This window comes from Sedimentitalea sp. XS_ASV28, from assembly GCF_041224545.1.
Classification (GTDB): Bacteria; Pseudomonadota; Alphaproteobacteria; order Rhodobacterales; family Rhodobacteraceae; genus Sedimentitalea.
In genome coordinates this window covers 57,672-113,868 of sequence record NZ_JBGFGP010000130.1, presented here as the reverse complement: position 1 = coordinate 113,868, position 56,197 = coordinate 57,672, and the positions used below count along the sequence as shown (strand labels likewise).

Below are 56,197 nucleotides of genomic sequence, written 5' to 3'. Positions count from 1 at the left end.
AAAGCTTGAATTTCATGATCTTCCACCTTCTCGTTGTCAAAAGAAATTCACCACCTGGTTGAATCTCCACTCACGATACGTCGTCAAATTCAAGCTGGCAACTGCGCAGAACACAACAGGAAGCAGCGAAGCCGGATCTTGCCACCGCCGCCCGCCACCGCAACGCAGCGGCGCACCATCAATCGATGGCAATATTCTCCCCCCTGAGGGTGCTGGCCTGAAAATCACCGTCAGACGACACGGCGCAGGATCGACGGGTCCGGACCGCAACAGACGCGCGGCCCGGGATCAGGTGACACCGGCCCCGAGTTACCCCGCGGCCCTGACCGCCCGTTGCGTCATCACCTTGGTGATATGCGCCCGGTAATCACCGCTGCCGTGAAGGTCGGAAATCATGCCATCCCCAGACAGGCTCAACCCGTCGATCGCCTCGGGCGCAAAATTGTCGGACAGTGCCGCCTCCGCTTCACTCCAGCGGAATACGCCGTCCTCCGACGCGCCGGTCACGGCAACCCGCACCCCGTCGGCAAATCTTGCGACGAATACACCGACCAGAGCAAAGCGCGACGCGGGCTGTTCGAACTTCTGGTAATTCGCGGCATCAGGCACCGGAAAACGCACTGATGTAATCACCTCTCCCTCGTCCAGCGCCGTGGTGAACATGCCCTGGAAATAGTCGTCGGCAGCAATCTCGCGCGCATTTGTCACGATCGTCGCCCCGCTCGCCAATGCCGCCGACGGGTAACAGGCCGCCGGGTCATTATTCGCCAGACTCCCCCCGATCGTCCCCCGATTGCGCACCGCCGGATCACCGATATTACCGGCCAGTGCCGCCAGCGCCGGATAGGCCGATGCCGCCTCCGCCGCCACAATCGCATGCGGGGTACCGCCGCCGATGGTGACGACACCGTCGGCGCTGCTGACCCCCTTCATCTCGGCGATGCCCGTCAGACTCACCAGCCGCGACGGGCTGGCCAGCCTCTGCTTCAGCGTCGGGATCAGCGTCTGTCCGCCGCCAAGAGCCTGCGCGTCTTCAATCTTCAGCGCCGCGACCGCCGCGTCGACACTGTCCGGCTTGTCCACTTCAAAACTGTACATCTCAGTCCTCCCGGAAGAGGCCACGCCTCTTCATCTTTGTGCAAATACTCCGGGGGGTCCGGGGGGCTGGCCCCCCGCCCCGCGGTTTCAACTCAACCCTGCATCGCGGCCCAGACCCGCGACGGGCTGAGCGGCATGTCGATGTGAGTCACGTTCTTGCCAGCCGATTGCAGCGCATCAATAACCGCGTTCACCACCGATGGCGGCGATCCGATGGCACCCGCCTCGCCACATCCCTTCACACCAAGCGGATTGTGCGTACACGGCGTGCAACTGGAATGATCCACCTCGTAGAACGGCAGGTCATCGGCACGCGGCATGGCATAATCCATGTAGCTCGCGCTCAGCAACTGGCCCTCGTCATCATAGATGCAATGCTCCATCAGCGCCTGCCCGATACCCTGAGCCAGACCGCCATGCACCTGGCCGGATACGATCATCGGATTGACGATGTTGCCGAAATCATCCGCCGCGATCATCCGCTCGATGCTCACCTTGCCGGTCTCGGGATCAACTTCGACCTCGCAGGCATAGGCCCCCGACGGATAGGTAAAGTTCGACGGATCATAGAATGCCGTCTCTTCCAGGCCCGGTTCGATATCCTCGAGCGGGTAGTTATGCGGCACATAGGCGGCCAGGCATACATCCCCCCAGGCCACCGATTTGTCGGTGCCCGCGACGCTGAACGCCCCGTCCTTCAATTCGATATCGGCCTCGGCGGCCTCCATCAGGTGCGCCGCGATCTTGCGGGCCTTGTTGATGATCTTCTCGGTCGCCCGGACCATGGCCGACCCCCCCACCGCGAGGCTGCGCGACCCGTAGGTCCCCATGCCCATCGGCGCGTTCGCGGTGTCTCCATGCACGATCTCGACCATGCTCTCATCGATCCCGATCATCTCGGCAATCACCTGGGGAAACGCCGTTTCATGGCCCTGACCATGCGAATGGCTGCCGGTCATCACGACCAGACCGCCAGTGGCGTTGACCCGCACCGTGGCACTCTCATAGAGCCCGGCGCGCGCACCCAGCTGCCCCACAAGGTTGGAGGGCGCGATGCCACAGGCCTCGATATAGCAATTCACACCCAGCCCGCGCAGCTTGCCCTTCTTCTCGCTTTCCGCACGGCGCGCGGCAAACCCCGCAATATCCGCGATCTCCTCCAGCTTGTCCATCGTCGCGTTGTAGTCGCCGGTATCATATTCCACCGCAACCGGCGTCGCATAGGGAAACTCGGTGATGAAATTCTGCCGCCGCAAGGCGATCGGATCGACGCCCAGCTCACGCGCCGCCTTGTCGATCACACGCTCCAGCTGATAGGTCGCCTCGGGGCGTCCTGCGCCGCGATAGGCATCCACCGGCACCGTGTTGGTGAACACCGCCTTGACATTCACATAGATCAGCGGCGTCTTGTAATTCCCCGCCATCAGCGTGCCATGCAACCAGGTCGGAACGCTCGGTGCAAAGGTCGAAAGATACGCTCCCATATTCGCAAGGGTATCCGTCCGCAGCGCCACGAAATTGTTATCCGCATCCAGCGCCAGCTCGATCTTGGTCACGTGATCGCGCCCATGCGCATCCGACATGAAGGCTTCCGAGCGCGACGACGTCCACTTCACCGGCCGGTTGACCGCCTTGGCCGCGAATGTACAGAACGCCTCTTCCGCATAGTGGAAGATCTTGGTGCCGAATCCGCCCCCCACATCGGGCGCCACCACCCGCAGCTTGTGCTCGGGGATACCCAGGACAAAGGCCCCCATCAAGAGCCGGATGACATGCGGGTTCTGGCTGGTGGTGTACAGCGTGTGATCGCCGGTGGCGCGGTTGAAATCCCCCACCGCCACGCGCGGCTCCATCGGGTTGGCCACCATGCGCTGATTGACCAGCTCGAGCGTCGTCACATGCGCCGCCCCCTTGATCGCCGCATCGACCGCATCGCGGTTCTCTTCGACAAAACCCCAGTCATAACAAAGGTTGTTCTTCAGATCGTCGTGAACCTTCGCCGCGCCCTCTTGCAGCGCCGCCTTCATGTCGACGACCGCCGGCAATTCCTCGATATCCACCTCGATCGCCTCGGCGGCGTCGCGCGCCTGCGCGTAGGTATCCGCCACGACCGCGGCGATCGGATCGCCCACATGCCGTACCTTGCCCTGCGCCAGCACCGGATGGCCCGGCTCCTGCATCGGCTCCCCATGCCGGTCGGTCACCTGCCAGCCACAGGGCAAACCGCCGATCCCCTCGAAATCCGCGCCGGTAAAAATCCGGACCACGCCCGGCATCGACGCCGCCGCCGAGGTATCGATCCCGTTGATCCGGCCATGTGCCACATCAGAGCGCAGAAAATGCACATAGGCCTGGCCACGCACGTTGATGTCGTCGGTGTAATTTCCGGTCCCGCTCAGAAACCGCACGTCTTCGCGCCGCTTGGTGCTGGCGCCGATGCCACTGTCTTTGGGCATGTTCACTGTCCTCCCTGGATGTCCGGCGGGGCCTCCGCCACTGTTCGAAATGCCGGGCCGCGCACCCGACCCCCTTCATCTTTGTAAAAATACTCCGGGGGTCCGGGGGCTGGCCCCCGGCCTTATTCTGCGGCGATGGCGGCGACGTCCTGTCCCGACGCCGCCATGATCGCCTTGACGATGTTGTGATACCCGGTGCAGCGGCACAGGTTGCCTTCGAGATAATCCCGGATCTCCGCCTCGCTGGGCTTCGGGTTGTCCCGCAGCAGCGCCGCCGCGGACATCACCATGCCGGGCGTGCAGAAACCGCATTGCAGACCGTGATGATCCTGAAAGGCCTGCTGGATCGTGTTGAGGGTGCCATCCGCCGCGGCCTGCCCCTCGATCGTGTCGACTGTCGCGCCGTCCGCCTCGACTGCGAACATGGTACAGGATTTCACCGCCTGGCCATTCACATGCACCACACAGGCACCGCATTGCGACGTATCGCACCCCACATGCGTCCCGGTGAGCCCCAGGCCTTCCCGCAGAAAAGCGGCCAAGAGCGTACGCCCCTCGACCGACCCGGATTTCGAAACACCGTTAACCGTCATGGTCACATCAACCATCACATTCCTCCCTGTGCATAGCGTCAACTTTTGCAGGATTTAAACACGCCGCCCCGGCATTTAGAACAAGAATTTTATAGGACTTTAGCATAACACCACCGCTCAGCCCCCGGGGCGTCGCGGTTGTGGACGGGTGGGAATTTCCTTGAGCAGGCCGCCGACTCCCATACCCATGATGTCCTCGGGGCCGATGCCGACGCCGCAGATCACCCGTTCCAGAATCCAGTCCACGCCGCTCACCGCCGGCGAGCGTGCGCTGCCCGGCAGGCCGATCACCCTGCGCGTGCCGATCTGCCCCAGAAACAACAGGTTGCCGGGATCGACCGGCATGCCGAAATGAATGATCTCGCCGCCCGCCCGCCGCACCGCCTCGGGCGCCACGTCACCCGGATCAGAGGTCGCGGAGCCGGTGAGAACCAGGATCAGCTCCGCCTCGCTTGCGCGAATCGCCTCCGCCAGCGGCGCCACCCTGTGCGGTACGAATGCAGGGCCCGAAAGCTCGACCTGCAACCGGTCCAGCCGCCCCTGCAGCATACGATAGCCCTTGTCACCCGGCGCTGCGGGAGTCGGGCCGGAAACGAGGGTCTCGATGAAGGCCGCCCGCGTCACGACCGGTCGTTGCAGACCGAGTGCCCCGCACGCCATCTCGCAGGCCCGCTCAAGGGCCTTACCCGGCACCGCATAGGAAATGATCTTGACGGTCGCCACCATGCCGTCCGCGTCCATCCTTTGCCAGCGGGGCACGGTCGCGACCGTCACCATCGGATGCACATGGTTGACGCGATCGATGGCAGCCGCGTCGATCCTGGCGAGGCCCGGCCCGTCCGCCAACAGGTTGACACGGCCGGTAAATGGCGCGCCCGCATGCAGGCCAACCGCGCCCGGATCCGGCACAAGCGCCCGTGCAAGCGCCGCCGCCGCGTCGTTTTCGGCGATGTCGCCCGGATCGAGCCGCGCCACCGTAACCTGCGTGAACCCGGCGGCGGCCAGTGCTGCGGCGTCGGCCTGCGACAGGATCTTGCCCTTGCGCAGCCGCCCCCCCGGCAGACGCACCGAGTGGGCGAGCACATGCCCCACCGCTTCGGCCAGCGGAACCGGGCCAAACCTCATCCCTGTCTCAGGACCTGTGTCATCTGCGCGAGGATCGAGACCGCGATCTCTGCCGGTCCCGCCGCGCCGATATTCATCCCCACCGGCCCGTGAATGCGCGCGATCTGTTCGGCGGAAAATCCGGCCCGCGTCATGCGTTCCACCCGCTTTGCATGGGTTCGGGTTGATCCGAGGGCACCGATATAGAATACCCCGGACGCAAGCGCGGCCTCGAGCGCCGGGTCGTCGAGCTTGGGGTCGTGGGTCAGCAGGACCAGCGCCGTGCGCGCATCCAGCCCAAGCCTGGCCACCGCCTCGTCGGGCCAGTCCTGCAGGATGGTTTCCCCCGGAAACCGGGCCTCCGATCCAAACGCGTCACGCGGATCGATCAACACCGGATCATAGCCGGCAATCCGCGCCATGGGCACCAGCGCCTGCGCGATATGTACCGCGCCGACGACGATCAGGCGCAAGGGCGGGTTGTGCACCGCGACAAAGGTCTGCCCGTCCTCTTCGAACCCCGAGCGATCCATCCGCATCCGTTGCGGATAGCCGTCCCGCAGCAGCTGTCGCGACCCGGTCTCAAGGTTGACCTCATAGGCCACCGCCTCGCGTCCGGAACGCGCGGCCACCAGCTCCGCAAGCAGCGGCTCGGGCAGCACCGGACCGACAGGCTCGACCAGTACCCGGATGGTGCCTCCACAGGCCAGGCCGACCGCAAAGGCGTCATCGTCGCTGACCCCGAATTCAAGCACACGATGCGCGCCCTCCTCGAGCGCCTCCAGCGCCTCGACGATCACCGCGCCCTCGACACATCCGCCGGACACCGATCCCTCGATCCGCCCGTCGCCGCCGATCACGAGTTGCGAGCCGACCCGGCGGGGCGCACTGCCCCAGGTCTGGACGACGGTGGCCAGGACCGCGCCGACCCCCTCGCGATGCCAGGCCAGCGCGGTTTCGGGACTGCTGTCAAATCGCTCCATCTCGGTCCTCCCCCGGGCATCGACGCCCCGGCAATATAAGGTTGCAACCACGCGAACACAAACCTCGCGCCTCTAGCGAGGCGCGTCCAGAAGCCCCATCAGGCGCAGCTTCTCGCCGGCATCCTCGGGACGTGAAATCACCTCCGCCAGTTCCTGAAGCGAGGCGACGGAATGACCGGCGCGAAAGCTGTCGACATGGGGCAACATTGCGGCAATACCCCGCGCCCTGGGGGCAAACCCGTCCCACCGCAGCAAGGGGTTCAACCAGATCAGGCGGCGCGCGGACAGATGAAGGCGCTCCATCTCGCGCCCGAGCGCCCCGGGATCGTCACGATCCAGACCGTCGGTGATCAGCAGGACCACAGCCCCCTGCCCCATCACACGGCGCGACCAGTCGCGGTTGAACCCGTGCAGGCATTCACCGATGCGCGTGCCGCCTTCCCAATCCTGCGCCTCGGCCCCGGCAGCCGCCAGCGCCGCATCGACATCGCGCTGGTTCAGATGGCGCGTGATATTGGTCAGGCGGGTGCCAAAGGTAAAGGCATGCACCCGCGACCAGCCCTGGCCCCTGGCATTCGACACCGCATGCAGGAAATGCAGGATGATACGGCTGTACTGGCTCATCGAGCCGGAAATATCGCAGAGCACCACGAGATTGGGCCAGCGCAATCGCGGTTTCAGATGTGCCAGGCTGCGCAGTTCTCCTCCCTGGCGCATGCTGGCGCGCAGGGTTCCGCGCCAGTCGATCCGGCGCCCTCGCGGGCTTGCGACGCCCCGCCGGGACGGGATCGGTTGCACCGGCAGGCTCAACCGCGCGAGCATCCGCTTGGCCTGGGCGATCTCGTCGGTGCTCATCTGCTCGAAATCCAGGGTCCGCAGCTTTTCTTCGGCGGACATGGTCATCGAGGCGTCGACCTCGATCAGGACGTCGTCCTCGGGGGTGTCGTTGCCCTGTTCCGGCAGGTCGGGCGTGATCCCGTCGAGCAGCGCCTCCGCCGCGCGCTTCTCGGCGGCTTGTGCGCTCCTGTCTTCCTGAACGCCACGGATGGCGGGCAGCAGCATCGACATCATGTGCTCCATGAACCGCGGATCGCGCCAGTAGAGCCGGAAGATCTGGGCAAAGACCACCCGCTGCTCGGGCTTGTTCACAAAGCAGGCATGCAGGGTCCAGTAGAAATCGCGCCTGTCTGTGAACCCCGCCGCCTGGACTGCGCGGATTGCATCGATCACCCGCCCGCTGCCGATCGGCAACCCCGCCTTGCGCAGGGCGCGCGCGAAATGGGTGATGTTGTGAACCAGTTTGGGATCGTCGGGAATGTCCAGCGGTGCGTATTCGGGCATTCAGCTTTCATGGGGGCGCTGCCCCCATACCCCCGGAGTACTGGCACAAAGATGAAGACAGGCCGCGCCGATCATGCGGGTTCCAGGGTGGCCCGCGCCTCGTCGAGGATGCGCTTTGCCTCGGAGCCCTGCAGTTTCTGGATATCGTCCTGGTATTTCAGAATCGCGCCCAGGGTGTCGGCGATCACTTCGGGGCTGAGGTTGATCACGTCCAGCGCCAGCAGGCACTTGGCCCAGTCGATGGTTTCGGCAACGCCCGGTTTCTTGAACAGGTCCTCGGTGCGCAGGCTCTGCACGAAGGCGACGACTTCGCGGCTCAGGGTTTCGGAGGCTTGCGGCGCCCGGGTCTGCAGGATCTCGATCTCGCGATCGAAGTCCGGATAATCGACCCAGTGATAGAGGCAGCGGCGTTTCAGGGCGTCGTGCACCTCGCGGGTGCGATTGCTGGTGAGGATCACCACCGGGGGTTCGGGGGCCCTGATCGTGCCCAGTTCCGGGATCGTCACCTGAAAATCGCTCAATGCCTCGAGCAGGAAGGCCTCGAACGGTTCGTCGGTCCGGTCCAGTTCGTCGATCAGCAAGACCGGCGCGCCGTTCTCATCCGGGCGCATGGCTTCGAGCAACGGGCGCTCGACGAGATAATCGCTGCTGAAGAGTTCGCGGTTCAGGGCGTCACGATCGGCCTTGCCGGTCGCCTCTGCCGTCCGGATGGCGATCATCTGGGCGGGAAAGTTCCATTCGTAGACGGCGCTCGCCGCGTCCAGCCCTTCGTAGCATTGCAACCGGATCAGGCGGCGGTTCAGCGCAGCCGCGAGCGCCTTGGCGATCTCGGTCTTGCCGACGCCGGCCTCACCTTCGAGGAACAGCGGGCGGCGGAGCTTGAGCGAAAGGAATACGACCGTGGCCAGGGCGCGTCCGCAGACATATCCCTGTCGGGAGAGCAGCGCCTGCACGGCGTCGATGGACGTTGGTATCTGCATGAAACCTCCATTTGCGTTCTAAAGGTCATGAATGCGCGGTGCCGTCAAGCACGCTGCCCTGCGACCTTGGTCCAAGGGAAATGCCGCAAAGACCGGATCGATTTGCCTCAAATCCGGCATGATTGCCGGCGATCATTGACGCTGATTCCCACGAATGGCATGACTTGTTTCACAAAAACGCGGTATTGGCTTGGCCCCATCGCCCACAACACAGGCAGACGCAATGGACCTTGGCGAACAGCAATTTGGGATGCGGATCACCGCCGTCACCTGCGTCAAGAACGAAGGGCCCTTCCTGTTGGAGTGGATTGCCTATAACCGGCTGATCGGTGTCACGGATTTCCTGATCTATTCCAATGATTGCAGCGACGGAACCGACGACTTGCTCGATGCGTTGGCTGAACGGGGTATCGTATGCCACCTGCCCAACCCAGCAGAGGGGCGCAATTATCAGATGGAGGCGCTCAAGGATGCGCGCCACCAGGACCTCGTCACAGCGGCCGACTGGGTGTGGATCGCCGATGTGGACGAGTTCCTGAACATTCGCGTGGGCGATCACACGATCCCGGCACTGATCGAAGCCTGCGGCGATCCGCAGGCGATTTCGGTGACGTTCCAGTTCTTTGCCAATGACGGGATCGACCGCTTTGCCGATCTCCCTGTGATTTCGCAGTTCAACCGGTCGCATAACCCCGATCTCTGGTGTGGTGAATTCGCAATCGAGGTCAAGACACTGGTCCGCAAGGATTTTCCGCTACAGTATTTCGGCGCGCACCGACCGTTCTTTCGGGGCAGGCTCGCTGCGGAAAAGCGGCCGCGCTGGACCGATGGATCGGGGCGTGATGTACCTCATCGGTTCCTGGTGGCGGCCAATCCGCGTCGGATTCGCCGGTTTCCGGCGCGGGGCGCGCGCGCGTTTGCGACGCTGAATCACTATGCGCTGCGGTCGCTGGACAGTTATCTGGTCAAGAATGATCGTGGCGATGTGAACCGCGAACACCGCGCCTTTGACGATACATACTGGCGTGAGCGCAATGACACCGCGCATGAGGACCGCAGCATCCAGCGGCATATGCCGGCGCTGGAGGCGGCGCTGGCGCAGCTGCGCAGCGATCCGGATATCGACGCCCTGCACCGGACATGCGTCGCGCGGCATGTCGCCCGCCGCGATGCGCTGTTGAGCGAGCCGGCCTATCGCGACATGCGGGAGACATTGCGCAGTGCCCATCCCCTGCCACCGCAGGAAGAGGCGCTGATTGCGACGCTGGATCTGGCCGGATGACGCTGGCGGTTGTCAATCTGGGCTTGCCGAAATCCGGCACCACCACGCTGGCCAAGGCGCTGCGGATGGCGGGGTATGTGGTGGCCGATCATCGTCTGCGCGGCCGCAATAGGCAGGATTCGGCGCAGAAGGGCACGCCCGTCGCCGACCTGCTTTATCGCGGCCTGTACGAGACCGGCGATCCGGCGGCGTATCTGACCGGGATCACCGCCCTGTCCGAGATGAGCGTGCTGCGCGGCGCGAAATCGCTCTGGCCGCAGATGGATTTTTCCTTGCTGCTCGCGATCAGGGCACATCATCCGGAAGTGCGTTTTCTGGCCTCGCGACGTGACGCTTTCGAGTTGTCCCAATCCATGCTGGCCTGGTCCAACCTGGGTCTCGCGCGCCTGCCCGACAGCGCGATCCCCGGCCTGCCCCAGGGGTACGGAGAGACCACCAAGCAACGCATGCAATGGGTCGAGGGCCACTATGCCGCCCTGGCCCGGTTCTTTGCCAATGATCCCTGCTACCTTGAGTTCGATATCGCCGACCCGGCCTCGCGCGAGCGGATCTCGGCCTTTCTGGGGCGCGACCTGCCCTGGTGGGGGCGGCTGAACGCCAACCCGATCCGCGAAGAACTGAGACGCCAGTGATGCGCATCTGGCTCCATATCGGCCTGGATGCGCCGGTCTCTGACCGTATCGGGCAGGTGACGACCCTGTGTCACGATCAGATGGCCGAGCACGGCATTCTGCATGCCCGCCGGGCCGGTCCGACCCTGTTCGAGGCAATCCGGCATATCGAAGGTCCGGAACCCGCGCGAACCGTGCATCAACAGGCGCTGCGCGATCGTTTTTTGCAGGACATGGAGCGGGACATTGGGTCCCATCGGCCACGCGCCCTCATCCTGTCCGATGTCCGTTTGGGATGGCATGTCAGCCGCAAGGAAGAGCTCGAACGGATCAAGACCCTGCTCGCTCCGCTGTCCGACGACATCCGGATCGTCGCGCAGGTCGAAGAGCAGGCCAGGGCGTTCGCCCGGCATCATGCCGAGCAGGTTCTGAAAGGCCGCCGGGCCTCATTGCAGGACGACCTCGGGCTGGTGATGCAGGATGGCGCGGCGTCGTCCGCCCTTGCCCCGGATGTTGCGTCGTCTGGCCACAGGCTGTCCTGGCTGGACTACAGGGCGCTCGCGGATTTCTGGGGGTCCGCCTTCGGAACCGCGAATGTCACGCTGCATCCGCAATACCGCGCGGCGCTGGCGGCCGAGACCGCACCTGATGCCATCCGCAAGCTGTTTGACATCACGCCGGATCTGGGAACCGTGTCGGCGGCCCCCTTCCCGCCATGTCCGTCGGCGCGCTGGCTGGTGCGGGCGCGCCAGATGAACATCCTGTTTCACCGCCTGACCGAGCGCGGCCAGAAGGTTATTCCGCCTGACCTGAGGCAGTCGCTCCTTGCGGAGCTCGAGATTGATGGCGAACCTGTCCAACCGGGGGCGTTGCACATGCTGTCCGCGCGTTTCGCATCGGACAACGATGCACTCATCGCAGCGCATCCCGCACTTGCGGTGGACGATCTGCGCCCCGATCCCGCACTGGACCGCTGGAACGAGCCCGACCCCGGCAACGGGTTTCGCGCCACGCAATATCTTCTGGCCTTCATGTACCGGATCGACAAGGCCACCTCCGAAGCCCGCAAGAGCAAGCAAAAACCGCGCAAGGCCTCCCCCGCGCCGCCGCCGCTGAGCGCAGGCGCGCGCGCCATCATGCCGCCGCTCGCGGTTCAGAATTTCGACAAGTTGCGCAAATCGCCCTATGCGCCGCACAACCGGCTGGGCGCTGTCAACGAAGAGGAACGCGCCCCGGTCTACACCGCCGCGCCCCGCCCTGTCCTGCCGCCGGGGTCAACGGGGCGTGTCATCGTCGGATGCATGAAAAACGAAGCGCCCTATATCGTGGAATGGATCGCCTATCACCGTGCCATTGGCGTTGATCATTTCCTGATCTACACCAATGATTGCACCGATGGCACGGACGAGATCCTTGGCCGGTTACAGGAAATGGGCATTGTCGAGCACCGCAACAATGACAAATGGCGCGGCAAGTCCCCCCAGCAGCACGCGCTCAACCTGTCGCGCAAAGAGCCTCTGATCCGCAACGCCGACTGGATCATCCATATCGACGTTGACGAATTCATCAACGTGCGCACGGGAAACGGTACGCTGGACGATTTCTTTGCCAAGGTGCCCGATGCCACCAATGTCGCGATGACCTGGCGCCTGTTCGGGCATAATGGCGTGAAAACGCTGTCGGATGATCTGGTCATCGACCAGTTCGACCGCTGCGCTCCCGCCTATTGTCCGAAACCGCATACGGCGTGGGGCTTCAAGACGATGTTCAGGAATATCGGTGCCTATCGCAAGATAAGCTGCCACCGGCCCAACCAGCTTGTCGAAGAGCGGCGCGACGAGGTGAAGTGGGTCAACGGATCGGGCCATGACATGACGGCCGAGGTCGCCAGAAACGGCTGGCGCAACTCGCGCAAGACCATCGGCTATGATCTGCTTCAACTCAACCACTACGCGCTGCGCAGCGCCGAAAGCTTCCTGATCAAACGCCAGCGTGGTCGTGCGCTGCATGTGGACCGCTCAATCGGAATAAATTACTGGATCCGCATGGACTGGTCCGATTTCCGCGACATCACGATCAAACGCAACCTGCCCCGCCTGCGCGCCGAATACGACCGCCTGCTGCGGGACAGGATCCTGCGCAAATGGCATGACAAGGGCCGCGCGTGGCACCGCGCCAAGGCCGATGAACTGCACGCCACTCCCGAATTCAACGCGCTTTACAAGCAGGCCCTGACGATCAAGCTCACCGAAACAGAACGCGTCGCCTATGCGCTGGCGCTCGACATGGAGAACTGACGCGATGGCCGAGCCCGCACCGATACCGACGTTTCACAACAAGCCGTATATCGAATCCCGCGGGGTGCGTTTTCCCAAGGACGGCGTGTTCATAACCGGGCGCATTCGTGGCAGTCTGCGCAGCGGCGAATACGAGGCCAAGGAGGCCGATGCCGTGCTAAAGGCCGTGCAGGATGGTGACACGGTGATGGAACTCGGCGCCGGCATCGGGTTCATCTCTTCGGTCGTGGCCACCCATCGCAGGGTCAAGGCGGTTCACGCGTTCGAGGCCAATCCGCGCCTGATCCCGTTGATCCGTCGGGTGCATGCCGAAAACGGCATCGACAACGTGAATGTGCACAATGCCATCCTGGGTCGCGAGGCCGGCACCGCGACCTTTTATATCCGCCAGAATTTCCTCTCTTCGTCGCTCAGCCGCGATGACGAGGGCGGCGTCATCGCCGAGGAGCCGATCGAGATCCGCCCCACCCGCGCCACCTCGCAGGACATCCGCCCCGACGTCCTGATCTGCGATATCGAAGGTGCTGAGGTCGATGTCATCCCCGACATGGACCTGTCCAGTGTTCGCGCTGCGATCATCGAATTGCACCCGCAATGGATCGGGTCCGAAGGCGTCGCCGCGGTCTTCAACGCCATGATGCAGGCCGGCCTGGTCTATTTTCCCAAATGGTCGAACGCCAAGGTCGTCACTTTCCGCCGTGACTGGTAAGCCTGCACGTTTCCTCGCGGTTCTCACCGTTCGCAATGAGGCCGCCTTCCTTCTGGAATGGCTGGCCCATCACCGTGCCACGGGATTTACCGATTTCCTCGTATTTTCCAACGATTGTCGCGATGGCACTGATACCATGCTGGACCGGCTGGCCGAGCTGGGCTGGCTCACCCACCTGCGAAACGACGGACCCTTTGACAAGCGCGGCATCCAGTTCACCGCGCTGAAACAGGCCGAACGGCTCGACATCGTGCGCAATGCGGACTGGATCCTGCCACTAGATATCGACGAGTTCGTGAATATCCATGTAGGAGATCACACGCTCTCGGCGCTGCTGGCGGCCCTCCCCGACGCGACCGCGATCACGTTGACCTGGCGACTCTTCGGAAATGCGGGCATCCGCGACTATACCGATGTACCGGTTACCGAAACGTTTACCCGCTGCGCCCCGGTTGCGATGCACTGGCCCTGGCGGTCGGCAATGTTCAAGACGCTCTATCGGAACGATGGCGCCTATCGCAAACTCGGCGTGCATCGCCCCCGCGACCCGGACAGCTCCCGTCTTCACGATGCGCAATGGTTCGATGGCGAAGGCCGCCCGCTGGATCACCAGTTCAAGACCCGGCGGCTGTTCTCCAATTATGGAAGATCCAACTACAGGCTGGTGCAACTCAATCACTATCCGCTCGGCGCCATGCAAAGCTATGTGCTCAAGGCCGATCGCGGCCGCGCCGTCCACAGCGACCACTTGCTGGGGATGGACTACTGGGTCGATCGCAATTTCAACACCGACACGGATGACAGCATCGCAGATATTTGCCCCCGCAGCACCCCGCTGCGCGCCGGATTGCAGGCCGACCCGCTGCTTGGCCCGCTGCATCGCGCCGCGGTCGACTGGCGCCACGCCAGGTTTCGCAAACTGATGGAGCAGGAGCCCTATCGCGCACTCTATGCGCGGCTGCTGATGACCCCGCCATCCAGACCGATCGACCTGTCAACGGCACACATGCTCCGACAGTTCGCGATAAAGGGGCACCGCGAAAGCTAGGACAATGCGCGGGACGCTGCCCTCCTGAAACAACGCATTTCGCCGCGCCCCTCTGGTCCACGCCCACCGGCTGTGCTAGCGGAACCTCATGAACAAGACAGTGACGATCCCGCGCCCCGATGACTGGCACCTGCACCTGCGCGACGGCGCGATGCTCAAGGCCGTTCTGCCCGAAACCGCGCGCGACTTTGCCCGCGCCATCATCATGCCCAACCTCGTGCCCCCGGTCGTTACCGCGGCCCAGGCCCGCGCCTATCACGACCGCATCCTGGCCGCGCTTGCACCGGGGAGCCGGTTCGCGCCCCTGATGACGCTCTACCTGACGGAAGAGACCGACCCCGATGATGTCGCCGCCGCCGCCGCAAGCGGGCTGGTGCACGCGGTCAAACTCTACCCGGCCGGCGCAACCACCAATTCCGCCAGTGGCGTGTCGGATTTCGACAACGTCCGCGCGGTCCTGGAACGCATGGCCGAAATCGGCCTGCCGCTCTGTGTGCACGGCGAGGTCACCGATCACGACATCGACATCTTCGATCGCGAAGCGGTCTTCATCGACCGCGTGCTCGATCCGATCCGTCGCGCCACCCCGGGCCTGCGCGTGGTCATGGAACATATCACCACCGCAAATGGCGTCGATTACGTGCAATCCAGCACCCGCGATCTGGGCGCGACGATCACCACGCATCACCTGATCATCAACCGCAACCATATCCTCGTGGGCGGCATCAAACCACATTACTACTGCCTGCCCGTCGCCAAACGCGAAGAACACCGGCGCGCCCTGCGCGCGGCCGCGAGTTCGGGCGACCCGCGCTTCTTCCTCGGCACAGACAGCGCGCCTCATACCGATCCCAACAAGGAAAGCGCCTGTGGCTGCGCCGGTTGCTTCACGGCCACCAACACCATGCCGCTCCTCGCGCATGTCTTCGAGGAAGAGAACGCGCTCGACCGTCTTGCGGCCTTTGCCTCGCGAAACGGCCCCGCTTTCTATCGCCTGCCGGTCAACCAGGACACGCTTACCCTGACACGCGCCGACACGCCGACCGATTTCCCGCCCAGGATCGACAGTGCGGACGGGCCGGTAACGGTATTCGACCCCGGTTTTCCCGTCTACTGGCGGGTCAGCTGACCGCCCTTTCATCTTTGTCCAAATACTCCCGCCGGAGGCGCTCCACCTCCCCCTGCGCAAAGGTCCCATCATGATCCCCACGAGCTATCCTGACGCCAAGGAAATCTCCCGTCTCTCCGCCCGCATGCTGCTCGAGGTCGGCGCGGTGCATCTCAACTCCACCGAGCCCTTCACCCTGGCCTCCGGCCTGCCGAGTCCGACCTATATCGACTGCCGCAAGCTGATCTCCTATCCGCGCATCCGCAGCACGCTGATGGACTTCATGGCGCTCACCGTCATGCGCAATGCCGGGCTCGAGGCCTTTGACAACATCGCCGGCGGCGAAACGGCGGGCATCCCCTTTGCCGCGCTGGTTGCCGAACGCCTCGGCCTGCCGATGACCTACGTTCGCAAGAAGCCCAAGGGCTATGGCCGCAACGCCCGGATCGAAGGCGTCATGACCGAAGGCGACCGGGTGCTGCTGGTCGAGGATCTCACCACCGATGGCGGTTCCAAACTGTCCTTCGTCGACGCGATTCGCGACACGGGTGCCAGTTGCGGCCACACCGCCGTAATCTTCTATTACGGCATCTTCCCCGATACCGAAACGAATCTCGCGGCGCATGGCATCACCCTGCATCACCTCTGCACATGGTGGGATGTGCTCGCCGAGGCCAGGGCGTCCGGGGCCTTTGACGCAACGACCCTCGCCGAGGTCGAAGCCTTCCTGACCGATCCGCGCGCCTGGCAGGACGCCCGCAAACCCGGCTGATGTGATAGCTGGCAAAATCCCGCTGGGCGCCACGATTGCCGCAGCGCTATAAAACCGGCCACATACACCAGATGTTGACCTGATACCCCCTCTTCATCCAAGATGCAGGGTGTCAGGGATATGCACAGCCTATCCACAAAAAGATACAGTTTGCGCCCGACACCCGGGCCGCGCTATCACCCGGCACCGGCTGCGGAACGCGGATCATCCAAGAACAACAAGCCTGCGAAAAACGCGGCCGGACGAGGCGAAATGGGGGCAAAATGAACGAGATAACCAGCTTTGACGGCACCAGCCCTGAAACCGGAAGTCCGGATACCATGCCGCATTCGGTCGAGGCCGAACAGCAGCTCCTGGGTGCGATTCTCACCAACAACGATGTCTATGACCGTGTCGCCAGCATCATCGGGCCACAGCATTTCTACGATCCGGTCCACGCCCGCATCTATGAAATCGCTGCCGCCCGCATCGCCAAGAACGCGCTGGCGTCTCCGGTCACGCTCAAGGCGTTCATGGAAGACGACGAGGGTCTCAAGGAACTTGGCGGCCCGGCCTATCTGGTCCGGCTCGCCGGCGCCGCCATCAGCGCCTTTGCCGTGCGCGACTATGCCCAGATGATCTATGATCTCGCGATCCGGCGGCAACTCATCGGTCTCGGTCGTGACATCAGCGACAAGGCGAGCCGCGTCGATGTCGCCAGCGAACCGCGCGAACAGATCGTCGAGGCCGAGCAGCAGCTCTACAAGCTCAGCGAACAGGGCCAGACCGAAAGCGGTTTTCAGAGCTTCCTGCGCGCCGTGACCGATGCGGTCAATGTCGCGAATGCCGCCTACATGCGCGAAGGCGGTCTTGCGGGCATCTCGACCGATCTGGTCGACATGGACAGGATGCTCGGTGGCCTGCACAAATCCGACCTTCTGATCCTCGCGGGCCGTCCCTCGATGGGCAAGACCTCGCTCGCCACCAACATCGCGTTCAACGTCGCCAAGGCCTACAAGCGCGGCAAACTGCCCGATGGCACCGAAGGCGCGGTTGACGGTGGCGTCGTCGGGTTCTTTTCCCTCGAAATGAGCGCCGAACAGCTTGCCGGGCGGATCCTCGCCGAAGCCTCCGAAATCTCCAGCCACAAGATCCGCCAGGGTGACATGGATGAAGCCGAGTTCCGCCGCTTCGTCGACGCGGCCAAGGCGCTTGAAGCCTGCCCGCTCTTCATCGACGACACCGCCGCCATCCCGATCGCCCAGCTTGCGGCACGCGCCCGCCGCCTGAAGCGCACCCACGGGCTCGATCTGCTCATCGTCGACTACCTGCAGCTGGTCCGCGGCACTTCGGACAACCGCGTTCAGGAAATCGGCGAGGTCTCGATGGGCCTCAAGGCCATCGCCAAGGAACTCAACATCCCCGTTATCGCGCTCTCCCAGCTGTCGCGCCAGGTCGAAAGCCGCGAAGACAAGCGCCCGCAACTGTCCGACCTGCGGGAATCCGGCTCCATCGAACAGGACGCGGACGTGGTGATGTTCGTCTATCGCGGCGAATACTACAAGGAACGCGAGAAGCCCGGCGAAGACGATCTGGCCGCGATGGAACAATGGATCGCCGACATGGAGCGCCTGCACGGCAAGGCCGAAGTCATCATCGGCAAACAGCGCCACGGCCCCATCGGCACTGTCGAGCTCAGCTTCGAATCCCAGTTCACCCGCTTCGGCAACCTCGCGAAATCCTGGCAACAGGGCGGAGGAGAACACGGGTTCTGACCCCGGACCCTCACCTTCATCTTTGAAAAATACTCCGGGGAGCGCGAGGGGCAGCGCCCCTCGCCCACCGCGCCGCCAGCGGCGGCGCAAACCCTGCACGGCTCCGCCCGCTGTCGGCGCAGCAATTCGCCGATCCCCGCCTTACCGCCAGACGCATTCCCTCTTGACGCCCGCCGCACCCGTGGCATTACCCCCCCCATGAGCACCGCAAAGCTGACAATCGATCTCACCGCCCTCGCCGAAAACTGGCGCGCGCTCGACGCGCGAACCGGGTGCGAAACCGCCGCCGTGGTCAAAGCCGACGGTTATGGCCTGACTGCGGGCAAGGTCTCGCTCGCGCTGGCGGGCGCCGGCGCGCGCCAGTTCTTTGTCGCCGCCGCCGAGGAAGGTGTCGCCGTGCGCAAGGCGCTCGGACCGGGCCCCGGCATCTCGGTGTTTTCCGGTCACATGGAGGGGGATACCGCACTTATCCGCGACCATGACCTGATCCCGATGCTGAATTCCGTCGATCAGATGTTGCGCCACATGGAGAACCTTCCCAACGGGCGCTTCGGTGTGCAGCTCGATACCGGCATGAACCGGCTTGGAATGGAGCCCGCCGAATGGGCGGCGCTGCGTGATATCGCCCTCGCGCAAAAGCCGGTCCTGCTGATGTCGCATCTCGCCTGCGCCGATGAACCCGACCACCCGATGAACCGCCAGCAACTGCGCAGCTTCATCGAGGTGACCGCCAACAACAGCGTGCCCCGGTCCCTCGCGGCAACCGGTGGCGTGCTGCTGGGGCGGGATTATCATTTCGACCTGACACGGCCCGGCATCGGTCTTTATGGAGGGCGGCCCTTTGCCGATGCAAAACCTGTGGTCTCGCTCTCTCTCCCCGTCATCCAGGTCCGCGATGTCGCCCCGGATGAAACCGTCGGCTATGGCAACGGCTGGACGGCGACGCGGCCCTCGCGCATTGCAACGGTTGCGGCGGGCTATGCCGACGGGCTGCATCGCGCATTGGGGTCCGGAAACATCGCGCTCTATGCCGGTGATGTGCTCTGCCCGGTCGTGGGTCGCGTATCGATGGACATGATAACCGTCGATGTCACCGACTTGCCGGACGATCCCGGTGCACTGGATATTCTCGGCCCGCACCAGGGGGTCGACATCCTGGCCGATGCCGCCGGCACCATCGGCTATGAAATCCTGACCTCGCTCGGCCGGCGCCATGCGCGGGAGTATGTAACGTGAACCCGCTCATTCTGCTGGAAAAACTCGGGCGCGCGGTGCTCAATGGTCTTGCGCTGGTCGGACGCATGTCGATCTTCGCGGCGCGTGCAATATCCCACATTTTCCGCCCGCCCTATTACCCCCGCGAACTCTTCAACGCGTTGGTGGCGATCGGCTGGCTCTCGCTGCCCGTTGTGGGCCTTACCGCCATTTTCACCGGCGGCGCGCTGGCCTTGCAGATCTATTCCGGCGGCGCGCGATTCAACGCCGAGGCCGTGGTCCCGCAGATCGTCGCCATCGGCATGGTGCGCGAACTTGGCCCGGTGCTGGTCGGGTTGATGATCGCGGCGCGTGTCACCTCGTCCATCGCCGCCGAAATCGCCACCATGAAGGTGACCGAACAGATCGACGCGCTTGTCACCCTGTCGACCAACCCGATGAAATACCTCGTTGCGCCGCGTATCCTCGCCGCGTTGATCACCGTGCCACTGCTCGTCGCGGTGGGCGATATCATCGGCATTGGCGGTGGCTATGTGGTCGCGGTCAAGAATCTCGGGTTCAACTCCGCCGCCTACCTGCAGAACACGGTCGATTTTCTCGAGGCGCGCGACGTGATCTCGTCACTGGTCAAGGGCGCTGCCTTTGGTGTGATCGCCGCCATGATGGGCTGTTATTATGGCATGCAATCCGGGCGCGGTGCCCAGGGCGTCGGCAACGCGACCAAGGACAGCGTCGAAGCGGCCGCCATCCTCATCCTGGCCGCCAATTTCGTTCTCACAGGAGTGTTCTTTTCGATATGATCCGCATGGACAACGTCAGGAAGGCCTTTGGCGAGAACGAGGTGTTGCGCGGCATGTCCCTGCACATCCCCAAGGGCAGTTCGATGGTCATCATCGGCGGCTCGGGCACCGGCAAGTCGGTGGCGCTGAAGTGCATTCTCGGCCTGATCCAGCAGGATTCCGGGCAAATCCTCGTCGATGGCAAGGATGCCGCGAGCGGAGACCGCGATGCCTTTCTCGCCCGGTTCGGCATGTTGTTCCAGGGCGGTGCGCTGTTTGACTCCCTACCGGTCTGGCAGAATGTCGCTTTCCGCCTGCTGCGCGGCTCGCTCAAGCGGCCCCAGGAAGAGGCGCGCGCCATCGCGATCGACAAGCTGCGTCGCGTGGGTCTGAAATCCAAGGTTGCCGATCTTTTCCCCGCTGAACTGTCGGGCGGCATGCAAAAGCGTGTCGGGCTCGCCCGCGCGATTGCCGCCGAACCCGAGATCATCTTTTTCGACGAACCCACAACCGGGCTCGATCCGATCATGTCAGGCGTCATCAACGACCTGATCCGCGAGATCGTCGTCGAAATGGGCGCGACCGCGATGACAATCACCCACGATATGAGCAGTGTCCGCGCCATCGCCGACAACGTCGCGATGCTGCATGATGGCGTGATCCAGTGGACAGGCCCGGTCGACGAGATGGACAGCAGCGGCGACCCCTATCTGGAACAGTTCATCCACGGACGCGCGGAAGGTCCGATCGAAGCGGTCCGCTGACGCCCGGTTCCCGCTAAACCGACCGGGTCAGCCCGCCGTCTATGCGGATATTCTGGCCGGTGATATAGCCGCCCCCCTCGGATGCCAGCAGAGATATAACCGAAGACACCTCGTCGGTGCTACCATAGCGCCCGAGGGGAATACGCGCCTTGCGCTCATCGGTTTCGGGCAGGCTGTCGATGAAACCCGGCAAGACATTGTTCATACGAATATTGTCCGCAGCATATTTGTCGGCGAAAAGCTTGGCAAAGGCGGCAAGACCGGCACGGAACACACCGGACGTGGGAAACAGCGGATCAGGTTCGAACGCGGCAAAGGTCGAGATATTGACGATAACCCCGCCCCCCTGCGCCTGCATCACGGGCGTCACCAGCCGCGTCGGCCGGATCACGTTCATCAGGTAGACGTCCATCCCCATGTGCCAGTCTTCGTCCGACATATCCAGAATCGCGCCCTTTGGGCCATGACCCGCGGAATTGACCAGAACATCCACCCGGCCCCATCGCGTCTTTGCGCCATCGACCAGCGCCGCAAGTGCCTGCGGATCGAGATTGGATCCGGTAACGCCGAAACCGCCAAGCTCGGTGCCAAGCGCTTCGCCCTTGCCCGAGGACGACAGGATACCAACCTTGAAACCGTCCGCCGCGAGTCGGCGTGCCGCATCCGCGCCCATGCCGCTGCCGCCGGCGGTGATCAGAGCAACTTTTTCTACTGACATCGGGAAAATCTCCATGCATTGTCTGGCTGCAATATAGGTCCGAAATCCAATCCTTTCGCATGAGAATTGATGCCATCCGCCTGTAGGAATACTATCGTCTATTGACCCGCTTGCCGCCCCTGAACGCTTTGCGTGCCTTTGAAGTGACCGGTCGTCGACTGACCTTTCGCGCCGCGGCGGAAGAACTCGGCGTCACGCAGGGCGCGGTGGCACAACAGGTGCGCCAGCTCGAAGCCCATCTCGGAATGCCCCTGTTCGAACGACTGCCTCGCGGATTGGCGCTCACCCAGGCGGGACGCGGCTATCACGCTCAGATTTCGACGGCCTTTGACGGCATGCGCCGCGCCACTGCCGACCTGATCCCGGAACCCGGTGAGGTCCGGGTCAGTGTCACCCCGACCTTTGCCGCGAAATGGCTCATCCCCAACCTGCCCGGATTTTCCACCTGCCATCCGGACATCGACCTGCAAATCCTCGCAACCGAGAAAGTTTCGAGCTTTCACGGCGACGGGATTGATCTCGCCATACGTCAGGGCCGGCCGCCATTCGGCGCTGCGCTGCACGCAATCCGCCTGTTCCCGAGCGACAATGTCGCCGTCGCTGCGCCTTCGCTTCTGCAAGGCCGCACCGTGCCGCTTGATCCCGACCAGATCGCGCGCCTGCCGAAACTGCACGATGCCCATGATCTGTGGCCCGCCTTCCTGCGCCACCTCGGCATCGCCGATCAAAGCGGTCACGGATTGCGGTTGAGCCAGACGACCCTTGCGGTTGACGCGGCCCTTTCCGGGCAGGGCATCGCCCTTGTCAGTCGCTTTCTGGTCGCGCGCGATATCGCATCGGGACATCTGCGGCAGGTTACGCCCCACGTCATGCGCGGTGACAACGATTTCTACCTGCTTGCCCAACGCGACTCGCGACGAAACCCGACAATCGAAGCGGTGATCTCCTGGTTCACATCCCAGGCCGAGCCACAGATCTGACCTCATCCGCACACCGAACAGCGGCACTCTGATGCGTCATACACGGTTCATGCGGTGGGGGTGGTACCACCTCCCCGGCTCGAACGGGGGACCTCCTGATCCACAATCAGGCGCTCTAACCAACTGAGCTAAGGCGGCACTGGCACGGGATTTAGACAAGCGACGATATGAATGCAAGTAGGTTAGAGCACAATCTGCCAGCTTTGTTCCACCAGATCGGCCCCGAACGAACGCACCGGCCTGCTCTCGCCAAGCCGCCAGCCCGTTGCCTCGTAAAGTGCGCAGGCGGCACGATGGCTTTCATGAGTCGACAGCTGCATGTCTCTGTAACCGCAGTCCCGGGCAAAGCCCATGCACGTCGCTAACAGCCGCTTGCCCAGCCCCTGCCCGCGCGCATCCGGCGTCAACAGGAACAGACGCAACCTGGCCCTACTCGTCCCATCGGCAACGCAGAATATGCTGCCAAGCCGCTGCTCACCCCGCGTGGCGATCCATCCCCGCTCGCGGGCGGGGTCATGGTTTGCGATGAAATCATCCAGAATTCTGGCCACGAGCGCCCCGAACGACGCATCGAACCCCGCTTCCCGCGCGTATAGCTCGCCGTGCTGACGCACCAGCCATGCTGCATCTGATGGCGCAAATCGACGAATTCCTGCCTCATCCATACGGCATACTGATCGCGCCAGCGCTTGATTCTCAACCCCTGCCAAGCTAGCAGGAGTCACAGAGTCACGGAGGCACCCATGGGCATCAACACCGAGCGCGATATCGAAGCGAACATGCAGATCGGCCCGACCGACGCAGGCATGGTGCGCATCTTTATCGAATCCCAGGGGTTCGAAGTGCCGATGGATTTCGACCCGGAAGAAGCCGAGGAAATTGCCGAGGAAATCATCGCGGCAGCAAAGGCTGCGCGCGCGATCGAAGGCAATCGCCGCCGCTAAGGCGGCCCGTCCGCTTGCGAGGCGCGCGGCCCTCCTGTCCGGACGCTCAAGGCAATCCGCCGATCAAACCCGATCGCGTCAGTCCGACCCTTCGGTGCGCAATCCGCCGGTTGGCACCATTGCCACCACACCGGGATCACGCAGCGCCTGCAACCGCCGCGCCGCATGAACCGCGAATTTATGCAGCATCACCTTGCGCCGCGCGGCAGCAAGCTTGCGTTCCGGCGCCATCCGGATGATCTCGGCATCATAAGAATCGGCAATGATCAGCCCGGTCTCGGGCGGCAACAGATCGGTCGGAAATTCCTGATCGACCGCCCAGAAATAGCGGTCGCACCATTCCAGATAGCCTTGCCACTTGGAATCCGACTGAAAATCGGCGCGACTGGATTTGCATTCGATGACCCATATCTCGCTCTTGGGTCCCAGCCCCATGACATCCACCCGTAGCCCGCGCGCCGGCACGAGTTCTTCAACGGAAACAAAGCCATACCCGCTAAGGTGACGACAGACTCCGCGCGCGAGCAGTTGCCCCGGCTTGACCGGCGGTGAAGGCGTTTCAATCATGTGCCAACCATGAACAAGACGTGAACATTTTGCAACCACCACGGTTCAAAATCGGTTTCGGCTTGACATGATACCTTTTGGTTTCATATTAAATGATACCAAAAGGTATTATAAATGACAGCCACCCCGATACAGCCCTGCTTTCGCGCGCTCGCCGATCCGACCCGGCGCGATATTGTCATGATGCTCGCCCAAAGCGACATGACCATCGGTCAACTGACCGACCGGTTCGACATGACCCGCGCCGCCGTCAAGAAGCACCTGACCGTATTGTCCGATGGCGGATTGATAACGGTGCGCACCCGTGGGCGCGAACGCATCAACAGCCTGAACCCGGAGGGGTTTGCCCCGGTCGTCAACTGGCTGAGCTATTTCGACCAGTTCTGGGACGACCGGCTGGCGTCTCTCAAATCCGCTATCGAAGGGAGTGAGCCATGACCGAAACCACCATTCGCAAAGAAATCTACGTGAGGGCCAGCCGGCAAGAGGTCTGGCGCTATCTGACCGATCCGGACAAGCTGGCGCTCTGGTTTCACCGCCCGACTGCCCCGCTGCGACAGGGCAACGCGTTCGAAATGCATGGTGCCGAAAGTGGCAGACGGCTGATCTGGGGAACGGTCATTTCCGCGCGCGAGCCCGACTATCTGGAATATACATTCACTGTCGAACCGATGGGCGACGCCGAAAGCCTTGTGCGATGGGAACTGACCTCGGTTGCCGGTGGCACGCGCCTGTCGCTGCACCATACCGGCCTGCCACAAAACGCCGAAGCCTTTGGCCTGCTTCTGAGCCTGGACGCGGGTTGGGAAGAACATATGGGCCGTTTACGCATTCTTCTGCACGAAACCGCATGATCCCTCTTGCCCGGTGCGTGAACTGCGCCTATCTGAGTGCCGTGGCGGGTTCTGCCCTGCGCGTGAACGGTTGCATTCCGGTGGCCTTAAGCAAATCCGAGGGAGCTGGCTCTGTTCGGATCCTGGTCCGTTTACCTGGCGCCCACCTGTATATACAGGTCCTCGGGAATCAGAACCACACGGTTGATTGGCGGTCCCGTCACATTTTCCTGTCTTGTTTTATTTCAACGTGTTAACGGCTCTTCTTGATCCTGTTCTCACGCTTGGGTGCAACAGCGACGGCGGGCTGCAGGTCGCGCAGGGCAGGCGTTCCGCCTTTTCCGCCGCCGGTGGGTTCGGCCAGCGACATCACAGCCCAGGCAAACTGCACACCGGCAAAAACGATGCCGTGCATGAACCACAACAGGAACACCGCGAGGATGCCCGCGTCGGAATGTGTGACGAGATGCCAGATGTTCATCACGTTGAACCAGAGCAACATCGCAACAAAGGCAGCCGCAATCGCAAAGCCGATGACCACGTTACGAATATAGAGTTTGACCAGTTTGGGCATGGGTCACCTCCTGTGTCCACAGGATAGCACAGCACGGAAATCAGGCAAAGCTCAGACCCCGCGTCAGGTCGCCGCGATCCACAGGAGGCTGATGGTGCGCCCGGCTCACATCCTCAGAACGCTTCGGGCCTGGCCTCGCGTGCCATGTGATCAAGCACCGCATTCACGAATTTCGGCTCTTTCCCCTTGGGAAAGAACGCACGCGCGATCTCGACATATTCAACGATCACCACCTTGGCGGGCGTATCGCTGTTGGTCAGTTCGGCCCCCGCTGCACGAAACAGGGCGCGCAGGGTGGGATCGATGCGGTCAATCGGCCATTTCGCCACCAACGCACGGTCCGTCATCTGGTCGATCCGCGCCTGATGGTTCACGGCGTCCGCCACCGAACGCCGAAACAGCCCGCTGTCGCCGTCCAGCATCTCGTCCCCCTCATAGGTGGCACCGAAACGATGCTCCAGAAACTCGGCAATCACCTGATCGCTGGTCTGTCCGCTCTGCTCCATCTGAAACAGCGCCTGCACCGCATAGAGCCGCGCGGCGGATTTCATCTTGCGCTTCTGGTTGCCCGACAGGGCGCTGCTCGAACTGGTCATGCCGTGGTGGATCCGTCGCCTTTTTCCGCCAGCAGAATCGCGTCGGATGGAGCACGAAACCCCACGCCCTTGCGCTGGTCGCCCCACTTACGGGCGAGCGCGATCAGATGCAAGGCCGCAGCGGCCGCACCGCCCCCCTTGTTCTGTCCGGCAGTCTCCGCACGAACAACAGCCTGCTGGCGTGTCTCGACGGTCAGGATGCCATTGCCGATGCACAGCCCTTGCAGGCCCATCAATTGCAGGGCACGGCTGCTGTCGTTGCAGACCGTCTCGTAATGGGTCGTCTCACCGCGGATCACGCAGCCAAGCGCGACATAGCCGTCGAAATTCGATTGCCGGTCCGAAATCGCTATGGCCGTCGGCACTTCGAGCGCCCCCGGCACCTCGACAAGCTCCCAACTGCCGCCAGCCGCCTCGATCTCCGCCTTGGCCCCGGCCACGAGATCGTCGGCGATATCCTTGTAATAGGGTGCAACGACAATCAGCAGCCTGACCGGCTTGTCGAATTCCGGGCGCGGCAGGACGTAATGTGCTTCGGATTTGGCCATGATCTACTCCTCGGACATGATCGGGCGGGTATCGACGATCGACAGCCCATAGGCGTCCAGCCCAAGATACCTTGTCCGGGGCGAATCCGTGAGCAGGATCAGGTCCTTGACGCCAAGCGCCGAGAGAATCTGCGCCCCGAGCCCGGTCTGCTTGATGGTACGCGGACCCTCCTCTTCGCTGGCATAAAGCGAATGGCGCGGTTCCCGGAACAGGCAGACGACACCGCGCCCCTCCTGCGCAATCAACTCCATGGCCCGCGACAATTCACGCGCCGGCTTCGGCCCCAGACCGAGCAGATCGCTCGCCTCATGCAGCGCATGGGTCCGGGTCAGAACGGGCTCCGGTGTCGTGATGTCGCCCTTGATCAGGGCCACGTGTTCGACCCCGTGGGTCTGGTCGGTAAAGATGCGCATGTCCCAATCGCCCCCGAATTCCGAGGTCACCGCCTGCTGCGCGGTCTGGTCCACCAGGTTGTCATTGAGGTTGCGATAGGCGATCAGGTCGGAAATCGTGCCGATCTTCAGGTCATGCGCCTTGGCGAAGTCCACCAGTTCGGGCAAGCGCGCCATGGTGCCATCCGGGTTCATGATTTCGCAAATCACGCCGGCCGGCTTCAATCCCGCCAAACGGGCGATATCCACCGCCGCCTCGGTATGCCCTGCCCGCACCAGCACGCCGCCATTGCGCGCCCGCAGCGGAAAGATGTGTCCCGGCGTTGCCAGCGCCGCCATCGTGTTCTGCTCGTTGATCGCCACAGATACCGTATGCGCCCGATCCGGGGCCGAAATGCCGGTGCTGACCCCCTCGCGCGCCTCGATCGACACGGTAAACGGTGTCTCGTGCCGCGACGAGTTGTTAACCGCCATCATCGGCAGCCCCAGGCGATCCACCCGCTCCGCCGTCATCGGCAAACAGATCAGACCACGCCCATGCGTCGCCATGAAGTTGATCGCCGCCGCATCCGCAAATTCGGCCGCGATGACCAGATCGCCCTCGTTCTCACGGTCCTCGTGATCGACCAGGATAAACATCTGGCCGCGCCGCGCCACGTCGATGATCTCCGCGATCGGAGAGATGGCATGGCGCAGGTCCTGCTCGACCTGACCGGGGGTTTCAAAGCTCATGAAATCGTCTTTCCGTGCGCAGTTGGCTCGGGGCGCAAATACCCCACGCGCGCCACGATTGCCAGCCCCGGAACGCCGCGACACCTGCGAAATCCGCCTGCTTGTGCCTTCATCTTTGGGAAAACACTCCGGGGGTGAACGGCGGAAATCCCCGATTTTCGCCGGAGGGGGCAGCGCCCCCCGCCCGACGGATCACAATGCGACGGTATCTGCCAGCCGCGCGACATACCGGGCCAGGGTATCAATCTCGAGATTGACCCGATCCCCGGGCGCCACGTCACCCCAGGTGGTGGCTTCCTTGGTATGCGGGATGATATTGATCCCGAATGTCGCGCCATCGACCTCGTTCACCGTCAGGGACGCGCCGTTCAGCGCGACCGATCCTTTCGGGGCGATGAAACGCGCCATTTCCTGCGGCGCGCGCAGGCTGACGCGGGTGCTGTCGCCCTCGTCCGTAACATCGATGACCTCGGCAACCCCGTCCACATGGCCGGATACGATATGCCCACCGAGCTCGTCGCCCACTTTCAGGGCCCGTTCGAGATTCACCCGCCTGCCTACGGCCCAGTCGCCCAGGTTCGTTTTCGACACCGTTTCCGCGCTGACCTGCACATCATACCAATCCTCGCCCAGGGCGATGACCGTCAGGCAGACCCCGTCGCTGGCAATCGAAGCGCCGATATCGATATCCGCGGTGTCGTACCCGGTCGCGATCCGTGCACGCAGGTCCCCCTGCGGCTCCAGTTGGCGTATAGTGCCGATATCGGTGATGATGCCTGTGAACATGTGACGCCTCTCATATGCCGCACCCCCACGTAACCAGCACCGCCGCGCACGGCAAGCCCCCGATCTTGCAATTCGCCGGACTGCGGGTGATAATCCGTCTGTTTTCAAGTGCCGGTGTCATCAGATCGAACCTGACAGTCAGACCATTCGCACAATCGCCGGCCCGGGCCGCGTCTTCCTCTTTCTGCAAGGTCCGCATGGACCGTTCTTTCATGCCCTGGGGCGCATGCTCCGCAAGACCGGTGCTCAGGTTCTGCGAGTCGGCTTCAATGCGGGCGACCGGGCGTTCTGGTTCGACAGCGCGAGCTACATCCCGTTTCGCGGCCAGCCCGAGGACTGGCCGGATACGCTTGCGCGCCTGTTCCATCTTCATCGCGTGACCGACATCGTGCTCTACGGCGACACCCGCCACATTCACGCCACCGCCATCGCCGCCGCCCGCGCCCGCGGCGTCACGGTTCATGTCTTCGAGGAAGGCTATCTGCGCCCCTACTGGGTGACCTACGAACGGGAAGGATCGAACGGCAACTCGCGACTGATGGACATGAGTGTCGCACAGATGCGGGTACAGCTCGAACAGGCCGATCATGACGCCCCGCCTCCACCCGCGCATTGGGGCGACATGCGCGAGCATATGTTCTACGGCGCGGCCTATCATTGGTTCGTGATGTTCACCAATCGCGGATACCGGCATTTCCGACCGCATCGATCGCTGCCGGTCACGCGCGAATTCCTTCTGCATTTCAAACGGCTGCTTCTGATCCTGCCACATGCGGCGGACCGTTACCTCAGAACCGCGCGCATCCGGCGCGGCGGCTATCCCTATCATCTGGTACTGCTGCAACTCGAACATGATTCCAGTTTTCGCGAGCACTCCCCTTTCAACAGCATGAGCGACTTCCTCGCCCGCGTCATCGAGGGTTTTGCCAGGGGCGCCCCAAGGCATCACCACCTTGTTTTCAAGGCACACCCGCTGGAGGACGGCCGCACGCCGCTGTCACGCGACATCATCTGCCTCGCGGATGCGCACGGGTTGCGCGACCGGGTGCATTTCGTGCGCGGTGGCAAACTGGCCCGGCTGATGGACGATAGCCGCAGCGTGGTCACCGTCAATTCCACCGCCGGTCAACAGGCGCTTTGGCGCGGGCTGCCGCTGCACATCTCCGGGCGCGCAGTCTATGACAAGCCCGAATTCATTTCGGATCAGCCGTTGCATGCCTTTTTCGCCAATCCGCACCGACCGGACACCGCGTCCTACATGGTCTTTCGCCGCTACCTGCTGGAGACCAGCCAGGTGCCGGGCGGCTTCTATTCGCGGCGCGGACGCCAGAGGCTGCTGCGCCGGGTGGTCGACATGATGCTCGATCCCCGCGATCCCTATGCGGCGCGCGGCATCGGCAAAGCGACGCAGAAGCCACATTTGCAGGCGATCCGCTGATCGCACCGCGCCACGGCTGGCCATCTCCTGACAATTCTTCTAGGTTGCGCGGTAATCGTTGATTTACATATCGGGTCGAGGGGGCCGCTCCGTGAAAACTGTTTCTTTGCGATGGGTGAGAGTCGCCACACTCACAGTCATGACCGGCGCGCTCGCCGCCTGTTCGCTGCCGCAAGCCGGGCCCACCAAGAATCAGATATTCGACGGGTCCCTGCAACAGCAGGGCGATGCCTTTATCGTTGCGGTCAATGATCGCGTGACCCGCGCCACCGCTGTGGTTCCGGCGCTCGGTTTCTCCAGCGATTTTCGCACGACGCCCCAACTGACCTCAGACACGATCCGGCCCGGTGACACGCTGGGGCTGACGATATGGGAAAACGTCGATGACGGGCTGCTCGCCGGCGATGTCGGCAGCTCGACCGCTCTCGAAGACGTGCAGGTCGACAGCGACGGCTATATCTTTGTCCCGTATGGCGGGCGTATCCGCGCCGCCGGAAACACCCCGGAGCAACTGCGCGCGATCATCACCGAACGCCTGATGGACCAGACCCCCGATCCGCAGGTCGAGGTCCGGCGGCTGGCCGGGGACGGCTCGACCGTTTCGCTGGTCGGTGCGGTGGGCGCACAGGGTGTGTACCCGATCGAACGACCGACCCGCACATTGGCCTCGATGCTGGCCAAAGCCGGCGGAGTGGTGATCGAGCCCGAAATCGCCCTGGTGACGGTGATACGCGGCACCCGCAAGGGCACGGTCTGGTTTCAGGATCTCTACAAGGATCCGAACCTGGACATCGCTCTGCGCGGCGGCGACCGGATTCTCGTCGAAGAAGACAGCCGCTCCTACACCGCAATGGGCGCCACGAGCCAGCAGGCCCGCGTGAAATTCGAAACCCAGAACCTGTCGGCGATGGACGCGCTGGCGCAGGTGGGCGGGTTGATCTCGGTTTCCTCCGACCCTACGGGAATCTTTGTGTTCCGCAACGAAAAGGCCGCGATCGCCAACCAGGTGCTCGGCCGTGACGATCTGAAGGGCGCGCAACGTCTGGTCTATGTGCTGAACCTGAAGGAACCCAACGGCGTCTTCCAGGCCCGTGATTTTGTCATCCACGACGGCGATACGCTTTACGTGACCGAAGCGCCCTATGCCCAGTGGAGCAAGTCGATCTCGCTCGTTGTCGGCGGGCTGACCCCCATCGCGAACGTCGCCACCCTGACCCAGTAGGCATGCCCGGCCCCGAGCGGTCAGCTGCAAATGGCACAGGCTCGCGGGTCTATGCCTATAATGGTGGTTTTCTGACGCAACGCCGGTTGCGCCGTATCCTGTACCTCGCCGGATACGATCTGCGCCTCGGGCTGCCGGGAGCCGACGATCTCGTTGCGATCTGGGGCGACAGCCCGACGTCGCATCGCGGCCGGGCCATCGCCAAACGCCGTGGCGCGGCTTTGCTGCGTGTCGAAGATGCCTTTCTGCGCTCGATTTTTCCCGGCCGCGCAGGCGAGCCTCCCGCCGGGTTGCTGCTCGACCGGTCCGGTCTGCACTTTGATCCCTCCGACCCCTCAGATCTCGAACAGATCCTGTTGCGCGCCCCGCTCGATGACACCGCGATCCTTGACCGTGCGCGAGACGCTATGGCGCGGATACGCGAGCATCACCTCAGCAAGTACAACGATCACGACGTCACACTGACGCCACCCGATCCGGGCTATGTTCTGGTTGTCGATCAGGTCCGCGATGATGCCTCGGTACGGGCCAGCGGCGACAATACGGCCCTTTTCCGCGAAATGCTGGTCTTTGCGCAGGAAGAGAACCCCGGCGCACCGATCCTGATCAAGACCCACCCGGAAACGCGTGCCGGGTTTCGCCCGGGTTACTATTCGACGGCTGATCTCAGCGACCGGGTGCGCCTGTGTGACGCGCCCGTCAGCCCCTGGGCGCTGCTCGAAGGGGCAATCGGGGTCTATACCCTGTCGTCACATCTCGGATTCGAAGCAATTCTCGCCGGGCACAGGCCGCGCGTCTTCGGGCAGCCGTTCTATGCAGGCTGGGGTCTGACCACGGACGAAAACCCGGTGCCCCGCCGGAACCGCCGGCTGACGCGCGCGCAGTTGTTTGCCGCCGCGATGATCCTCTACCCCACATGGTACGACCCGTTTCGCGACCGCCTGTGCGCGCTCGAGACCGTTCTTGACAATCTCGAAGCCCAGACCCGCGCGTGGCGCGATGACCGGCGGGGTTGGGTCGCGAGCGGCATCCGGCTCTGGAAACGTCCGCAGATGCAAAAGATCTTTGGACAGGCGAAACGGGTCAAGTTCGATGACACGCCCCGGACCTTTCCCGACCGCCGGCATATGACCTGGGGCAGCCCGCCAACGGTGGGCAACGATACGGTGCGTGTCGAGGACGGGTTCCTGCGGTCACGGGGGCTGGGGTCGGAGCTGGTTCCGGCGCTGTCGCTCGCGCTCGACGATCTGGGAATCTACTACGATCCTCGCCAGCCAAGCCGGCTCGAGGCGTATATCACGGCGCGCGCCACCCTGAGAGCGGACCAGAAATTGCGTGCAGAGCGGTTGATTGCGACGCTGACCCGGAATGGCATCAGCAAGTACAACATCGGTGGCGTGGTGCCGCCGCTGCCCGACGGGCACCGCATCCTGATCCCTGGTCAGGTCGAGGATGACGCGTCCATCCGGTTCGGGACAAGCGGCATCGCAACCAATGGCGATCTGCTGCGCGCGGTCAGGGCCGCGCATCCCGATGCAGTCCTGATCTACAAGCCCCACCCGGATGTCGAGGCAGGACTACGACCCGGCGCGATTGACGCGGCCGAGGCCGATATCGTGGCGACCGGAACCGATCCCACCGCACTTCTGGCGCAGGTGAACGAGGTCTGGACCATGACCTCCCTCCTCGGGTTCGAAGCCATGATGCGAGAGATTCCGGTCACGACCCTCGGCGCACCGTTCTATGCGGGTTGGGGTCTGACCACCGATCTTGGCGACGTGCCAGAGCGTCGTCGGGCGCGTCCGGACCTGTCGGGTCTGGTTCATGCGGTGCTGATCGATTATCCGCGTTATATCGACCCGGTCACCGGAGCGATCTGCCCTGTCGAGGTCGTTGCCGAGCGGCTGGGCGATCCGGACCTGCCGCCGCCGGGACGGGCCAACCGGACGCTGTCGAGGCTGCAAGGGCTGTTCGCCACCTACGCCCACCTGTGGCGTTGACGCACCGGAAGACAGGGGCAACGGATATTTGCAGCACAGCCGGTGCAAAACGCCTCAGACAAGATCGGATCCGGTCACGACATGTCCTGGATCGTGCGACGCCAGCGGTGCATCACATCGGGGCCGACCGGCCGCGTTTCGACCAGATCGAAGCGCGGGGCCATTTCCAGCTGCGCAAGCCCGATCCCGCCAATTGCCGGCAACCCGTCGCCGCCAATGGTCAGACCGGCGGTGAATCCCACCAGTTCATCCACCAGGTCCGCAGAGAGCAGAGAAGCCGCCAGCGCGCTGCCCCCTTCGCAAAAGACCCGCGTCAGACCGGCATCGCCCAATTGACGCAGGATGTCGAGCGCATCGAGTTGCATCCCCCGCGCCCCGCAGGGCAAAAGCCGCGCACCCAACCCTTCCCAAGCCTTCAGGCGCTCGGGATCGGCCCCCTCGCCGTGACAGAGCCACAGCGCGGTCTCGCCAGCGGTGCGGGCCAGTTTGCCCATGAGAGGCAGGTCGAGATAGCGCGAAACGACCACGCGCACCGGTTGTCGCGCGATCCCGAGATCACGCACGGTCAGCGACGGATCATCCGCGCGCGCCGTGCCGGCGCCCACCATCACCGCATCGTGGCGCGCCCGCATGCCATGGACCGCGCGCCGCGCCATGGGGCCGGTGATCCACTGGCTTTGGCCCGTCGCGGTGGCAATCCGGCCATCAAAGCTGCTGGCGAGTTTGAGGGTCACCATCGGTCGCCCCTGTTCGGTTCTCAGGAAGAACCCCGCATGATCCCGCGCCGCGTCATCGGCAAGCACACCGGTTGTGACCTCGATGCCATTGTCGCGCAGGCGGGCAAAACCCTGCCCCGAAACCCGTGCATCGCTGTCCTCGATGGCGGCGACAACCCGCGCCACACCCGCCTCGACAAGCGCATCGGCACAGGGCGGGGTCTGGCCGAAATGTGCACAAGGCTCAAGCGTGACATAGACCGTTGCCCCGCGCGCCAGCGCGCCCGCCTGGGCGAGCGCAACAGGTTCCGCATGGGGGCGACCGCCCGGCTGCGTCCAGCCGCGACCGACGACTCGTCCGTCGCGCACCACAACGCAGCCAACCGCAGGGTTGGGCCAGCATCCCCCCTGTCCGCGACGGCCCAGGGACAGGGCCATCGCCATGAAACGTCTATCCGGGTCCGTCACTCTTCCGGCGGCTGCGGGCGCAATTCATGAACGAAATCCTCGAAATCATCTGCGGCCTGGAAGTTCTTGTAAACACTGGCAAACCGCACATATGCCACGGTGTCGATCCGGGCCAGCGCCTCCATCACGATCTCGCCGATCTTGCTCGAGGGAATGTCGGTTTCGCCCATGCTCTCAAGCCGGCGCACGATGCCTGAAATCATCTGGTCGATGCGCTCTGGTTCGATCGGGCGCTTCTGCATCGAGATACGGATCGAACGCTCCAGCTTGTCACGATCAAAATCTTCGCGCTTGCCATTGGTCTTGATCACGACGAGGTCCCTTAACTGGACCCGTTCATAGGTGGTGAACCGACCGCCGCAGGCCGGGCAGAGTCGGCGCCGCCGGATCGAGACATGGTCTTCGGCTGGCCGGGAATCCTTGACCTGCGTGTCTATATTTCCGCAAAACGGGCAGCGCATCAGCCGTCCCCCTATGGTTTCTGCCACTCGTTGTGGGGTCTCGGACCCTCTTGCCGAGAACTATAGGCCAGCCGCTAGGGTTTGGGTAGAGGGGAATTCGCGCCCCAAGATGCGGATATCACGCGAAATGCGCAGCCACGCGGCGGCGATGCGGCGCGGCCCGATGTTCAAACAGGAATATCCCCTGCCAGGTGCCAAGCGTCGGAGTGCCATCGACCACCGGGATCGTCAGGCTGACCGGCAGCAGCGCCGATTTGATATGGGCGGGCATGTCGTCAGGCCCTTCGTAAGTATGCCTGAGATACGACATCGCCGGATCGGTGGCTGGCGGAACCAGCCGATGAAAGAATGCGTTCAGATCATCCCGGACCTCGGGATCCGCATTCTCCTGAATCAGCAGGGAACAGGAGGTATGGCGCAGAAACAGCGTCAGCACCCCCTCGGCCCGGTCGGTCGCGCGCACCCAGTCGACCACGTCGCGCGTGAACTCATAGAGGCCCGCGCCACGGCTTTGGATGACGAATTCGGTGTGGGTCGCCATGCTGCTCGCCGCGCTATTCTGCCCGCCCTGATTGCGGGATACAGAGATTCCACGCGGCGGATGCGCTCAGATTGTCGCCCAGCCGCGTGACGGTCAGCAGAAAACCGGGATTGAGATTCGCGTTGGCGGGCGGATCGAGCGAGAACTGCACCGCTGATTTTGCGTTCTCGGTTTGCGCATGGTCACGTGGCCGCGAGATGTAAATCCGTTGGCCCAGTGGCGCATCCAGAACCCGCCGCGCGTAGTCTCCGGCGGCGCACCAGTAGCTCACGCTGGAAATCCCGCCACGCCCGATCACTTCGAATGAAACGGGCGAAAGCGGATTGACCGTGTGACTGTTGATCGCCCGCCACGCCATCGACGGCGTCGCCGCACCGGCCATCAGCGCGGCGGTTGCAAGAACCTGGAGTGTGCATCTTATTGTCATGACCGGTTACCACCTGTTCCAGATATCGGATTCGTCGAACTGATAGCAGTATTGAACCGCCGCGTGGCGTGCAAGATTATCACCCGCGCGCTTCACCGACAGCGAATATCCGGTCGAGGTATCGGCTCCGGATGGCGGTGACATCGAGAATTGCACCGCTTTTCTGCCGGGCCTGTTCACGCTCGGCCCCTCGGACTTCCAGATGTAAATCCGGCTGGCCGCGGACACACCCAACACCCGCTGGGCAAAATCCCCGGCCCCGCACCAGTAATCCGCCGCGCCGGTGCCGACACCGGCCACCACCTCCCACGCCGTTTCAGAAACCGGAAACACCTCCAGCCGGTTGAACGACCACCACGCCGCACCCCAGCTTGGAAGGCAGGCCAAACATGCCACAAGGGCCAGACGTATTGCGGTTTTCATCACTTCACCTCACACCGTGTCAGACAACCGGAACGTTCGAAACTCTAGCACGATCAGACATCACTTGTCCCGACCGTGCTCCAACCCCGGCCTTCAACCGGTCAGAAGAAGGGCGAGATGCTACAGTAGCCATACGCCTGCTGTACCGTCATGCTTTCACCAACCTTGAGCGAATTCAGGCTGATCGAGGACGGTGCAGGGGTGATCCCGGCGGCTTGCGGATCAAGGGTGAACTGAACCGAGGAACGCCGCCCGGTGGTCATGCTGGGCGCGCGTCCCCGCGCGATATAGATCCGGGCCTGCCAAGGCGCCCTCAATTCTCGTTGGGCATAGTCGGCAGCGCTGCACCAGAACACCTGCCCGTCACCGCTGCTCTTGGGAACGACCTCGAAAACCGACGAATTGACCGGGTTGACACGTGCCCCCAATTTGCTCGTGAAAGCCTCACCCGCCTGCGGAAGCGCCAGGGCAAATCCGGCCAGCATGAATAGGAACGTTGACTTGTGCGTCATGTCGCTTCTCCTCCTCATCGTGAAGATACAATAGGCCGGAAAGGCGGGAAACACAGGGCAATCACGTTGTATTTACCCGCGGGACGGGTTCGTCCGGCCCTATTCAGGCAAGAAAAAACCCCGCCAAATGAACGGCGGGGTCTCTGGTATTTCTATTGATCCAGGAAACTGCGCAACTTGCGGCTTCGGCTGGGATGTTTCAGCTTGCGCAGCGCCTTGGCCTCGATCTGGCGGATCCGCTCGCGGGTCACGCTGAATTGCTGCCCGACCTCTTCCAGCGTGTGATCGGTATTCATGCCGATCCCAAACCGCATCCGCAGCACCCGTTCCTCGCGCGGGGTCAGGCTGGCCAGCACGCGGGTCGTGGTTTCCTTGAGGTTTTCCTGAATCGCGCTGTCCAGCGGCAAGACCGCGTTCTTGTCCTCAATGAAATCACCAAGCTGGCTGTCCTCTTCGTCGCCGATCGGTGTTTCGAGGCTGATCGGTTCCTTGGCGATCTTCATCACCTTGCGAACCTTTTCCAGCGGCATCTGCAGCTTTTCGGCCAGTTCCTCGGGTGTCGGCTCGCGACCGATCTCATGCAGCATCTGGCGCCCGGTGCGCACCAGCTTGTTGATGGTTTCGATCATGTGCACCGGAATACGGATCGTGCGCGCCTGATCGGCGATCGAGCGGGTGATCGCCTGGCGGATCCACCAGGTTGCATAGGTACTGAACTTGTAGCCCCGACGGTATTCGAACTTGTCCACCGCCTTCATCAGGCCGATATTGCCTTCCTGAATGAGATCAAGGAATTGCAGGCCACGGTTCGTGTATTTCTTGGCAATCGAAATCACCAGACGCAGGTTCGCCTCGACCATTTCCTTCTTGGCCTGACGCGCCTCTTTCTCGCCCTTTTGCACCTGCTGGACGATGCGGCGGAATTCGCTGATGTCGAGCCCGACATACTGCCCAACCTGCGCCATGTCCGCACGCAGTTCCTCGACCTTGCTGGTGCTACGCTCGATGAACATCTGCCAGCCGCGTCCGGGCTTTTCCGCCATCTCGGCCAGCCAGTTCGGATCCAGCTCGCGCCCGCGATATTCCTCGACGAATTCGCGCCGGTTGATCCGCGCCTGATCGGCGAGTTTGACCATTGAACTGTCAAGCGACATGATGCGGCGATTGATGCCATACAACTGGTCGATCAGCGCCTCGATCCGGTTGTTGTGCAGGTGAAGCCCGTTGACCAGTTCCACGATTTCCGAGCGCAGCGCCTGGTAGGTTGCTTCTTGCGCGTCGCTGAACGAATTATCCTCGTTCAACGTGGCGGAAATCCGGCTGTCCTGCATCTCGGACAGTTGGGCATAGTCGTTCGAGATGGTTTCGAGCGTGGTCAGAACCTGATCCTTGAGCGCGGCTTCCATCGCCGCGAGGCTCATATTTGCCTGTTCGTCCTCATCGTCATCGTCATCCTTGACGATCGGGTTGCCATCGGCGTCAAGCTCGGGCTTTTCCTCTTCTGTCGGCTTCTCGGCCTTGGCATTGGCGTTGGTATTGACGACCGGGGCCTGGATGTCGTCATCCTCGTCCATCTGATTGCCAAAGGTGGTTTCAAGATCGATCACATCGCGCAGCAGGATGTCTTCGCTCAGCAATTCGTCATGCCAGATGGTGATCGCCTGAAAGGTCAGCGGGCTTTCGCAGAGCCCGGCGATCATGGTGTTGCGTCCGGCCTCGATCCGCTTGGCAATGGCAATCTCACCCTCGCGGCTGAGCAGTTCGACACTTCCCATTTCGCGCAGGTACATGCGCACCGGATCGTCTGTACGGTCCAGCTTTTCGGTGCTGCCGGTCGCGACGGTAACCTCGCGCGCGCTCTCGGTGGTCGCAACTTCGGTCGAGCCCTTTTGCTCTTCCTCCTCGGCCTCTTCGTCCTCAATGATGTTGATGCCCATTTCGCTCAGCATCGACATCACGTCTTCGATCTGTTCGGAGTTCACCTGATCGGGCGGCAGGACCTGGTTCAGCTGATCGTAGGTGATATAGCCCTTTTCGCGAGCCTCGCTGATCATCTTCTTGACCGCGGCCTGGCTCATGTCGAGCGAGATCTCGGCGTCCTGATCGTCGGACTTGCGGTCGTCATTGTCTTTGGCGGCCATGCGTTGCTCCTGCTAGGGCGTCTCGGGTGATTCGCGTGCAGCGAATCATTAGCGTGATCTGCTGATTCGGCTACCCGTCTACCCGTTTTTCTTTAGCGATTCTTTACCAAAACTCTTACCGCTGCGATTTGCGCTGCCCGATCTGCTCAAGCAGGGCCTGGAAACGCTCGCGTTCCCCCCTGTTGATTCGCGCGCCATTATCGCCGGTGTCATATTGTGCCTTGTCTTCATGTTCACTGCGCTCGGCCCTGTTGCGGGCCTCGGCGGCCTGTGACAGCCGCCATGTGAGGGACTCGTCTCCGCCGCCCGCGACATCCTCGAGCGCCTCGGCAATTTCAGCATCCAGCCCGCGTTGGCTGTGGAGTTTGGCGAGTTCCTCGGTCAGCGTCATGCGCGCCATTTCGATATCGCCCGGATTTCGAACGCAGGGGTTGATTGCGACATGGCGAAGCGCGTGCAGGTTTTCAAGGGCGGTCGGACCGATTTCTTCGACAAGGATGTCCGACAACACACGATCCTCGCGATGGGCGTGGCGCAGCACGAGGTCGCGCAGACGCGCCAGATCGGGATCCGCACAGACCATACGCTCAAGCTCCGCCTCGAATTCCACGACGACCCGTGGTGTCGCGATCGCCGCCGCGATCACCACCGCCTCGCGCAGATGCATTTGCGCCGCTGCGTCGGATGCCGCCAGAAGCGAGCTCTTGGTTCCGGTCAGCGGAACCGGTGTCGCCTTGGCGCCGGGTTTCCAAGTCTTGCGCCCCGCCGCCGACCTGCGCGGGGAGAACAGCTGCCACCGCAGGTCCTTGATCGCCTGACCGTAATGGCCCCTGATCGACGGGTCACGGATTTTCTGAACATGGGCGCGCAGCGTCGCGTCCAGCGCCGCGCGCCGCTCCGGGCTGTCGAACACCTTGCCTTCAGTTTCCCGTCGCCAGAGCAGTTGCACCATGGGAACGGCCTGCTCCAGCAGCTTTTGCATCGCCCCCGCGCCGCGATCACGGATCAGGTCATCAGGATCCATCTTTTCCGGCATGATCGCGAAACGCAGGCTTTGCCCGGCCTCAAGCAGCGGCAGAGCGAGATCGATCAAACGCATCGCCGCCCGAAGCCCGGCCGCATCGCCATCAAGCGCAATGATCGGTTCCTGCGCGATCCGCCACAGCAGTTGCAGCTGATTTTCCGTGATCGCGGTGCCCAGCGGGGCAACGGCCGCATCAAAGCCGGCGGACGCGAGCGCGATGACATCCATATAGCCTTCGGCCACGATCAGCGGTTGCCCCTTGCCCGCCGCGCTGCGCGCCGGCCCGTGATTATACAGGCTGCGCCCCTTGTCGAAAAGTTCGGTTTCCGGCGAGTTCAGGTATTTCGCATTGTCATTCGGATCCATCGCCCGCCCGCCAAAGGCGATGCACCTGCCGCGAGCATCGCGGATCGGGAACATGATACGATTGCGAAACGTATCATAGGGTTTGCCCCCCTTGCGCGACGGTTTGGCCAGACCGGCGGCCAGAATCATCTCTTCGGGCACGGATTTCGCGCGCAAATGATCCCATAGCGCCTGCCATCCGTCTGGTGCGAAGCCGATTTCCCATCGATCCTGCTTTTGTTCGCTCATCCCGCGCCGGTCAAGATACGCGCGCGCCTCGGCGGCCGCGCCGGTCCTGAGTTGCAGGCGGAAAAACTGCACCGCCTGCTCCATCACCTCGGCAAGACCGGAACGCCGGTCGGTTTTCTCCTGCGCCCGCGGATCGCGTGCGGGCATGGTCATCCCCACCTCGCGCGCCAGGATTTCGACCGCCTCCATGAAACCGACATTCTCGGTTTCGGTGATGAACGAAATGGCGTCACCCTTGGCGTGACAGCCAAAGCAGTAATAGAACCCCTTGCGGTCATCCACGTGGAACGAGGCCGTCTTTTCCTGATGAAACGGGCACGGGGCCCACATGTCGCCCTTGCCCTGGTTCGACTTCCGCGGATCCCAGATCACCTTGCGGCCGACAACCTGCGACAGGCTGGCGCGGGCGCGCAATTCATCCAGAAAACCCGGCGGAAGAGACATCTCAGTTCTTCAAATTCTTCTGCATTTCCTGAATCTGATCCCAGTTTTCAAGACATTGCTGGAGCAGGTTCGCGCCCAGATCGGTCTTTTTGAGATCGCGTTTCTTCTGGCTGTAGACAAATTCGGTCAGCTGCGGAATCGCGGCGTTGTAATTTGCAGGCCAGGTGGGGTTCGAGGCCGCGATGGTCGATGCCACATCCGCCTGTTTCACCCGATCAAGCCGTGCCTTCTGGACGGCGCTGATCACCTGTGCCTGATAGCCACAGCTTTCCTCCTTGGTTTCCGCAGCCATCAGCGGCGTGGCAAGAAGGCAAGCGGCGAGCGCGAGACGGATCATGAGGGATACTCCGGAATCAGTTTGGATCGGCGCAGTCTACCCTCGTGCCGCGACACCCTCCATAGCCGATCTGAGATCGTGAACGAGCGTCGTCGCCATCGAACGGAAGACCATGATCTGAAAACAGGTCGCGCCGATGCGGGTAATCGACGCATTCATGTGCTGGAGCTGCGAACGCAGGGTGTGCCCCGTCTTGAATACCGCAGCACGCAGATCAACGGGTACCAACCGCGCCAGAACGTCCTCGGCGGCCTCGCCCTCCAGCGTGACAACCGCCCAAGCGTCGGATTGATCGGTCAACGCCGCGTGGGTCTCCAACCCCGGATCCGGATCCGTCCCGATCAGCATGACCTGTCCCCGCGCGAACCAGATTACCCGGCAATCGCCCGTCTCGCTGCTGCGGTTCGGTTCGGGAAATCCGACCCCGTGTGCCGATTTCAGGATCTGAGCAACCCGTGCCTGCTGCCCCTTGAGCGGCGCGATCACGGTCATGCGACCGATCCTGGCCTCACGAACCACCGCATGGCCAATTTCCAATGGAAGCAAACCCTTGCAGGGCGTTCTTTCGACAAGATCAGCCACGAACACGCTCTCCTTGCGGATCAAAGAACACCGGATCGACCACCTCGCACAGGGTTTCGAGATCGCGCAGGTGATCCACCACGCGCACCCGCTGCCCATGCCGCGCCCGCCCGTTCTTCAGAAAGCCGAGTGCCAGCATCTGACCCAGTGTCGGGGAATAGCAGACAGAGGTGACATAGCCCTTGCCATTCACCCGCACCGCTTCGTCCTCGAGATCGAACAGATGCGCTCCCGCAGTCAGTTTCTTGACATCGCCGACGGGTCTGAGGCCAACCAGTTGCTCACGCTCCGGTCCCGACAGGCCCGGCCGCTCGCTCATCGTCTTGCCGATGCAATCCTTGGCCGGTGAAACCATCCGCCCCATACCGATGTCATCCGCCGTGGTCCGGCCATGGATCTCGGCGTGCGTGATATGCCCCTTTTCGATCCGCAGTACGTTCAGTGCCTCCATCCCGTAGGCGCCACCGCCCCTCTCCTCGGCGAGGCTCAGAAGCAACCGGAACAGGCTTGCGCCGTACCGCGCCGGAACGGCGATTTCATACGCATGTTCGCCCGAGAACGAGATTCGGAACAGCCTTCCGGTCACCCCTTTTACGGAAACCGCACCACATGCCATGAACGGCCAGACCTCATCGCTCAGCGGCGCATCGAGCAAATCGTTCAGCAGCGCGCGCGATTTCGGCCCGGCCACGGCAAACTGCGCCCATTGCTCGGTGACCGAGGTAAACGCCACATCCAGCCCGGGGCACAGGCATTGGTGCACGAACTCGAGATGCCGCATCACCTGCCCCGCCGCCGCTGTCGTGGTCGTCATGAGATAGTGATGCTCGCCCAACCGGGCCGTGGTGCCGTCATCCATCACGTGCCCGTCTTCGCGCAGCATCAGCCCGTAGCGCACGCGCCCCACCTTCAGCGTGCTGAAGCGGTTGGTGTAAAGCAGGTCGAGGAAAACCGGCACGTCCGGCCCCTGCAGGTCGATCTTGCCGAGCGTGGAGACATCGCAGATACCCACCGCCTCGCGCACCAGCGCCACCTCACGATCGCAGGATTGCCGCCAGTTTGTTTCGCCCGCTTCGGGAAAATAGCTCGGCCTGTACCAAAGCCCCGCCTCGATCATCGGCGCGCCCCGCTCGACACTTGCGGCGTGACTCGTGGTGAAGCGTTCCGGCGCGAACCCCTTGCCCTGCCCGCCGGCTCCCATCGCGGCAATCGGCACCGGGCTATAGGGCGGACGAAAGGTTGTCGTTCCGGTATCCGGGATCGTGCGCCCCGTCACGTCGGCAAGAATCGCCAGTGCCGCCACGTTGGAGTTCTTGCCCTGATCGGTCGCCATGCCCTGCGTGGTATAGCGCTTCACATGCTCGACCGACCGGAAATTCTCCTGCGCCGCCTGTTTCACATCCTTGACCGTCACGTCATTCTGGAAATCGAGCCATGCACGCCCGCGCCCCGGAACCGCCCAGAGCGGCGCGAGGCGACAGGCGTCATCGGAGCCGCCCGGGAGTTCGATTTGCGGCACCGCGCGCCCCAGATCGACCAGCGCCTCGACGGCGGCGTCACGCCCTTCGCGCAGACAATCCGTGGTGGCAAACGCACCATTGCACGCCCCCGCCGCCGAAAGACCGGGCACCGCGCCGGGCACCGGGACAAACGCCAGGATATCCTCGCGCCACAGCGGCCGGGCATTGGTGTGGCAGGTCAGGTGAAGGGTCGGGTTCCACCCGCCCGACATCGCCAGGCAATCCACCGCCAGGTGGTCCTCTCCGCTGACACTGCGAATGGTGATGCTCTCCAGCCCGTGGCGTCCGCGCGTGTCGGACACCATCGCTCCGCGGAACATGCGAACGCCGGCCACATCCGGGGCATCATGGCGGGAGTCGACAAGCGCAACCACATGAACCCCCGCCGCCGTCAGATCCCGCACCGTCCTGTGTGCATCGTCATTATTGCCAAAAACCGCCACCCGTTGCCCCGGAACCACGCCCCAGCGATTGAGATAGGTCCGCACCGCGCCGGCCGTCATGATCCCTGGCCGGTCATTGTTGTGAAACGCCACCGGCCGCTCAAGCGCCCCGGCGGCGAGGATCGCACGCCGGGCCACGATCCGCCAGAACGCCTCGAGCGGCAGGGCATCGGGGCGCGCGGCAACATGCCGGCCCACCCGTTCGAGCGCAGCATACGTGCCCTGATCATAGGCACCGGTCACCGTCGTGCGCAGCATGACCCGCACGTTTGGCATCGCATCAAGCTCGGCAACAACTTCCTCAGCCCAGACGTGGCCGGGCTTGCCATCGATCTCCTCTGTCTCGCCGGTCAATCGCCCGCCGGCGCGGAACCCCTCATCGGCAAGAATCACGTCCGCCCCCGCCCGCGCCGCCGTCAACGCCGCCATCAGCCCGGCCGGCCCGGCACCGATCACCAGCAGATCGCAAAAGGCATGGGCCTTTTCATATCGATCCCGGTTCGCCGCGCCCGACAGCGCCCCGAGCCCGGCGGCCCTGCGGATCACCGGCTCATAGAGCTTTTCCCAGAATGGCCTCGGCCACATGAAGGTCTTGTAATAGAACCCGGCCCCCAGAAACGGCGCGGCCAGATCATTGACTGCCATGATGTCATGACGCAGCGACGGCCAGCGGTTCTGGCTTCGCGCGGTCAGCCCGTCATAGAGTTCCTGCACCGTGGCCCGCACATTCGGCTCCGCCTCCGGCCCCGTTCCAATGGTCACCAGCGCGTTCGGCTCTTCGCTGCCTGCCGTCAACACACCGCGTGGACGATGATACTTGAACGAACGGCCGTGCATCCTGACCCCGTTCGCAAGCAGCGCCGAGGCCAGCGTATCGCCCGCGAATCCGTCATGGGGCACCCCGTCGAACGTGAAACGCACCGGCCTCGCGCGATCGATCAGCCCCCTGCCCTCTACTCTCATGATCTGCCCTCCGCGGCGCCGTCGGCGGCCAGCGCGACCTCCTGCACCGCATGGGTCACCGTATCGCGCGTCACAACCAGCCACGCACCGCATCCCGCCTCGTGATACCAGAGATCCCGTGTCAGCCCCGCCGGATTCTCCCGCACATGAAGATAGTCCTCCCAGGCCGCCTCGCCGGCATCCGGGGCCGGACGCCGCAAGGCGACCGCATCGCCCTGATAATAAAACTCGCGCCGGTCCCGCTCACCGCATATCGGACAGGTGATCCTCATTGCCGTTGCCCCATCTTCATCTTTGTCGAAATACTCCCGCCGGAGGCGCCCATCCTGTCCGGGCGCGCCTAATGCAGATTGTGCTGCGCACCGGTCCCTTCCTCATCCATCAGCCCGCGCCCGGTCCGGAACCGATCGAGCCGGAACCGCGTCGCCGCACCATGCGGGCGGTCGGTCGCGATCAGATGCGCAAAACAATGCCCCGAGGCGGGCACCGCCTTGAACCCGCCGTAACACCAGCCACAATCGATATAGAGCCCGTCAACGCCGGTCTTGTCGATGATTGGCGATCCATCGGGCGTCATGTCCATGATACCGCCCCAGCTGCGCAGCACCCTGGCCTTGCCGATCATCGGCATCAGCGTCATGCCCGCCTCCATCACATGTTCCACCATCGGCAGGTTGCCCCGCTGCGCATAGGACGCGTAAAAATCGAGATCACCGCCAAAAACCAGGCCACCCTTGTCCGACTGGCTGATATAGAAATGCCCCATGCCAAAACTGACCACATGGTCGATCACCGGTTTCAGCCCCTCTGTGACAAAGGCCTGCAACACGTGGCTCTCGATGGGCAGGCGCAGTCCGGCCATGGCCGCGACCTGGCCGGAGCGACCGGCAACCACGATCCCGACCTTGCGGGCACGGATTGCGCCGCGCGTGGTCTGTACCCCGCGCACCTTGCCGTTTTCGATGTCGATGCCCGTCACTTCACAATTCTGGATCAGATGCACCCCACGCTGATCGGCTGCGCGCGCATACCCCCAGGCCACCGCGTCATGGCGCGCCGTGCCCCCACGCGGATGCAACAGACCACCATAGATCGGGAACCGGCCGTTGTCGAAATCCAGATAGGGCAAATACTGCCGAACACCGTCCCGATCGAGCAGCACCGCATCGTCGCCCTGGTTGATCATCGCGTTGCCGCGCCGCGCAAAGGCGTCGCGCTGGCCGTCGGAATGGAACAGGTTGATCAGGCCGCGCTGCGAATGCATCACGTTGTAATTCAGCTCTTCTTCCAACCCTTCCCACAGCCTCAGCGCGTGAGAGTAGAATTCCGAATTGCCCGGCAGGAAATAGTTGGCCCGGACGATGGTGGTGTTGCGTCCGACATTTCCGCCACCGATATAGTTCTTCTCAAGCACAGCGATATTGGTCAGCCCGTGCTCTTTCGCAAGGTAGTAGGCGGTGCTCAGCCCATGCCCACCGCCACCGATAATGACGATGTCATACGCCTGCCTTGGCTCGGGATCGCGCCAGTGCGGCGACCATCCCCGGTTCCCGGTGAGCCCTTCCCTGAGAACCTTCCATCCGGAAAAGCGCATGTGATCTCCCCGTTGCAACGGCATCTGGCCGGATGATGCCCGGCTTTTTCCAAGACCTAGCAGCGGGAAACGGGAAAACCCATCCGATTTCTACAGATTCTGGTCTGATCGCGACACGGCATGCTATCCGGACACGACGCTCCCAAGTCGCGCCTTCTATCCGCAGCGAGGCGCGATAAGGGGTTGTTGACCGGTGAATATTACCACCCGCCCATACGCTCCGCGGCAGCCGGCCCCGTCAGATACAGCAAATTGTTTCTGACGGGGCCGACAATGCTCTTTTAAAGGCCCTTGGCACGATAGCTTGCCGCCACCTTGTTGATCGAGACGAGATAGGCCGCGGTCCGCAGATCGTCCACGTCGTCCCTCTCATGCCAGACCTCATGCATCGACTGGTAGGCGGTGCGCATCGTGTCATCTAGCCCCGAGCGTACGAGTTCGAGTTCACCGGCACCCCGCAGGTATTTCTTCTTGAAGTCCGGAGACATCGACCAGGCGTCGCCAAGATACCGGTCGAGCCGTTCCAGTTCGTCCACGACCAACTGGTGTCGCGCCTCTTCCTGGCGGCGCTGCATGCGGCCAAACCGGATATGGCTCAGATTCTTGACCCACTCGAAATACGACACGGTCACGCCGCCGGCATTGGCATACATGTCGGGGATGATGACCGTTCCGCGGGCGCGCAGGATGTCGTCGGCGCCCGCCGTGATCGGACCGTTTGCGGCCTCGATGATCAACGGGGCCTTGATCCGTTCGGCATTGTTCAGGTTGATCACGCCTTCCAGCGCCGCAGGAATCAGGATATCGCACTCCTCCTCGAGCACCGCGGCCCCTTCGGCAGTATGCGCCGCATCGGGGAAACCGGTCACCCCGCCGCGCCCGCGAATCCAGTTGAACACCGCCTCGACATCCAGACCATTCGGATTGAACAGGGCACCATCCCGTTCGATGATGCCGGTGATGATGGCGCCGTCCTCCTCCGCCAGGAACTTCGCGGCGTGATAGCCCACATTGCCCAGCCCCTGGACGATGACCCTCTTTCCGTCCAGCGAACCGGAAAGACCGGATCGGGCGACGTCCTCCGGGTGCCGGAAAAACTCGCGCAGGGCATATTGCACTCCGCGCCCGGTCGCCTCGACGCGTCCGGCGATGCCACCGGCATTCAGTGGCTTGCCGGTAACACAGGCACGCGCGTTGATATCGGTCGTGTTCATCCGTGCGTATTGATCGGCGATCCAGGCCATTTCACGTTCGCCCGTTCCCATGTCGGGGGCCGGGACGTTCTGACTGGGGTTGATCAGGTCACGCTTGGCCAGTTCATAGGCGAAACGGCGGGTAATCTGCTCCAACTCGTGCTCGTCATACTGGCGCGGATCGATTCTCAATCCGCCCTTCGATCCTCCGAACGGCGTTTCGACCAGCGCGCATTTGTAGGTCATCAGAGCCGCCAGCGCCTCGACCTCGTCCTGATTGACCCCCATCGCAAAACGGATGCCGCCCTTGACGGGTTCCATATGTTCGGAGTGTACGGACCGGTATCCGGTAAAGGTCTGTATCTGGCCCCGCAGGCGCACGCCGAATCGCACTGTATAGGTCGCGTTGCACACACGGATCTTCTCTTCCAGCCCCGGTGGCAGGTCCATCAACGCGACTGCGCGGTTGAACATCAGATCGACGCTTTCACGAAATGTCGGTTCGTTTCTCTGGTTCATATGTTGCTCCTCCCGAACGCTCACAACGACTCATATGTGCTGTGTTCTAGAAGCCAACCTATGACGAGATGGTGAAGTTTGGCGACATTTTTGACATGATCCTGTACATGCCTGTATGAAATCGACCATAATAGCTGCGCCATCAGGCCGGGCAGCCGGGTAATTTGGGATTAGGATTGTTGTAAATTTGTTGGTAATATACGCAATGTGGCGCAGTTTACGTCCCATTTCCGTCATGTTCCACAGCCATAGAATAAAAGATTTATTGTCCGATGCCCCATTCCGGGCGGATGAGGTTTAACAATGGGTTTCATTGCCGAGACCAGCAGCAGACTGAACCGGCTCAGGCGCTCGGGCGCGAGGGCCTGCCCACCCGCGCGCATGTTGCGCAGGTTCGCCCGCGACGAAGACGGTGCGATGCTGATTTTCGGTTTCTATGCCTTTCTCATCATCCTCATGGTCGCGGGCATCGGTATCGACTTCATGCGCTTCGAACGCGACCGTTCCAGACTTCAGGCGACACTGGACCGTGCGGTGCTCGCTGCCGCGGATCTCGATCAACAGATGGATCCGACCGCGGTGGTCGAAGATTATTTCGCCAAATCCGGACTGCGTGATTATCTCACCTCTGTGACGGTCGACCAGGGCCTTGGCTATCGCGTGGTCTCGGCGACCGCCAGTACCGAGATCGACACACAATTCATGCACATGAACGGTGTCGATACATTGGTTGCGCCGGCCGTCGGAACCGCAGAAGAACGCATCGATGGCGTCGAGATTTCACTGGTGCTCGACGTTTCCGGTTCGATGAACGAGCGTAACCGTTTGCCAAACCTGATCACGGCGGCGCAGGAATTCGTCGATACGATGGCCGCCAACAGCGCCGAAGGCAAAATGACCATGTCGATCGTGCCTTATGCCTCGCAGGTTTCCGTCCCGCAGAGCTTGATGGACCGGTTCAATGTCTCTGACGAGCAGCAATATTCGAATTGCATCAACTTCCAGAGTGCCGATTTCGATACTGCATCGCTTTCTTTTTCCAGCCCGTACCAACGCACCATGCATTTTGATCCGTGGTTCGTATACGACGGTATGGTAGAGGATGGGATCACCCTGATCGGTAATGACGCCAACGGGGTTTCCCTACCGGTTTGCGAAGCAGACGAAAATCGCCAGATGCTGCTGATGCAATCCGATCCAGAGGCCCTGAAAGCCTATATCAGGAACCTCACCGCCCGCGGCAGTACCTCGATCGATATCGGCATGAAATGGGGCACCGCTCTGCTCGATCCCAGCCTTCGCCCGGCGATGAGCATGCTCAGCGTGCTGGGCGACGTGCCCGAGGTGGCGGCCACCCTGCCGACAAACTACAATGACGGCGAAACACTGAAGGTGATCGTTCTGATGACCGACGGGGAGAACACCGACCAGTATTACATCAATGACGGTTTCCGCGAGGGTCCGTCGAATGTGTATTTCAACGATGCGGCAAAGGCATATTCGATCTACCATCCGCCAGTCGACGCCTATTTCTGGCCTGACGACAACAAGGAATATTACGACCGGGACGGCAATCTGGTGAATGACGGCAACAAGTGGGCCGATCATCCGTTTGGCGCGAATTATGCCGACGGGCGGAGCCAGGGCTGTGTCGGGCGTTCTCTGGGAAATTTGTCCTGCGGCGAGCGATCCGAACCGGGTACAGCGGTCAATCTCAGCTATCCCGACCTCTGGGCGCATGTCAGTCTCAGAGCAAACCTTTTCAAAAATTACTATCCCTTCCTTTCCTCGTCGATCGCCAACAGGAGATGGTTCCACGACGTTCGCAACAGTGTTAGCAACTGGGTCAAGAATGATCGCACCGAACGCATCTGCGATATTGCCAAAGACAACAACATCATCGTGTTCACCATCGGCTTTGACGCGCCGAGTTCAGGGGCCGATATCCTGCGGTATTGCTCAAGTTCCGACTCACATTTCTTTGAGGTGAAAAGCGACTCGAACGGAGAAAAGATCCGGATCGCATTTGACTCCATCGCATCGTCGATCCGCAAGTTGAGGTTGACCCAGTGAGGCGCTGGCCGTCGATTCTCGCAAAACGCTTCTGGCGGGCAGAGAATGGCAACGCAACGATCGAGTTTGCCATCACATTCCCTGCGATGCTGCTGTTCATGCTGTCGGGAATCGAACTCGGTCTCATGACGCTGAACCATTCCAGCCTCGAGCGCGCGGTGGACCTGACGGTTCGCGACATCCGGCTCGGAACCGGATCGGTGCCGCAGCACGACCAGATCAAAGACCTGATCTGCGACAGGGCGGGCTTTATCAACAATTGCAGATCCAATCTCAGGCTGGAGTTGATCCAGGTCGATCCGCGCAACTGGACCGGGGTGCAGCGCGAAGCGACCTGTACCGATGCCTCCAGAGAAGTGCAGCCCAAGATCACCTTCAGGAACGACGCTGGCGACAATGACCTGATGATCCTGCGGGCCTGCGCCAAGATCTCTCCGGTGTTTCCGACAACCGGGCTGGGCAAGAACATTTCCAGAGATGGCGCCGGGCAGTACGCGCTCGTCTCGACCTCTGCCTTCGTGCAGGAGCCGAGGTAAGCCATGCAATTGACGAACCTTCGTACACTGATTGGAAAATTCCGGGACGATACACACGGCAGCGTGACCGTCGAGTTCATACTCGCCATGCCATTCGTCTTCTGGGCGTTCATGGCGACATATGTCTATTTCGACGGCTATCATCAGAGCACGGCCAATCTGAAAGCGGCGTATACGATCAGCGATCTGATTTCGCGGGAGACCAGTGATATCAACGACGCCTATGTCGACAGCATGTATGAACTTTTCGGCATGATGACCCACACGCCAAGCGATATCTCGCTGCGTATCTCGGTCATCCGCTGGGATGAATCGGACCGGCGTTATTACGTCAACTGGTCGGCAAATCGCGGCTTCCCCGGCGAGTTGGACGATGGGTCCGTCGGTCAGTTTGCCGATCGGCTTCCGGCGATGCCGGACAACGAAATCGTCATTCTGGTCGAAACGGAAAACACGTTCACGCCGCTCTTCCGGATCGGAATGGACGAAACGAAGCTCGAGAATTTCGTTTTTACCCGACCCCGCTTTGTCGATCAGATCAAATGGGACGGACAGAGCAGCCTGGGATAATCCCGTCGTCTCTGCCGAACGACGCCTCAGTTTTTCGTCGCCATCAGCTCCGCAAGCCGATCTGCCATGAACTTCGATTGCGCCCCGGACACCACTCCGCCAATTCCGACGCGTCGCCCGAACCGCCACCACAGCCCCGGCCGCCAGCATCTGACCGTTGGGGCGTGGGTGCGCAGAACGAACCCGTTTGTCGGTTTGAACGCCAGAAGCCCCCGGTCGACCGATGCGATTTCATCAAGCGTAGCGATCGAGATGCCGCTGCTCTCGCGCAGCCCGTCCTCGGTCAGTTCGATACGGTTTGCGGTCACGCGAAAGAGTTTCAACGCGATCAGCAGCGTGGCCACACCAACCGCAACCGCACAGACACGCAGGATCATGGATGACCCCACCGCCCCCATGCCGGAATAGACCAGCAGCGCAGACACACAAACCAACGTCGCCACGGCCATCCACCGCCGCAACATGCCTGCTTCGATCACCGCGATAACCTTCGTTTCCATCGACTGCTCCTGCCCCAGACTTCGACCGGCGCATATCGCAGTCCGGGTCGTCATGTACAGCCGGTCTTACGCGCCGCGCTTGACCACGACTTCCGCGCCCGGTTCTTCCGGCTCATCATCGACCATCTCGGATGGAAATCCCGGCGCGCGAATATCAAGCCCGGTGACCTCTTCGAGCCGCCGGATGATATTCGGAGACAATTCGCGCGGGCCGAACCGGCCAATCCCGTCCGCGAAGATCTCGATCAATCTGGGATTGATGTCGAGCGGCACACCGGCGCGGTCGGCCACCTGTTGAAACAGGCCGATATCCTTGGCGACGAGATCCATCGTGAACGAGATATCGCGGCTGCCGTTCAGGATCACCTGGCTTTCGGTTTCATGCACAAAGCTGTTTCCCGAACTGATCCGGATCGCTTCGTAAGCCACGTTCAGGTCCATCCCCGCAGCCCTGGATACCACCAACGCTTCGGCGCAACTAACCAGATTTGCGGTGGCCAGATAGTTGGTGACGACCTTGAGAATACTGGCACTCCCCAATTCCCCGGTGTGAAGCACCCGTCGGCCCATTGTCGTCAGCAACGGCAGAACCTGTTCGAATGTCGCGCGGTCGCAGCCGGCAAAAATGCTGATATTGCCGCTATCGGCCCGGTGGCAGCCGCCGGAGACCGGGCAATCCACCGCCGCCCCACCCCGCGCCTGCACGGCATCGCCCAGCCGCCGGACCTCGGCCTCATCCGTGGTAGACATCTCCATCCAGGTTTTGCCGGCCACAACCTCGTCCAGCATGGCGGACACCACCGCGTCGCTCGCAACGGGACTGGGCAGACAGGTGATGACCACGTCACATACGCGCATCATGGCGGCCGGGCAGCCGCCTGCCTGCGCCCCCCGCGCCACAAAGACGCCGACGCGGTTTGAATCAAGATCGTGAACCGACAGATCAATTCCATTGCGCAGCAGACACCCCGCAAGCTTACCGCCGATATTGCCCAATCCGATGAATCCCACACGCATGTCAAAATCTCTCCTGATGCGGCTTTTTCCGAGCCTCGCCTGAGCCGCAGTCATTATCTGATCCGTTTGCGACACCTCCAGGATCTGCGCGCCATCGCACAGACATCGTTCGTTCCTGTCATTTAAAGCACCCCCGGGCCTCCCTATGTTAACGCCAACGCAATTCAGCGCAGGAGGAAACACCATGTCCCTCAGACCAACACTCGAAACCCGCAAGGCCGTTCCGACCATGGAGGGTGCAGGGGTAAAACTACACCGTGCATTCGGGTTCCAGGATCCGACCGAACTCGATCCGTTTCTGTTATTCGACGACTTCCGCAATGAGCGCCCGGAGGATTTCATCAAGGGATTCCCGTGGCACCCTCATCGTGGCATCGAAACCATCACCTATGTTCTGTCCGGCAGTGTCGACCACGGCGATTCGCTGGGCAACAGTGGGACCTTGGGCGCGGGCGACGTGCAATGGATGACGGCGGGCTCCGGGATCATGCACCAGGAAATGCCGCACGGAAACGCCGCCGGACAGATGCACGGATTCCAGCTCTGGGGAAACCTGCCCGCAGCGCAGAAGATGACCGCACCGCGGTATCAGGATGTGACCGCGGCGGATATCCCGGAGGTGATCGACGATGACGGAACGCGTGTCCGGGTAATCGTCGGAAACTTCTGGGGCAAGAGCGGTCCGGTCGATGGCATTGCCGCCGATCCGCAATATCTTGATGTGTCGGTTCCGGCGGGGGTGCGCAAGACCTTCCATATCGATACCTATCGTCGGGCCTTTGCCTATGTGTTCGAGGGCGCTGCGGCCTTTGCCGATGCGTCCGCTCCGACCGGTGTCCTTCTGGAGAAAGAGGTGGCGGGCCAAGAGGTGAATATCCGCGATCTGTCCGGTGACCGCACATTGGTCCGGTTCGGAACCGGTGACGAAATCACCGTTCAGGCAGGCCCCGAAGGCGTTCGGTTTCTGCTGATCTCAGGTGCTCCGATTGCCGAACCGGTCGCCTGGCACGGACCGATCGTGATGAATACCAACGAGGAACTGCGCCAGGCGATGGCAGATCTGCGCAACGGAAATTTCGTTAAACCAGCGCATTAATATTCCGCCACAAACAACTGGATATGCGCCCTGATTTCACGTCAGGGCGCAACCGCCTTGCGCACCATGTCCCAATAGATCGTCTCGACCTCGCGCACCGAAAGACGTCCACCCGTCCGGTACCACGTGTTGACCCCGGTCAGCATGGCGATCAGGGCCAGCGTCGCAATCTTGCTGTCCGGGACCGAAAAAACACCTGCGGCCACGCCGCGTCGCAGGATCGCCTCAAGTTCGTCTTCGTATCGTCGGCGCAGGGTCTCGATGGTTGCAAAGTTCTCGGCATCGAGGTTGCGCAATTCCATGTAGGACACGAAGACCTCATCCGCGCGCTCCATATGGAACGCGATATGAAAGCGCGTGAAATCCTCAAGCTGGGCAAGCGGATCATCCGGCACGTCGCGTTCGGCACGGGCAGCGAGCAGTTCGTCCATGTGCTCGCGCATCAGCCCGAAGAGCAGGCCCTGCTTGTCCGGTGTGTAATTGTACAAGGCGCCCGCCTGCACCCCGACCCCCGCCGCGATCTGGCGCATCGACACAGCCGCATAGCCGTGTTGAGCAAACAGCCGCATCGCAACCTCGCGAATGCGCGGTCCGGTAATGTCGGAATGCGAACCGGTGGTACGTGCCATGATCCGAATGTATCTGAACATTTGTTCAGATAAAACCCCCGCTTGCGCTGTCACTGCCAAAAGGGCATGACCGACTATATATATCGTGATGCAAGAGGTACGGATGCCGTTGCCCCCCCGCAGGACCTATATACGGATGCTTCTGCCTGCACTTCTGCTGGTCGGGTGCGCCCAGGTTCCGCAGCTGGATGAAACCATATCGGACGATCTCGAGAACGCCGACTACCCGGCGCTGGCGCCCATCGAAACCCTGCTCGTGCCGCTGCCCGATCCGCAAGAGCGCAGCAAGGACGTTCAGCAGGATCTGCAAGGTCGGCTGGCCAATTTGCAGGACCGTGCCCGCCGGCTGAACGACCGTCCGGTGGTGGACGAGGAAACCCGGACACGCATGCAGGCCGGCGTGCAGGAATAATCGTCTGCATCTGTCACGTTGCGCCCCTGCGCCGAACCCGCTAGAGCACCGCGAGAAACAACAACAAGGGACAGGTTCATGACAGCACCTCTGCGGCTGGGAATTGCCGGTTTGGGCACCGTTGGCGTTGGCGTCGTCAGGATCATTCGCAGTCAGGCGGCGTTGTTGTCTGCCCGCACCGGGCGCGACATCCGGATCAGCGCGGTGTCGGCACGCGACGCCGCCAGGGATCGTGGCGTCAACCTGGGCAACTATGCGTGGGAGAGTGACCCGGTCGCATTGGCACGACGCGACGATGTGGATGTGTTCGTCGAACTGATGGGCGGCACCGACGGGCCCGCCAAGGACTCTACCGAAGCGGCGTTGGATGCGGGCAAGGATGTCGTCACCGCCAACAAGGCGATGCTGGCAATCCATGGTCAGGCGCTGGCCGAACAGGCCGAAACGCTGGGTCGTGTCATCCGGTTCGAGGCGGCGGTCGCCGGTGGCATTCCGGTGATCAAGGCGCTGACCGAAGGGTTGGCGGCAAATGAAATCACTCGCGTGATGGGCGTCATGAACGGCACCTGCAACTATATTCTAACCCGCATGGAAAACGCGGGACTGCCCTATGAAGAGGTTTTTCAGGAGGCCAGCGACCTCGGTTATCTCGAAGCGGATCCGAACCTCGATGTCGGCGGGATCGACGCCGGGCACAAGCTGGCGATCCTGTCCTCGATCGCGTTCGGGACCAAGCCGGATTTCGACGGGATCGAACTCGAAGGCATCCAGCGGGTCACCATCGAAGATATCCGACAGGCCGCCGACATGGGGTATCGGATCAAGCTGCTCGGCGTCGCGCAGCGCACCGGTCGCGGGCTGGAACAACGCATGCAACCGTGTCTGGTTCCGGCCTCTTCACCGCTCGGACAGCTCGAAGGCGGCACCAATATGATCGTCATCGAAGGCGATGCGGTGGAACAGATCGTGCTGCGCGGGCCCGGTGCCGGCGAGGGTCCGACCGCAAGCGCGGTCATGGGGGATGTCTGTGACCTCGCGCGGGGTCTGCGGTTGCCGACCTTCGGCCAGCCTGCGAAAACGCTTGCCGATGCGCCCTCGGCGCGGGCGGTGCTTCCTGCGCCCTACTACCTGCGCACGGCGCTTCTGGACAAGCCCGGCGCGCTGGCCAAGGTCGCGACGATTCTCGGCAATGCCGGCGTTTCGATCGACCGGATGCGGCAGTACGGGCATTCCGACG

General features: G+C 62.5%; 57 protein-coding genes and 1 tRNA gene (2 of these 58 only partly in view). 24 read left to right on the top strand and 34 right to left on the bottom strand.

Annotated features, from left to right (window positions below):
- The 8 genes from AB9K34_RS11590 to AB9K34_RS11555 form a co-directional block, all read right to left on the bottom strand.
- On the bottom strand, positions 1-16 hold the start of the coding sequence (locus tag AB9K34_RS11590) for a hypothetical protein (protein ID WP_369954587.1). Its footprint begins 167 nt before the window's first position; the window shows 16 of its 183 coding nt (coding positions 1-16); it begins with the start codon at positions 14-16; its stop codon lies off the left edge, out of view.
- Positions 17-309: 293 nt separating this feature from the next.
- A complete protein-coding gene (locus tag AB9K34_RS11585; RefSeq protein ID WP_369954586.1) occupies positions 310-1,098 on the bottom strand; it encodes a xanthine dehydrogenase family protein subunit M in 789 nt (262 codons plus the stop codon).
- 92 nt (positions 1,099-1,190) lie between these two features.
- Positions 1,191-3,554, bottom strand: coding sequence for a xanthine dehydrogenase family protein molybdopterin-binding subunit (locus AB9K34_RS11580; protein WP_369954585.1), 2,364 nt, complete (start codon positions 3,552-3,554; stop codon positions 1,191-1,193).
- A 122-nt stretch (positions 3,555-3,676) separates the two neighbouring features.
- Positions 3,677-4,162, bottom strand: coding sequence for a (2Fe-2S)-binding protein (locus AB9K34_RS11575; protein WP_369954584.1), 486 nt, complete (start codon positions 4,160-4,162; stop codon positions 3,677-3,679).
- Between the two features lie 102 nt (positions 4,163-4,264).
- Positions 4,265-5,272, bottom strand: coding sequence for a molybdopterin-binding protein (locus AB9K34_RS11570; RefSeq protein WP_369954583.1), 1,008 nt, complete (start codon positions 5,270-5,272; stop codon positions 4,265-4,267).
- A complete protein-coding gene (locus AB9K34_RS11565; RefSeq protein WP_369954582.1) occupies positions 5,269-6,234 on the bottom strand; it encodes an XdhC family protein in 966 nt (321 codons plus the stop codon). Before AB9K34_RS11565 ends, AB9K34_RS11570 begins: the two co-directional genes overlap by 4 nt.
- A 72-nt stretch (positions 6,235-6,306) precedes the next feature.
- Entirely contained in the window at positions 6,307-7,575 is a 1,269-nt protein-coding gene (locus AB9K34_RS11560; protein ID WP_369954581.1) for a VWA domain-containing protein, read from the bottom strand.
- A 71-nt stretch (positions 7,576-7,646) separates the two neighbouring features.
- Positions 7,647-8,555, bottom strand: coding sequence for an AAA family ATPase (locus tag AB9K34_RS11555; protein ID WP_369954580.1), 909 nt, complete (start codon positions 8,553-8,555; stop codon positions 7,647-7,649).
- A 250-nt stretch (positions 8,556-8,805) separates the two neighbouring features.
- Between AB9K34_RS11555 and AB9K34_RS11550 the strand changes: the two genes are divergently transcribed.
- From AB9K34_RS11550 to AB9K34_RS11500, 11 genes are all read left to right on the top strand, one after another.
- The gene (locus AB9K34_RS11550; RefSeq protein ID WP_369954613.1) at positions 8,806-9,837 is read left to right on the top strand and encodes a glycosyltransferase family 2 protein; all 1,032 of its coding nucleotides are present in this window, start codon (positions 8,806-8,808) and stop codon (positions 9,835-9,837) included.
- On the top strand, positions 9,834-10,469 hold the full coding sequence (locus AB9K34_RS11545; RefSeq protein ID WP_369954579.1) for a hypothetical protein: 636 nt from the start codon (positions 9,834-9,836) through the stop codon (positions 10,467-10,469). The genes AB9K34_RS11550 and AB9K34_RS11545 overlap by 4 nt, the downstream gene beginning before the upstream one ends.
- Positions 10,469-12,745 (top strand): glycosyltransferase family 2 protein, encoded by a 2,277-nt coding sequence (locus tag AB9K34_RS11540; RefSeq protein ID WP_369954578.1) that lies wholly within the window; start codon positions 10,469-10,471, stop codon positions 12,743-12,745. The genes AB9K34_RS11545 and AB9K34_RS11540 overlap by 1 nt, the downstream gene beginning before the upstream one ends.
- A 4-nt stretch (positions 12,746-12,749) precedes the next feature.
- Positions 12,750-13,454 (top strand): FkbM family methyltransferase, encoded by a 705-nt coding sequence (locus AB9K34_RS11535; RefSeq protein WP_369954577.1) that lies wholly within the window; start codon positions 12,750-12,752, stop codon positions 13,452-13,454.
- Positions 13,444-14,502, top strand: coding sequence for a glycosyltransferase family 2 protein (locus AB9K34_RS11530; RefSeq protein WP_369954576.1), 1,059 nt, complete (start codon positions 13,444-13,446; stop codon positions 14,500-14,502). Before AB9K34_RS11535 ends, AB9K34_RS11530 begins: the two co-directional genes overlap by 11 nt.
- Before the next feature lie 88 nt (positions 14,503-14,590).
- Positions 14,591-15,631 (top strand): dihydroorotase, encoded by a 1,041-nt coding sequence (pyrC, locus tag AB9K34_RS11525; RefSeq protein WP_369954575.1) that lies wholly within the window; start codon positions 14,591-14,593, stop codon positions 15,629-15,631.
- A 70-nt stretch (positions 15,632-15,701) separates the two neighbouring features.
- Complete coding sequence (locus AB9K34_RS11520) at positions 15,702-16,382, top strand: orotate phosphoribosyltransferase (protein WP_369954574.1); 681 nt, start codon at positions 15,702-15,704, stop codon at positions 16,380-16,382.
- A 263-nt stretch (positions 16,383-16,645) separates the two neighbouring features.
- Positions 16,646-18,136: a replicative DNA helicase gene (locus tag AB9K34_RS11515; RefSeq protein ID WP_369954573.1), complete on the top strand. Its 1,491-nt coding sequence runs from the start codon at positions 16,646-16,648 to the stop codon at positions 18,134-18,136.
- Between the two features lie 198 nt (positions 18,137-18,334).
- Positions 18,335-19,372, top strand: a complete 1,038-nt coding sequence (gene alr, locus AB9K34_RS11510; protein WP_369954572.1) for an alanine racemase — start codon at positions 18,335-18,337, stop codon at positions 19,370-19,372.
- Complete coding sequence (locus tag AB9K34_RS11505) at positions 19,369-20,151, top strand: MlaE family ABC transporter permease (RefSeq protein WP_369954571.1); 783 nt, start codon at positions 19,369-19,371, stop codon at positions 20,149-20,151. Before alr ends, AB9K34_RS11505 begins: the two co-directional genes overlap by 4 nt.
- The gene (locus AB9K34_RS11500) at positions 20,148-20,894 is read left to right on the top strand and encodes an ABC transporter ATP-binding protein (protein WP_369954570.1); all 747 of its coding nucleotides are present in this window, start codon (positions 20,148-20,150) and stop codon (positions 20,892-20,894) included. The genes AB9K34_RS11505 and AB9K34_RS11500 overlap by 4 nt, the downstream gene beginning before the upstream one ends.
- 13 nt (positions 20,895-20,907) lie before the next feature.
- Here the strand turns inward: AB9K34_RS11500 and AB9K34_RS11495 are convergent, their stop codons facing one another.
- Positions 20,908-21,612 carry an SDR family oxidoreductase gene (locus AB9K34_RS11495; protein ID WP_369954569.1) on the bottom strand — a complete coding sequence of 235 codons (705 nt, stop codon included), beginning with the start codon at positions 21,610-21,612 and terminating at the stop codon, positions 20,908-20,910.
- A 101-nt stretch (positions 21,613-21,713) separates the two neighbouring features.
- On the opposite strand from AB9K34_RS11495, the gene AB9K34_RS11490 reads away from it, so the two are divergent.
- Positions 21,714-22,592: a LysR substrate-binding domain-containing protein gene (locus AB9K34_RS11490; protein ID WP_369954568.1), complete on the top strand. Its 879-nt coding sequence runs from the start codon at positions 21,714-21,716 to the stop codon at positions 22,590-22,592.
- Positions 22,593-22,653: 61 nt separating this feature from the next.
- Here AB9K34_RS11490 and AB9K34_RS11485 read toward each other — a convergent pair.
- Together AB9K34_RS11485 and AB9K34_RS11480 are read right to left on the bottom strand one after the other, a co-directional pair.
- A tRNA-His gene (locus AB9K34_RS11485) sits at positions 22,654-22,730 on the bottom strand.
- A gap of 44 nt (positions 22,731-22,774) precedes the next feature.
- Positions 22,775-23,257 carry an N-acetyltransferase family protein gene (locus AB9K34_RS11480; RefSeq protein ID WP_369954567.1) on the bottom strand — a complete coding sequence of 161 codons (483 nt, stop codon included), beginning with the start codon at positions 23,255-23,257 and terminating at the stop codon, positions 22,775-22,777.
- 78 nt (positions 23,258-23,335) lie between these two features.
- Between AB9K34_RS11480 and AB9K34_RS11475 the strand changes: the two genes are divergently transcribed.
- Positions 23,336-23,536 carry a DUF6324 family protein gene (locus tag AB9K34_RS11475; RefSeq protein ID WP_369954566.1) on the top strand — a complete coding sequence of 67 codons (201 nt, stop codon included), beginning with the start codon at positions 23,336-23,338 and terminating at the stop codon, positions 23,534-23,536.
- A 78-nt stretch (positions 23,537-23,614) separates the two neighbouring features.
- Here AB9K34_RS11475 and AB9K34_RS11470 read toward each other — a convergent pair whose 3' ends face one another.
- Positions 23,615-24,103, bottom strand: a complete 489-nt coding sequence (locus AB9K34_RS11470) for an MmcB family DNA repair protein (protein ID WP_369954565.1) — start codon at positions 24,101-24,103, stop codon at positions 23,615-23,617.
- Between the two features lie 114 nt (positions 24,104-24,217).
- On the opposite strand from AB9K34_RS11470, the gene AB9K34_RS11465 reads away from it, so the two are divergent.
- Positions 24,218-24,541, top strand: coding sequence for an ArsR/SmtB family transcription factor (locus AB9K34_RS11465; protein WP_369954564.1), 324 nt, complete (start codon positions 24,218-24,220; stop codon positions 24,539-24,541).
- Positions 24,538-24,957 (top strand): SRPBCC domain-containing protein, encoded by a 420-nt coding sequence (locus AB9K34_RS11460; RefSeq protein ID WP_369954563.1) that lies wholly within the window; start codon positions 24,538-24,540, stop codon positions 24,955-24,957. Before AB9K34_RS11465 ends, AB9K34_RS11460 begins: the two co-directional genes overlap by 4 nt.
- 232 nt (positions 24,958-25,189) lie before the next feature.
- Here the strand turns inward: AB9K34_RS11460 and AB9K34_RS11455 are convergent, their stop codons facing one another.
- The 5 genes from AB9K34_RS11455 to AB9K34_RS11435 form a co-directional block, all read right to left on the bottom strand.
- The gene (locus AB9K34_RS11455) at positions 25,190-25,510 is read right to left on the bottom strand and encodes a hypothetical protein (protein ID WP_369954562.1); all 321 of its coding nucleotides are present in this window, start codon (positions 25,508-25,510) and stop codon (positions 25,190-25,192) included.
- Between the two features lie 113 nt (positions 25,511-25,623).
- The gene (gene nusB, locus AB9K34_RS11450) at positions 25,624-26,106 is read right to left on the bottom strand and encodes a transcription antitermination factor NusB (RefSeq protein ID WP_369954561.1); all 483 of its coding nucleotides are present in this window, start codon (positions 26,104-26,106) and stop codon (positions 25,624-25,626) included.
- Positions 26,103-26,654 carry a 6,7-dimethyl-8-ribityllumazine synthase gene (locus tag AB9K34_RS11445; protein WP_369954560.1) on the bottom strand — a complete coding sequence of 184 codons (552 nt, stop codon included), beginning with the start codon at positions 26,652-26,654 and terminating at the stop codon, positions 26,103-26,105. Before AB9K34_RS11445 ends, nusB begins: the two co-directional genes overlap by 4 nt.
- Before the next feature lie 3 nt (positions 26,655-26,657).
- Positions 26,658-27,779 carry a 3,4-dihydroxy-2-butanone-4-phosphate synthase gene (gene ribB / locus AB9K34_RS11440; RefSeq protein ID WP_369954559.1) on the bottom strand — a complete coding sequence of 374 codons (1,122 nt, stop codon included), beginning with the start codon at positions 27,777-27,779 and terminating at the stop codon, positions 26,658-26,660.
- 192 nt (positions 27,780-27,971) lie between these two features.
- Positions 27,972-28,565, bottom strand: a complete 594-nt coding sequence (locus AB9K34_RS11435) for a riboflavin synthase (RefSeq protein ID WP_369954558.1) — start codon at positions 28,563-28,565, stop codon at positions 27,972-27,974.
- 226 nt (positions 28,566-28,791) lie between these two features.
- Here AB9K34_RS11435 and AB9K34_RS11430 point away from each other — a divergent pair, with 226 nt between their 5' ends.
- The 3 genes from AB9K34_RS11430 to AB9K34_RS11420 all read left to right on the top strand — a co-directional run bounded on the left by AB9K34_RS11430 (position 28,792) and on the right by AB9K34_RS11420 (position 33,225).
- Positions 28,792-30,003, top strand: a complete 1,212-nt coding sequence (locus tag AB9K34_RS11430; RefSeq protein WP_369954557.1) for a capsule biosynthesis protein — start codon at positions 28,792-28,794, stop codon at positions 30,001-30,003.
- A gap of 91 nt (positions 30,004-30,094) precedes the next feature.
- Positions 30,095-31,225 (top strand): polysaccharide biosynthesis/export family protein, encoded by a 1,131-nt coding sequence (locus tag AB9K34_RS11425; protein WP_369954556.1) that lies wholly within the window; start codon positions 30,095-30,097, stop codon positions 31,223-31,225.
- A 2-nt stretch (positions 31,226-31,227) separates the two neighbouring features.
- On the top strand, positions 31,228-33,225 hold the full coding sequence (locus AB9K34_RS11420; RefSeq protein ID WP_369954555.1) for a capsular polysaccharide biosynthesis protein: 1,998 nt from the start codon (positions 31,228-31,230) through the stop codon (positions 33,223-33,225).
- 74 nt (positions 33,226-33,299) lie between these two features.
- Here AB9K34_RS11420 and ribD read toward each other — a convergent pair whose 3' ends face one another.
- The 14 genes from ribD to AB9K34_RS11350 all read right to left on the bottom strand — a co-directional run bounded on the left by ribD (position 33,300) and on the right by AB9K34_RS11350 (position 48,127).
- Positions 33,300-34,385, bottom strand: a complete 1,086-nt coding sequence (gene ribD / locus AB9K34_RS11415; protein WP_369954554.1) for a bifunctional diaminohydroxyphosphoribosylaminopyrimidine deaminase/5-amino-6-(5-phosphoribosylamino)uracil reductase RibD — start codon at positions 34,383-34,385, stop codon at positions 33,300-33,302.
- Between the two features lie 20 nt (positions 34,386-34,405).
- Entirely contained in the window at positions 34,406-34,870 is a 465-nt protein-coding gene (gene nrdR, locus AB9K34_RS11410) for a transcriptional regulator NrdR (protein WP_369954553.1), read from the bottom strand.
- A 118-nt stretch (positions 34,871-34,988) separates the two neighbouring features.
- The gene (locus AB9K34_RS11405) at positions 34,989-35,411 is read right to left on the bottom strand and encodes a secondary thiamine-phosphate synthase enzyme YjbQ (RefSeq protein ID WP_369954552.1); all 423 of its coding nucleotides are present in this window, start codon (positions 35,409-35,411) and stop codon (positions 34,989-34,991) included.
- A 13-nt stretch (positions 35,412-35,424) separates the two neighbouring features.
- Positions 35,425-35,838, bottom strand: a complete 414-nt coding sequence (locus AB9K34_RS11400; protein ID WP_369954551.1) for a hypothetical protein — start codon at positions 35,836-35,838, stop codon at positions 35,425-35,427.
- Between the two features lie 6 nt (positions 35,839-35,844).
- Positions 35,845-36,261 carry a hypothetical protein gene (locus AB9K34_RS11395; protein ID WP_369954550.1) on the bottom strand — a complete coding sequence of 139 codons (417 nt, stop codon included), beginning with the start codon at positions 36,259-36,261 and terminating at the stop codon, positions 35,845-35,847.
- A 101-nt stretch (positions 36,262-36,362) separates the two neighbouring features.
- Positions 36,363-36,773, bottom strand: coding sequence for a hypothetical protein (locus tag AB9K34_RS11390; protein WP_369954549.1), 411 nt, complete (start codon positions 36,771-36,773; stop codon positions 36,363-36,365).
- A gap of 152 nt (positions 36,774-36,925) precedes the next feature.
- A complete protein-coding gene (rpoD, locus tag AB9K34_RS11385) occupies positions 36,926-38,914 on the bottom strand; it encodes an RNA polymerase sigma factor RpoD (protein WP_369954548.1) in 1,989 nt (662 codons plus the stop codon).
- 115 nt (positions 38,915-39,029) lie between these two features.
- A complete protein-coding gene (dnaG, locus tag AB9K34_RS11380; protein WP_369954547.1) occupies positions 39,030-40,976 on the bottom strand; it encodes a DNA primase in 1,947 nt (648 codons plus the stop codon).
- A 1-nt stretch (position 40,977) separates the two neighbouring features.
- Entirely contained in the window at positions 40,978-41,313 is a 336-nt protein-coding gene (locus AB9K34_RS11375) for a hypothetical protein (protein WP_369954546.1), read from the bottom strand.
- Between the two features lie 36 nt (positions 41,314-41,349).
- Positions 41,350-41,895: a sarcosine oxidase subunit gamma gene (locus AB9K34_RS11370; RefSeq protein ID WP_369954545.1), complete on the bottom strand. Its 546-nt coding sequence runs from the start codon at positions 41,893-41,895 to the stop codon at positions 41,350-41,352.
- A complete protein-coding gene (locus AB9K34_RS11365) occupies positions 41,888-44,821 on the bottom strand; it encodes a sarcosine oxidase subunit alpha family protein (RefSeq protein ID WP_369954544.1) in 2,934 nt (977 codons plus the stop codon). The genes AB9K34_RS11370 and AB9K34_RS11365 overlap by 8 nt, the downstream gene beginning before the upstream one ends.
- Complete coding sequence (locus AB9K34_RS11360; RefSeq protein ID WP_369954543.1) at positions 44,818-45,093, bottom strand: sarcosine oxidase subunit delta; 276 nt, start codon at positions 45,091-45,093, stop codon at positions 44,818-44,820. The genes AB9K34_RS11365 and AB9K34_RS11360 overlap by 4 nt, the downstream gene beginning before the upstream one ends.
- Positions 45,094-45,161: 68 nt before the next feature.
- The gene (locus tag AB9K34_RS11355) at positions 45,162-46,415 is read right to left on the bottom strand and encodes a sarcosine oxidase subunit beta family protein (RefSeq protein ID WP_369954542.1); all 1,254 of its coding nucleotides are present in this window, start codon (positions 46,413-46,415) and stop codon (positions 45,162-45,164) included.
- A gap of 281 nt (positions 46,416-46,696) precedes the next feature.
- Complete coding sequence (locus AB9K34_RS11350) at positions 46,697-48,127, bottom strand: Glu/Leu/Phe/Val dehydrogenase (protein ID WP_369954540.1); 1,431 nt, start codon at positions 48,125-48,127, stop codon at positions 46,697-46,699.
- A 303-nt stretch (positions 48,128-48,430) separates the two neighbouring features.
- Between AB9K34_RS11350 and AB9K34_RS11345 the strand changes: the two genes are divergently transcribed.
- Genes AB9K34_RS11345 through AB9K34_RS11335 form a run of 3 tightly spaced genes read left to right on the top strand, consistent with a single transcriptional unit; the run spans position 48,431 to position 51,306 of the window.
- The gene (locus tag AB9K34_RS11345) at positions 48,431-50,200 is read left to right on the top strand and encodes a pilus assembly protein (protein WP_369954539.1); all 1,770 of its coding nucleotides are present in this window, start codon (positions 48,431-48,433) and stop codon (positions 50,198-50,200) included.
- Positions 50,197-50,736 carry a TadE/TadG family type IV pilus assembly protein gene (locus AB9K34_RS11340; protein ID WP_369954538.1) on the top strand — a complete coding sequence of 180 codons (540 nt, stop codon included), beginning with the start codon at positions 50,197-50,199 and terminating at the stop codon, positions 50,734-50,736. Before AB9K34_RS11345 ends, AB9K34_RS11340 begins: the two co-directional genes overlap by 4 nt.
- Before the next feature lie 3 nt (positions 50,737-50,739).
- Positions 50,740-51,306 carry a TadE/TadG family type IV pilus assembly protein gene (locus AB9K34_RS11335; RefSeq protein WP_369954537.1) on the top strand — a complete coding sequence of 189 codons (567 nt, stop codon included), beginning with the start codon at positions 50,740-50,742 and terminating at the stop codon, positions 51,304-51,306.
- 26 nt (positions 51,307-51,332) lie between these two features.
- On the opposite strand, the gene AB9K34_RS11330 is transcribed toward AB9K34_RS11335, so the two are convergent.
- Positions 51,333-51,806, bottom strand: a complete 474-nt coding sequence (locus AB9K34_RS11330) for a hypothetical protein (RefSeq protein WP_369954536.1) — start codon at positions 51,804-51,806, stop codon at positions 51,333-51,335.
- Positions 51,807-51,872: 66 nt separating this feature from the next.
- The gene (locus AB9K34_RS11325) at positions 51,873-52,823 is read right to left on the bottom strand and encodes an NAD(P)-dependent oxidoreductase (protein ID WP_369954534.1); all 951 of its coding nucleotides are present in this window, start codon (positions 52,821-52,823) and stop codon (positions 51,873-51,875) included.
- 184 nt (positions 52,824-53,007) lie between these two features.
- Between AB9K34_RS11325 and AB9K34_RS11320 the strand changes: the two genes are divergently transcribed.
- On the top strand, positions 53,008-53,919 hold the full coding sequence (locus tag AB9K34_RS11320) for a pirin family protein (RefSeq protein WP_369954533.1): 912 nt from the start codon (positions 53,008-53,010) through the stop codon (positions 53,917-53,919).
- A gap of 41 nt (positions 53,920-53,960) precedes the next feature.
- On the opposite strand, the gene AB9K34_RS11315 is transcribed toward AB9K34_RS11320, so the two are convergent.
- A complete protein-coding gene (locus AB9K34_RS11315) occupies positions 53,961-54,548 on the bottom strand; it encodes a TetR/AcrR family transcriptional regulator (protein ID WP_369954532.1) in 588 nt (195 codons plus the stop codon).
- 136 nt (positions 54,549-54,684) lie between these two features.
- On the opposite strand from AB9K34_RS11315, the gene AB9K34_RS11310 reads away from it, so the two are divergent.
- Together AB9K34_RS11310 and AB9K34_RS11305 are read left to right on the top strand one after the other, a co-directional pair.
- The gene (locus tag AB9K34_RS11310; protein ID WP_369954531.1) at positions 54,685-54,960 is read left to right on the top strand and encodes a hypothetical protein; all 276 of its coding nucleotides are present in this window, start codon (positions 54,685-54,687) and stop codon (positions 54,958-54,960) included.
- A gap of 78 nt (positions 54,961-55,038) precedes the next feature.
- Positions 55,039-56,197, top strand: partial view of a homoserine dehydrogenase gene (locus AB9K34_RS11305; RefSeq protein WP_369954530.1) — the 5' portion only. 128 nt of this gene lie beyond the right edge of the window; 1,159 of the gene's 1,287 nt are visible here — the first part of the coding sequence; the start codon lies at positions 55,039-55,041; its stop codon lies beyond the right edge, outside the window.

Bases quoted from the DNA above. Each gene is read 5' to 3' on its own strand.
- AB9K34_RS11585 (WP_369954586.1), bottom strand. From the start codon at position 1,098: ATGTACAGTTTTGAAGTGGACAAGCCGGACAGTGTCGACGCGGCGGTC.
- AB9K34_RS11580 (WP_369954585.1), bottom strand. From the start codon at position 3,554: ATGCCCAAAGACAGTGGCATCGGCGCCAGCACCAAGCGGCGCGAAGAC.
- AB9K34_RS11575 (WP_369954584.1), bottom strand. From the start codon at position 4,162: ATGGTTGATGTGACCATGACGGTTAACGGTGTTTCGAAATCCGGGTCG.
- AB9K34_RS11570 (WP_369954583.1), bottom strand. From the start codon at position 5,272: ATGAGGTTTGGCCCGGTTCCGCTGGCCGAAGCGGTGGGGCATGTGCTC.
- AB9K34_RS11565 (WP_369954582.1), bottom strand. From the start codon at position 6,234: ATGGAGCGATTTGACAGCAGTCCCGAAACCGCGCTGGCCTGGCATCGC.
- AB9K34_RS11560 (WP_369954581.1), bottom strand. From the start codon at position 7,575: ATGCCCGAATACGCACCGCTGGACATTCCCGACGATCCCAAACTGGTT.
- AB9K34_RS11555 (WP_369954580.1), bottom strand. From the start codon at position 8,555: ATGCAGATACCAACGTCCATCGACGCCGTGCAGGCGCTGCTCTCCCGA.
- AB9K34_RS11550 (WP_369954613.1), top strand. From the start codon at position 8,806: ATGCGGATCACCGCCGTCACCTGCGTCAAGAACGAAGGGCCCTTCCTG.
- AB9K34_RS11545 (WP_369954579.1), top strand. From the start codon at position 9,834: ATGACGCTGGCGGTTGTCAATCTGGGCTTGCCGAAATCCGGCACCACC.
- AB9K34_RS11540 (WP_369954578.1), top strand. From the start codon at position 10,469: ATGCGCATCTGGCTCCATATCGGCCTGGATGCGCCGGTCTCTGACCGT.
- AB9K34_RS11535 (WP_369954577.1), top strand. From the start codon at position 12,750: ATGGCCGAGCCCGCACCGATACCGACGTTTCACAACAAGCCGTATATC.
- pyrC (WP_369954575.1), top strand. From the start codon at position 14,591: ATGAACAAGACAGTGACGATCCCGCGCCCCGATGACTGGCACCTGCAC.
- AB9K34_RS11520 (WP_369954574.1), top strand. From the start codon at position 15,702: ATGATCCCCACGAGCTATCCTGACGCCAAGGAAATCTCCCGTCTCTCC.
- AB9K34_RS11515 (WP_369954573.1), top strand. From the start codon at position 16,646: ATGAACGAGATAACCAGCTTTGACGGCACCAGCCCTGAAACCGGAAGT.
- alr (WP_369954572.1), top strand. From the start codon at position 18,335: ATGAGCACCGCAAAGCTGACAATCGATCTCACCGCCCTCGCCGAAAAC.
- AB9K34_RS11500 (WP_369954570.1), top strand. From the start codon at position 20,148: ATGATCCGCATGGACAACGTCAGGAAGGCCTTTGGCGAGAACGAGGTG.
- AB9K34_RS11495 (WP_369954569.1), bottom strand. From the start codon at position 21,612: ATGTCAGTAGAAAAAGTTGCTCTGATCACCGCCGGCGGCAGCGGCATG.
- AB9K34_RS11480 (WP_369954567.1), bottom strand. From the start codon at position 23,257: ATGGATGAGGCAGGAATTCGTCGATTTGCGCCATCAGATGCAGCATGG.
- AB9K34_RS11475 (WP_369954566.1), top strand. From the start codon at position 23,336: ATGGGCATCAACACCGAGCGCGATATCGAAGCGAACATGCAGATCGGC.
- AB9K34_RS11470 (WP_369954565.1), bottom strand. From the start codon at position 24,103: ATGATTGAAACGCCTTCACCGCCGGTCAAGCCGGGGCAACTGCTCGCG.
- AB9K34_RS11465 (WP_369954564.1), top strand. From the start codon at position 24,218: ATGACAGCCACCCCGATACAGCCCTGCTTTCGCGCGCTCGCCGATCCG.
- AB9K34_RS11460 (WP_369954563.1), top strand. From the start codon at position 24,538: ATGACCGAAACCACCATTCGCAAAGAAATCTACGTGAGGGCCAGCCGG.
- AB9K34_RS11455 (WP_369954562.1), bottom strand. From the start codon at position 25,510: ATGCCCAAACTGGTCAAACTCTATATTCGTAACGTGGTCATCGGCTTT.
- nusB (WP_369954561.1), bottom strand. From the start codon at position 26,106: ATGACCAGTTCGAGCAGCGCCCTGTCGGGCAACCAGAAGCGCAAGATG.
- AB9K34_RS11445 (WP_369954560.1), bottom strand. From the start codon at position 26,654: ATGGCCAAATCCGAAGCACATTACGTCCTGCCGCGCCCGGAATTCGAC.
- ribB (WP_369954559.1), bottom strand. From the start codon at position 27,779: ATGAGCTTTGAAACCCCCGGTCAGGTCGAGCAGGACCTGCGCCATGCC.
- AB9K34_RS11435 (WP_369954558.1), bottom strand. From the start codon at position 28,565: ATGTTCACAGGCATCATCACCGATATCGGCACTATACGCCAACTGGAG.
- AB9K34_RS11430 (WP_369954557.1), top strand. From the start codon at position 28,792: ATGCTCCGCAAGACCGGTGCTCAGGTTCTGCGAGTCGGCTTCAATGCG.
- AB9K34_RS11420 (WP_369954555.1), top strand. From the start codon at position 31,228: ATGCCCGGCCCCGAGCGGTCAGCTGCAAATGGCACAGGCTCGCGGGTC.
- ribD (WP_369954554.1), bottom strand. From the start codon at position 34,385: ATGGCGATGGCCCTGTCCCTGGGCCGTCGCGGACAGGGGGGATGCTGG.
- nrdR (WP_369954553.1), bottom strand. From the start codon at position 34,870: ATGCGCTGCCCGTTTTGCGGAAATATAGACACGCAGGTCAAGGATTCC.
- AB9K34_RS11405 (WP_369954552.1), bottom strand. From the start codon at position 35,411: ATGGCGACCCACACCGAATTCGTCATCCAAAGCCGTGGCGCGGGCCTC.
- AB9K34_RS11400 (WP_369954551.1), bottom strand. From the start codon at position 35,838: ATGACAATAAGATGCACACTCCAGGTTCTTGCAACCGCCGCGCTGATG.
- AB9K34_RS11395 (WP_369954550.1), bottom strand. From the start codon at position 36,261: ATGAAAACCGCAATACGTCTGGCCCTTGTGGCATGTTTGGCCTGCCTT.
- AB9K34_RS11390 (WP_369954549.1), bottom strand. From the start codon at position 36,773: ATGACGCACAAGTCAACGTTCCTATTCATGCTGGCCGGATTTGCCCTG.
- rpoD (WP_369954548.1), bottom strand. From the start codon at position 38,914: ATGGCCGCCAAAGACAATGACGACCGCAAGTCCGACGATCAGGACGCC.
- dnaG (WP_369954547.1), bottom strand. From the start codon at position 40,976: ATGTCTCTTCCGCCGGGTTTTCTGGATGAATTGCGCGCCCGCGCCAGC.
- AB9K34_RS11375 (WP_369954546.1), bottom strand. From the start codon at position 41,313: ATGATCCGTCTCGCGCTCGCCGCTTGCCTTCTTGCCACGCCGCTGATG.
- AB9K34_RS11365 (WP_369954544.1), bottom strand. From the start codon at position 44,821: ATGAGAGTAGAGGGCAGGGGGCTGATCGATCGCGCGAGGCCGGTGCGT.
- AB9K34_RS11360 (WP_369954543.1), bottom strand. From the start codon at position 45,093: ATGAGGATCACCTGTCCGATATGCGGTGAGCGGGACCGGCGCGAGTTT.
- AB9K34_RS11355 (WP_369954542.1), bottom strand. From the start codon at position 46,415: ATGCGCTTTTCCGGATGGAAGGTTCTCAGGGAAGGGCTCACCGGGAAC.
- AB9K34_RS11350 (WP_369954540.1), bottom strand. From the start codon at position 48,127: ATGAACCAGAGAAACGAACCGACATTTCGTGAAAGCGTCGATCTGATG.
- AB9K34_RS11345 (WP_369954539.1), top strand. From the start codon at position 48,431: ATGGGTTTCATTGCCGAGACCAGCAGCAGACTGAACCGGCTCAGGCGC.
- AB9K34_RS11335 (WP_369954537.1), top strand. From the start codon at position 50,740: ATGCAATTGACGAACCTTCGTACACTGATTGGAAAATTCCGGGACGAT.
- AB9K34_RS11330 (WP_369954536.1), bottom strand. From the start codon at position 51,806: ATGGAAACGAAGGTTATCGCGGTGATCGAAGCAGGCATGTTGCGGCGG.
- AB9K34_RS11325 (WP_369954534.1), bottom strand. From the start codon at position 52,823: ATGCGTGTGGGATTCATCGGATTGGGCAATATCGGCGGTAAGCTTGCG.
- AB9K34_RS11320 (WP_369954533.1), top strand. From the start codon at position 53,008: ATGTCCCTCAGACCAACACTCGAAACCCGCAAGGCCGTTCCGACCATG.
- AB9K34_RS11315 (WP_369954532.1), bottom strand. From the start codon at position 54,548: ATGGCACGTACCACCGGTTCGCATTCCGACATTACCGGACCGCGCATT.
- AB9K34_RS11310 (WP_369954531.1), top strand. From the start codon at position 54,685: ATGCTTCTGCCTGCACTTCTGCTGGTCGGGTGCGCCCAGGTTCCGCAG.